Source organism: Photorhabdus laumondii subsp. laumondii (assembly GCF_003343245.1).
In the GTDB taxonomy this organism is placed as follows: domain Bacteria; phylum Pseudomonadota; class Gammaproteobacteria; order Enterobacterales; family Enterobacteriaceae; genus Photorhabdus; species Photorhabdus laumondii.
Genome location: NZ_CP024901.1, coordinates 922,743 through 980,413 on the forward strand (window position 1 = coordinate 922,743; position 57,671 = coordinate 980,413).

General features: G+C 43.7%; 48 protein-coding genes and 1 pseudogene (1 of these 49 only partly in view). 26 read left to right on the top strand and 23 right to left on the bottom strand.

Going from position 1 to position 57,671, the window contains the following annotated elements:
* Window positions 1-23: 23 nt before the first annotated feature.
* Entirely contained in the window at window positions 24-1,268 is a 1,245-nt protein-coding gene (gene mtr, locus PluTT01m_RS04130) for a tryptophan permease (RefSeq protein ID WP_011145174.1), read from the top strand.
* Window positions 1,269-1,615: 347 nt separating this feature from the next.
* Here mtr and PluTT01m_RS04135 read toward each other — a convergent pair whose 3' ends face one another.
* Entirely contained in the window at window positions 1,616-2,827 is a 1,212-nt protein-coding gene (locus tag PluTT01m_RS04135; RefSeq protein ID WP_011145175.1) for a Tm-1-like ATP-binding domain-containing protein, read from the bottom strand.
* 354 nt (window positions 2,828-3,181) lie between these two features.
* On the opposite strand from PluTT01m_RS04135, the gene PluTT01m_RS04140 reads away from it, so the two are divergent.
* From PluTT01m_RS04140 to PluTT01m_RS04170, 6 genes are all read left to right on the top strand, one after another.
* A complete protein-coding gene (locus PluTT01m_RS04140) occupies window positions 3,182-3,808 on the top strand; it encodes a TetR/AcrR family transcriptional regulator (protein ID WP_011145176.1) in 627 nt (208 codons plus the stop codon).
* 166 nt (window positions 3,809-3,974) lie between these two features.
* Window positions 3,975-4,943, top strand: coding sequence for a threo-3-hydroxy-L-aspartate ammonia-lyase (locus PluTT01m_RS04145; protein WP_011145177.1), 969 nt, complete (start codon window positions 3,975-3,977; stop codon window positions 4,941-4,943).
* 349 nt (window positions 4,944-5,292) lie between these two features.
* The gene (locus tag PluTT01m_RS04150; protein ID WP_011145178.1) at window positions 5,293-7,602 is read left to right on the top strand and encodes a hypothetical protein; all 2,310 of its coding nucleotides are present in this window, start codon (window positions 5,293-5,295) and stop codon (window positions 7,600-7,602) included.
* Window positions 7,603-7,863: 261 nt separating this feature from the next.
* Window positions 7,864-10,809 carry a Tc toxin subunit A gene (locus PluTT01m_RS04160; RefSeq protein WP_011145179.1) on the top strand — a complete coding sequence of 982 codons (2,946 nt, stop codon included), beginning with the start codon at window positions 7,864-7,866 and terminating at the stop codon, window positions 10,807-10,809.
* Window positions 10,810-10,857: 48 nt separating this feature from the next.
* Complete coding sequence (locus tag PluTT01m_RS04165; protein ID WP_011145180.1) at window positions 10,858-15,273, top strand: Tc toxin subunit A-related protein; 4,416 nt, start codon at window positions 10,858-10,860, stop codon at window positions 15,271-15,273.
* Window positions 15,274-15,371: 98 nt separating this feature from the next.
* On the top strand, window positions 15,372-15,611 hold the full coding sequence (locus PluTT01m_RS04170; protein WP_228956897.1) for a type II toxin-antitoxin system HicB family antitoxin: 240 nt from the start codon (window positions 15,372-15,374) through the stop codon (window positions 15,609-15,611).
* 50 nt (window positions 15,612-15,661) lie between these two features.
* On the opposite strand, the gene PluTT01m_RS04175 is transcribed toward PluTT01m_RS04170, so the two are convergent.
* The 8 genes from PluTT01m_RS04175 to PluTT01m_RS04210 all read right to left on the bottom strand — a co-directional run bounded on the left by PluTT01m_RS04175 (window position 15,662) and on the right by PluTT01m_RS04210 (window position 24,236).
* A complete protein-coding gene (locus PluTT01m_RS04175) occupies window positions 15,662-15,973 on the bottom strand; it encodes a helix-turn-helix domain-containing protein (protein WP_011145182.1) in 312 nt (103 codons plus the stop codon).
* Entirely contained in the window at window positions 15,970-16,182 is a 213-nt protein-coding gene (locus tag PluTT01m_RS04180; RefSeq protein ID WP_041379923.1) for a hypothetical protein, read from the bottom strand. The genes PluTT01m_RS04175 and PluTT01m_RS04180 overlap by 4 nt, the downstream gene beginning before the upstream one ends.
* A gap of 159 nt (window positions 16,183-16,341) precedes the next feature.
* Entirely contained in the window at window positions 16,342-17,397 is a 1,056-nt protein-coding gene (fbpC, locus tag PluTT01m_RS04185) for a ferric ABC transporter ATP-binding protein (RefSeq protein WP_011145184.1), read from the bottom strand.
* Between the two features lie 15 nt (window positions 17,398-17,412).
* Window positions 17,413-19,479: an ABC transporter permease gene (locus tag PluTT01m_RS04190; RefSeq protein ID WP_011145185.1), complete on the bottom strand. Its 2,067-nt coding sequence runs from the start codon at window positions 19,477-19,479 to the stop codon at window positions 17,413-17,415.
* 121 nt (window positions 19,480-19,600) lie between these two features.
* The gene (locus tag PluTT01m_RS04195; protein ID WP_041379924.1) at window positions 19,601-20,632 is read right to left on the bottom strand and encodes an ABC transporter substrate-binding protein; all 1,032 of its coding nucleotides are present in this window, start codon (window positions 20,630-20,632) and stop codon (window positions 19,601-19,603) included.
* A gap of 16 nt (window positions 20,633-20,648) precedes the next feature.
* Window positions 20,649-21,989 carry an MFS transporter family glucose-6-phosphate receptor UhpC gene (gene uhpC / locus PluTT01m_RS04200; RefSeq protein ID WP_082303107.1) on the bottom strand — a complete coding sequence of 447 codons (1,341 nt, stop codon included), beginning with the start codon at window positions 21,987-21,989 and terminating at the stop codon, window positions 20,649-20,651.
* A gap of 73 nt (window positions 21,990-22,062) precedes the next feature.
* Window positions 22,063-23,607 carry an MASE1 domain-containing sensor histidine kinase gene (locus PluTT01m_RS04205; RefSeq protein WP_011145188.1) on the bottom strand — a complete coding sequence of 515 codons (1,545 nt, stop codon included), beginning with the start codon at window positions 23,605-23,607 and terminating at the stop codon, window positions 22,063-22,065.
* Entirely contained in the window at window positions 23,604-24,236 is a 633-nt protein-coding gene (locus PluTT01m_RS04210) for a response regulator transcription factor (protein WP_011145189.1), read from the bottom strand. Before PluTT01m_RS04210 ends, PluTT01m_RS04205 begins: the two co-directional genes overlap by 4 nt.
* Before the next feature lie 703 nt (window positions 24,237-24,939).
* Between PluTT01m_RS04210 and PluTT01m_RS04220 the strand changes: the two genes are divergently transcribed.
* Window positions 24,940-25,137 carry a hypothetical protein gene (locus PluTT01m_RS04220; protein WP_041379926.1) on the top strand — a complete coding sequence of 66 codons (198 nt, stop codon included), beginning with the start codon at window positions 24,940-24,942 and terminating at the stop codon, window positions 25,135-25,137.
* A 1,069-nt stretch (window positions 25,138-26,206) separates the two neighbouring features.
* Here PluTT01m_RS04220 and PluTT01m_RS04225 read toward each other — a convergent pair.
* The 10 genes from PluTT01m_RS04225 to PluTT01m_RS04275 all read right to left on the bottom strand — a co-directional run bounded on the left by PluTT01m_RS04225 (window position 26,207) and on the right by PluTT01m_RS04275 (window position 37,312).
* Window positions 26,207-26,479 carry a PAAR domain-containing protein gene (locus PluTT01m_RS04225; protein ID WP_011145191.1) on the bottom strand — a complete coding sequence of 91 codons (273 nt, stop codon included), beginning with the start codon at window positions 26,477-26,479 and terminating at the stop codon, window positions 26,207-26,209.
* 3 nt (window positions 26,480-26,482) lie between these two features.
* On the bottom strand, window positions 26,483-27,628 hold the full coding sequence (locus PluTT01m_RS04230) for a DUF3396 domain-containing protein (protein ID WP_011145192.1): 1,146 nt from the start codon (window positions 27,626-27,628) through the stop codon (window positions 26,483-26,485).
* Window positions 27,629-27,664: 36 nt separating this feature from the next.
* Entirely contained in the window at window positions 27,665-28,810 is a 1,146-nt protein-coding gene (locus PluTT01m_RS04235; protein ID WP_011145193.1) for a DUF3396 domain-containing protein, read from the bottom strand.
* A 16-nt stretch (window positions 28,811-28,826) separates the two neighbouring features.
* On the bottom strand, window positions 28,827-30,185 hold the full coding sequence (locus PluTT01m_RS04240) for a VRR-NUC domain-containing protein (protein WP_011145194.1): 1,359 nt from the start codon (window positions 30,183-30,185) through the stop codon (window positions 28,827-28,829).
* Window positions 30,186-30,227: 42 nt separating this feature from the next.
* Window positions 30,228-30,461, bottom strand: coding sequence for a hypothetical protein (locus PluTT01m_RS04245; RefSeq protein WP_041379927.1), 234 nt, complete (start codon window positions 30,459-30,461; stop codon window positions 30,228-30,230).
* Between the two features lie 635 nt (window positions 30,462-31,096).
* Window positions 31,097-32,311 (bottom strand): ADP-ribosyltransferase, encoded by a 1,215-nt coding sequence (locus PluTT01m_RS27855; RefSeq protein WP_049789738.1) that lies wholly within the window; start codon window positions 32,309-32,311, stop codon window positions 31,097-31,099.
* 92 nt (window positions 32,312-32,403) lie between these two features.
* Window positions 32,404-32,637, bottom strand: coding sequence for a hypothetical protein (locus PluTT01m_RS04260; RefSeq protein ID WP_041379928.1), 234 nt, complete (start codon window positions 32,635-32,637; stop codon window positions 32,404-32,406).
* Between the two features lie 37 nt (window positions 32,638-32,674).
* On the bottom strand, window positions 32,675-33,820 hold the full coding sequence (locus PluTT01m_RS04265; RefSeq protein ID WP_041379929.1) for a DUF3396 domain-containing protein: 1,146 nt from the start codon (window positions 33,818-33,820) through the stop codon (window positions 32,675-32,677).
* 16 nt (window positions 33,821-33,836) lie between these two features.
* The gene (locus tag PluTT01m_RS04270; RefSeq protein ID WP_011145197.1) at window positions 33,837-35,195 is read right to left on the bottom strand and encodes a VRR-NUC domain-containing protein; all 1,359 of its coding nucleotides are present in this window, start codon (window positions 35,193-35,195) and stop codon (window positions 33,837-33,839) included.
* A gap of 2 nt (window positions 35,196-35,197) precedes the next feature.
* Window positions 35,198-37,312, bottom strand: a complete 2,115-nt coding sequence (locus PluTT01m_RS04275; protein ID WP_041379930.1) for a type VI secretion system Vgr family protein — start codon at window positions 37,310-37,312, stop codon at window positions 35,198-35,200.
* A 398-nt stretch (window positions 37,313-37,710) separates the two neighbouring features.
* Here PluTT01m_RS04275 and PluTT01m_RS04280 point away from each other — a divergent pair, with 398 nt between their 5' ends.
* The 3 genes from PluTT01m_RS04280 to PluTT01m_RS04290 all read left to right on the top strand — a co-directional run bounded on the left by PluTT01m_RS04280 (window position 37,711) and on the right by PluTT01m_RS04290 (window position 40,041).
* Entirely contained in the window at window positions 37,711-38,007 is a 297-nt protein-coding gene (locus tag PluTT01m_RS04280; RefSeq protein ID WP_011145199.1) for a hypothetical protein, read from the top strand.
* Between the two features lie 225 nt (window positions 38,008-38,232).
* Window positions 38,233-38,709, top strand: coding sequence for a CesT family type III secretion system chaperone (locus PluTT01m_RS04285; protein ID WP_082302930.1), 477 nt, complete (start codon window positions 38,233-38,235; stop codon window positions 38,707-38,709).
* Window positions 38,710-38,742: 33 nt separating this feature from the next.
* Entirely contained in the window at window positions 38,743-40,041 is a 1,299-nt protein-coding gene (locus PluTT01m_RS04290; RefSeq protein ID WP_011145202.1) for a Tle-like phospholipase domain-containing protein, read from the top strand.
* An 80-nt stretch (window positions 40,042-40,121) separates the two neighbouring features.
* Here PluTT01m_RS04290 and ampC read toward each other — a convergent pair whose 3' ends face one another.
* On the bottom strand, window positions 40,122-41,279 hold the full coding sequence (ampC, locus tag PluTT01m_RS04295; RefSeq protein WP_011145203.1) for a class C beta-lactamase: 1,158 nt from the start codon (window positions 41,277-41,279) through the stop codon (window positions 40,122-40,124).
* A gap of 399 nt (window positions 41,280-41,678) precedes the next feature.
* Between ampC and agaR the strand changes: the two genes are divergently transcribed.
* From agaR to PluTT01m_RS04345, 10 genes are all read left to right on the top strand, one after another.
* Window positions 41,679-42,452: a transcriptional repressor AgaR gene (gene agaR / locus PluTT01m_RS04300; RefSeq protein ID WP_011145204.1), complete on the top strand. Its 774-nt coding sequence runs from the start codon at window positions 41,679-41,681 to the stop codon at window positions 42,450-42,452.
* 35 nt (window positions 42,453-42,487) lie between these two features.
* Window positions 42,488-43,783 (top strand): D-tagatose-bisphosphate aldolase, class II, non-catalytic subunit, encoded by a 1,296-nt coding sequence (locus tag PluTT01m_RS04305; protein ID WP_011145205.1) that lies wholly within the window; start codon window positions 42,488-42,490, stop codon window positions 43,781-43,783.
* Entirely contained in the window at window positions 43,780-45,003 is a 1,224-nt protein-coding gene (locus PluTT01m_RS04310) for an AgaS family sugar isomerase (RefSeq protein WP_011145206.1), read from the top strand. Before PluTT01m_RS04305 ends, PluTT01m_RS04310 begins: the two co-directional genes overlap by 4 nt.
* Complete coding sequence (gene agaV, locus PluTT01m_RS04315) at window positions 44,969-45,451, top strand: PTS N-acetylgalactosamine transporter subunit IIB (protein WP_011145207.1); 483 nt, start codon at window positions 44,969-44,971, stop codon at window positions 45,449-45,451. Before PluTT01m_RS04310 ends, agaV begins: the two co-directional genes overlap by 35 nt.
* Window positions 45,452-45,461: 10 nt before the next feature.
* Window positions 45,462-46,259: a PTS N-acetylgalactosamine transporter subunit IIC gene (gene agaW, locus PluTT01m_RS04320; protein WP_011145208.1), complete on the top strand. Its 798-nt coding sequence runs from the start codon at window positions 45,462-45,464 to the stop codon at window positions 46,257-46,259.
* Window positions 46,249-47,142: a PTS system mannose/fructose/sorbose family transporter subunit IID gene (locus PluTT01m_RS04325; protein ID WP_011145209.1), complete on the top strand. Its 894-nt coding sequence runs from the start codon at window positions 46,249-46,251 to the stop codon at window positions 47,140-47,142. The genes agaW and PluTT01m_RS04325 overlap by 11 nt, the downstream gene beginning before the upstream one ends.
* 22 nt (window positions 47,143-47,164) lie before the next feature.
* Entirely contained in the window at window positions 47,165-47,599 is a 435-nt protein-coding gene (gene agaF / locus PluTT01m_RS04330) for a PTS galactosamine/N-acetylgalactosamine transporter subunit IIA (protein WP_011145210.1), read from the top strand.
* A 9-nt stretch (window positions 47,600-47,608) separates the two neighbouring features.
* Entirely contained in the window at window positions 47,609-48,469 is an 861-nt protein-coding gene (locus tag PluTT01m_RS04335; protein ID WP_011145211.1) for a tagatose bisphosphate family class II aldolase, read from the top strand.
* A 39-nt stretch (window positions 48,470-48,508) separates the two neighbouring features.
* Window positions 48,509-50,413, top strand: a complete 1,905-nt coding sequence (locus tag PluTT01m_RS04340) for a hypothetical protein (protein ID WP_041379932.1) — start codon at window positions 48,509-48,511, stop codon at window positions 50,411-50,413.
* Window positions 50,414-50,500: 87 nt separating this feature from the next.
* On the top strand, window positions 50,501-51,040 hold the full coding sequence (locus PluTT01m_RS04345) for a cysteine hydrolase family protein (RefSeq protein WP_011145213.1): 540 nt from the start codon (window positions 50,501-50,503) through the stop codon (window positions 51,038-51,040).
* Window positions 51,041-51,131: 91 nt separating this feature from the next.
* Here PluTT01m_RS04345 and speD read toward each other — a convergent pair whose 3' ends face one another.
* The 3 genes from speD to PluTT01m_RS04360 all read right to left on the bottom strand — a co-directional run bounded on the left by speD (window position 51,132) and on the right by PluTT01m_RS04360 (window position 53,294).
* Window positions 51,132-51,926 carry an adenosylmethionine decarboxylase gene (gene speD, locus PluTT01m_RS04350; protein WP_011145214.1) on the bottom strand — a complete coding sequence of 265 codons (795 nt, stop codon included), beginning with the start codon at window positions 51,924-51,926 and terminating at the stop codon, window positions 51,132-51,134.
* A gap of 38 nt (window positions 51,927-51,964) precedes the next feature.
* The gene (gene speE / locus PluTT01m_RS04355; RefSeq protein WP_011145215.1) at window positions 51,965-52,834 is read right to left on the bottom strand and encodes a polyamine aminopropyltransferase; all 870 of its coding nucleotides are present in this window, start codon (window positions 52,832-52,834) and stop codon (window positions 51,965-51,967) included.
* A gap of 112 nt (window positions 52,835-52,946) precedes the next feature.
* Window positions 52,947-53,294 carry a YacC family pilotin-like protein gene (locus PluTT01m_RS04360; RefSeq protein ID WP_011145216.1) on the bottom strand — a complete coding sequence of 116 codons (348 nt, stop codon included), beginning with the start codon at window positions 53,292-53,294 and terminating at the stop codon, window positions 52,947-52,949.
* A 326-nt stretch (window positions 53,295-53,620) separates the two neighbouring features.
* Here PluTT01m_RS04360 and cueO point away from each other — a divergent pair, with 326 nt between their 5' ends.
* From cueO to PluTT01m_RS28020, 5 genes and pseudogenes are all read left to right on the top strand, one after another.
* Complete coding sequence (cueO, locus tag PluTT01m_RS04365; RefSeq protein ID WP_011145217.1) at window positions 53,621-55,165, top strand: multicopper oxidase CueO; 1,545 nt, start codon at window positions 53,621-53,623, stop codon at window positions 55,163-55,165.
* 268 nt (window positions 55,166-55,433) lie between these two features.
* Window positions 55,434-55,658: a hypothetical protein gene (locus PluTT01m_RS04370; RefSeq protein WP_011145218.1), complete on the top strand. Its 225-nt coding sequence runs from the start codon at window positions 55,434-55,436 to the stop codon at window positions 55,656-55,658.
* 6 nt (window positions 55,659-55,664) lie between these two features.
* Window positions 55,665-56,438 carry a hypothetical protein gene (locus PluTT01m_RS04375; RefSeq protein ID WP_011145219.1) on the top strand — a complete coding sequence of 258 codons (774 nt, stop codon included), beginning with the start codon at window positions 55,665-55,667 and terminating at the stop codon, window positions 56,436-56,438.
* 208 nt (window positions 56,439-56,646) lie between these two features.
* Window positions 56,647-56,784 (top strand): annotated as a pseudogene (locus tag PluTT01m_RS27370) (ClpX C4-type zinc finger protein); the annotation flags it as partial.
* A gap of 875 nt (window positions 56,785-57,659) precedes the next feature.
* On the top strand, window positions 57,660-57,671 hold the beginning of the coding sequence (locus PluTT01m_RS28020) for a hypothetical protein (protein WP_324251510.1). The gene runs 183 nt beyond the window's last position; only the first 12 of its 195 coding nucleotides appear in the window; its start codon is at window positions 57,660-57,662; its stop codon lies beyond the right edge, outside the window.

A 57,671-nucleotide genomic window follows, 5' to 3' on the forward strand; every position in this document is an offset into this window, starting at 1 on the left:
AAAGCCACGCTAGGGTAACGCATATGGCTACTTTGCCGATAAAAAAATCGTCTCCATCTTTATTTGGCGGTGCCATGATCATTGGTGGAACGGTTATTGGTGCGGGCATGTTTTCTTTACCAGTTGTCATGTCAGGGGCATGGTTTTACTGGTCAATTGCCACTTTGATTTTTACCTGGTTTTGCATGTTGCATTCAGGATTAATGATATTGGAAGCCAATCTTAATTATCGAATTGGCTCAAGTTTCAGTACTATAACAAAAGATCTGTTGGGCAATGGTTGGAATATCATTAATGGTATTACCCTTGCTTTTGTTTTATATATACTGACTTACGCTTATATTTCCGCGAGCGGATCGATTATTCAACATGCTATGCGAGAAGTATCGATAGATTTTTCACCTGGGTTTGCTGGTTTTTTATTTGCTCTTGTGGTTGCATTTATTGTCTGGTTAAGTACTAAAACGGTTAGCCGGATGACGTCGATTATTCTTGGTGCTAAGATATTAACTTTCTTTATGACGTTCGGCGGTTTGGTTTATAACGTTAAACCAGCGGTATTGTTTAATACAACTGAAGTTAATCCAACTTACTGGCCTTATGTATTAATGACTTTACCTTTCTGTCTGGCCTCCTTTGGATATCATGGTAATGTTCCTAGCCTGATGAAATATTATGGAAAAGAACCAGAGAAAATAAAGAGATGCCTGTTTATTGGGACATCAATGGCCTTGGTGCTTTATTTGATCTGGTTGATTGGAACAATGGGAAATATTTCCCGGCCTGATTTTGTCGAAATCATCGCAAAGGGGGGCAATATTGATGTTTTGGTTCAATCATTAAGTGGAGGATTGAACAGTTCTGCTCTGGGTTTATTATTGACTCTTTTTTCTAACTTTGCGGTTGCCAGCTCATTCCTTGGTGTCACGCTTGGGTTGTTCGATTACCTGGCTGATCTGCTTAAATTTGATGACACCAAGCTGGGGCGCTTTAAAACGGCATTAGTGACGTTTCTTCCGCCAATGGTTGGTGGAATGATTTATCCGAATGGTTTTATTCATGCGATAGGTTTTGCTGGCCTTGCTGCAACAGTTTGGGCGGCTATTGTTCCCGCATTACTTGCCAGAGCATCCCGTAAACGATTTGGTAGCCCTATGTATCGAGTTTGGGGAGGTAATGTGATGATCGGCTTGATTTTGCTATTTGGCGTACTAAATGCTGCGGCCCATATCTTGTCAAATTTTAACCTGCTGCCCGTTTATTCATAAAAAAACTCCTGCGGTGGGGGCCGCAGGAGCCTGGTGTTGACGGAAATAAGCTCCGAAAGGGAGAGAACAAAGCCGGTATTTTTATGTGTTAATTTAGTTTGTTAACTCCTAACATCTTATAGCAAGGTTATTAACAGGAAGTTCTTATGGCTTCCCTTTAGAACACGAATAGTTAACTGCTTTAATTTCTTTTAGTGCAACGTCCTGACAGACATGTCGTAAATTCATCTCTGATAGAACAATAGCATTAGAATGCCCTCTTTTGGCAACTTTTTGCCTAGTCATTAATTAGTTGTATATAATCTTTCAGTGTCAGTGTTGTTTTTGCAACGGTATTACCGCCGGCGCTAAGCCATCATTTGCCGGTATTCTTTAATCACTTGTTGGCAAAAATCAGGTGAATTTATATGATGAGGGCTTTTAATCAGTTGTCTGTTTTCCGTTTCTATCAATGTTGCTTCAAAAGCATTGATAAATGATTGATTAGCATCAGGATTCCAGAATGGCCCATCTTTAATATCCAGAGCAGAAAAACCACCTTCTGGAATAATAAATTTTACTTTTCCTTCGCATTGATTGAGTTTTTCAGCGATCCAAATTCCCATTTGGCGGTTTTCTTCGGGTATAGTGCGCATTAATGTTACTTGCGAATTGTGGCGGTAAAATTGTCGGTATTTGTAGCGTTCCGGGATAGAATTTAGATGACCGAAATTCACCATATCCAACGCTCCGCAAGAGCCAATATAAGGTATTTGCGTGCGGGCTATTGCCCCCAGACGGTCAGCATCACAGGCAAGAACACCACCAAACAGATAGTCGCAGACTTCAGTGGTTGTGATATCCAGTAGACTGTAAAGCAAACGGCTTTCGGCGAGTTTTTCCATTGTCTTACCGCCGCTGCCGGTTGCGTGGAAAACCAGACAATCATACTGTTGTTCCAACTCTCTGGTTAATAATTGTATACAAGGTGTCGTCACGCCAAACATTGTCAGGCCGATAGCCGGTTTATCTTCAATAGTGTTCTCTTCGTGAAAATAGACTGCCCCTGCAATTTGGTTGGCCGCATTTTTTAATACCTGGCGAGAGATACGGTTAAGACCAGAGACATCCGTGACTGAATACAACATAGAGATGTCGCTAACACCTACATAGCCAGAAACATCGCCGGAAGCCATAGTAGAAACCATAAGTTTTGGTATACCTACCGGTAAAGATTGCATTGCCGGTGTAATCAGTGCTGTACCGCAGGAACCTCCCAGACCTAGAATGGCTAAAACATCAGGTTGTTTTGATAAAAAGAGATTGAAGGCGACTGACATTGCGGAAATGGCTTGCCCCTGATCACCACAGAAAACAGCTTCTTTGCCTTGCGGGTGATGCTCTGCTACTGTTTGGGCGGTAATATCCGCACCTCTTTGCGGCGAGTCAGATTGAGTAGTCAAATCCACAGTTCGAACGGCAAGGCCCGCTTTTTTGATCAGATCCCTGACGTAGAAAATTTCTGTGCGCTTGGTATCAAAAATAGTAGCGATATAAACATAGCCTTGGCTTTTTTTCATTATAATTATGAATACTTCCCTGGTGCTGACTACTCATTCATGGACAGATTATAGTCAAGATGAGACTCAAGTATCACTGTTGTATTACCAAATTGAGACTGTCATCTCATTTTATTGATAAATAAAATGAATCAATTTGGTCGTTTTGTAGATGGTTGAGTAGAGTGATGATAGCGAAAAAATATTTTAACCATAAGTGTTAATATACCCTATGGATTTCAAGATGGATCGCGACGGCAAGGGAGCAAATCCCCGGGAGCATAGAGAACGATGTGACCGGGGTGAGGGAGTGCAGCCAACAAAGAAGCAACTTGAAAGATAACGGGTATATAGCGATTTTTATTGTGAAGAGTTATGGCAATGATAGATTCGAAGACGAAAACTCATTTTACTGGTACTCGGAAAAAAACTTATACATTGCTAATCAATGCGGCATTGGCGCTTTTTGAACAGAGAGCGATACCTTCGGTTTCTGAATTGGCAATGCATGCTGGTGTTTCCAGAGCAACAGCATACCGCTATTTTCCGACACAAAGTGATTTAATTGATGCGATTGTTGGTGCCAGCCTTGGGCCGATCCTCACTTGGAAGCCTGCTAGTGAAAAGACTGAGGAGCGGATTACGGAGTTGTTGGACTTTGCTTATCCCCGAATGTTTCAATACGAAGGTGCATTGCGAGCTGCTCTGTTAGTTTCCTTGCAACAATGGGCTCAGGGATGTTTATCTGAGGGTAAGCAGGAAAAGAAATTGGTACGTGGGCATCGTAAAGATATCCTGGCAATGGTTGTTGAACCATTAAAAGGGCATTTTCCGCCGGATATTTTGGAAAATGTCATTCGGTCTTTTTCCCTAATTTATGGCTCCGAGGTCTTTCTGGTGATGAAAGATATCTGGCAGATGGATAATGCGGAAATTATTGAGATCACTAAATGGATGGCAAAAGCGATAATTAATCAAGCGCACAGAGATTCTGAACTATAGGTATTGTTTATAGGCATTGTTTATAGGCATTATTTATAGGTATTATTTATAGGTATTATTTATAGGTATTGTGGTAAGTCAAAATTTAGTCACAACCTTTACTATTGACGAATTTTTCTGGTGTGGATATTTTGTCTAATATTTTATATAACTTACGGTTATTCCTATGAAAAATATTTCTGTTTATGATGATGTCATTGCCGCCGCCCGGCGAATAGAAGCTTATGCTTACCGTACGCCAGTCCTGACTTCCCGCACTGCTAATGAAATGACAGGAGCCAGGTTATTTTTCAAATGTGAAAATTATCAGCGAATGGGAGCCTTTAAATTTCGTGGTGCTTTTAATGCGTTATCACAATTTAATGATGAACAGCGCCGCAATGGGGTTGTCACTTATTCATCGGGTAATCATGCTCAGGCAATTTCATTGGCGGCTCGTATACTGAATATTTCGGCGACAATCATCATGCCGTTCGATGCGCCAGTGGCTAAGGTCGCCGCGACCGAAGGTTATGGTGGCAAAATTGTTTTCTATGATCGTTATACGGACGATCGTGAACAAATTAGCCGTGAATTATCAGAAAAGCAGGGATTGACCTTAATTCCTCCCTATGATCATCCGCATATTATTGCCGGACAGGGAACTGCGGCAAAAGAGTTGTTTGAAGAGGTCGGTGAACTGAATGCGTTGTTTGTCTGTCTCGGTGGAGGAGGGCTGCTTTCAGGCAGTGCGCTTGCAGCTCGCCATTTCTCTCCTGAATGTAAAATTTATGGTGTAGAACCGGAAACCGGTAATGACGCTCAGCAATCATTTCGTCAGGGCAAAATTATTCACATCGATACGCCTAAAACTATTGCTGATGGCGCACAAACTCAACATCTTGGGCAATATACTTTCGATATTATTCGAAAAAATGTTGATGATATTTTCACTGTTTCTGATGAAGAATTGGTGGATGCAATGCGATTTTATGCAGAAAGAATGAAGATGATTGTCGAACCGACCGGCTGCTTGAGTTTTGCCGCTGCCCGCAAAATGTGTGAGTCATTGCGAGGCCAAAAGGTAGGGATTATTGTCAGTGGCGGTAATGTGGATATCGAACGTTACTGCTCGTTGCTGGCAAAACAACCTTAGACGTAATAAGTCACGCAGAAGGGGCTCTTGATATTCGCAGAACTTATAATCTATGTTTGACCGTGTAATTATTGCTTTTTGTATTTGAATATTAATTATATGGCTAATATTATATATTAGCTGTTACATGTTTTTTGTTAATGTTTCACGGTATTATATTTTCATTAATATATGTTATGCTTATCATATATATCCTAATTGATTGTTAATCTATTAGGGTAAATTGAATAATATATATTTTACATTCGACTTATGGGTATATTATTGAATTAATATGATGGCGGAAGCTATTATCTAATACGCTTCCTCTAATAACAGATCTTTTATGACGTCTAAAATAGGTGATTATATGGCCACGGAAGATAGCATTATTGATGATTTTAACGGTAAAACAAAGACTCTTGGATGGGATATTATTGCTGCCTATGATAGAACTAAAATAAATATGCTGTTTGAACAGCAATATGTAAGAAAAGTAAGTGAAGGTGCACATTTTTCACCTATTTTCTGGGAAAGCGAAAATAAAAAGATAAAATTTGACAACTTGATATTGGGAGTACCGTTAATTTCCTTTGAAAATTCATCAATTGAAGGTTCTCAGGCAACGGTAAAATTAAATTTTATTTCTGGCACGATAATAGAACTTTATGATGATGGTAGAGTAAAGAATTATCAAAGAATTACCCCGAATAATAATTACCATATGACAATAACCGTAGACTTGATTGCGGCGACAGGTTCTGTTGATAATAATGGGAAAGTTGTCGTGGAGTTTAAAAAAGGAATTTTGGGGGTAGTCAATGTTATCAACGATGCGCCAGCAGAAGTTAAGGAGTTTTTCCGTAATTGGCTCAAAGATAATGATGTCACTTATGAGTTAGGTATTTTGAAGCTGGATAATATGGTTGGACTGGTTCCACAAATGTTTAAAATCAGAACGCAACCGGCACCCGGTGCTAATTTATATGGTTCTGATAATTATGGTCATGGGGCAGTGTTGTTATTTATTGCAACAAACTATAATCCTAACGGTGGAGTATTACCAACTAGCTCAAGTAATTTTCCTTATTTGATACCAGATAATCGTTCTGCGATGCTAATTATCAGTAATAAGACACTTTTTGAGAATATTCTTAAGCCGCAATATGAGCGTTTATTACCTAGCCCAACGGGTGTAAATTTAGAATTAGTTAAGTTAGATAGTCAGGCGGATGATTCAGCTAGCTATTTGAAGATAACAAATGGGTATGCTGAGAGCGATGAACCTGTACAATATGAAGGAGGAGGGTATAAAGTATGGACAGGATTGTCTAAAGGTGAAACTAATATTTGGCTGGAGAAGGTAAAAATTCCTTATTCTGGGATGTATATTAAGCCTGAGAAGGAAAAAATTATCTTTTCTGGGGAGGATAATAATGGTCACTCTTATCATTTTATCCAAACATTTGGTGTTTTTTACGATTCAGCAATAAGTGGTGGTTGGAACGACTCTAAAATTGATTTTTATATTGATGGTTCAATAGATATTACGCCTCATGTAAAATCTAATGATGAGATTGAATTAAAATTAAATAATAGAATGAGCACCAGATATGACAAACAAGATGAACCTGTTTGGGGAATACACTTTTATCCTAAAGAAAAGTTTGTTAATAAAACAGCAGAAGTTGTTAAAGATATTGTTGAAAATAATTTATCCAACGTTGCAAAGATTAAATTAGATAGCATTAGCCTATTTGCAGTTAATCATCTTCTTTTTCCTGAAAGCAATTATCTTGAATTTGATAAAGTATATGTGCCTGGGGATATGGTGCTATTTGGTGATATTTCCCCAACATCAACTGCATTTAGAATTAATGATCTTCAACTAACTATACCATTGAAAGCTAAGCATAAATTTACAACCAACACCAAGGCAACGGTAAATTGGTCTATTACTCCAGCAGAATTGGGGAGTATTAATGCGAATACAGGAGATTACATGGCACCGACTAAGATAAAAGGGAATAATCAAATTGTGACAATTACTGCGACAGACCCAAATACAAACGCTAAAGCTTCAGCGGTTGTAATTTTGGTGCCTTCCTCAGTATCGATTAGTCCTTCTTTTGTTGTTATCAATGAAAATGATGTTAATAAGAATGCCAATTTTACTGTTTATGGCGATAAAAAAGTGAATTGGCGTGTGGAAACGGGTACTGGCTATGGTGTTGTTGATGCGAATGGCAAATATACGCCTCCAGCCGCTTTCCCGGCTGGATATAATATGGTTACGGTGACGGCTGTTGCTGATAATGGCGATTTAGATAAAGTTAATATCCTGCTTATCAGTAAAAACACGAAAGCTGAGTTCACGATTAATCCTAGCTATAATCAAGAGTTATTAACACCCGATGCCGTAATGAAATTCTCTTCTGTTGGTAATGATTTGACTTCTCCAAGTGAATGGAGTCTTATGCCAGAAAGAGGAAATATTAAGGTAGGTGAACCAGAAGTCACAAAAGATGAGTTTGGTAATGACATCGAAAAGTATACTGCAACTTATACTGCACCAAGTGATATTACTTGTTCAGAAATTGTTTTACTCAGAGTGACACATAAAAATAAACCCAATCGTGCGGGATATGCTTTGATTACACTTGAGCCGAAAATCAGCTAATCGTTAACGACTTTTAATAACCGCCAGATGATGCAATAAATTTCTTATTATTTATTGCATCTCTGTTATCTAATTTATTGTTTTTTTTATAAAAAAATATTCATCCTGTATATACCCTATGGATTTCAAGATGCATCGCGGCGGCAAAGGAGCGAATCCCCGGGAGCATAGATAACTATGTGACTGGGGTGAGTGAGTGCAGCCAACAAAGAAGCAACTTGAAAGATGACGGGTATATTTCCGATAAATAAAGGCGATCCTATGACTAATGATATCAGCCCGTTGTTAAAGAGATTAGGTGATAAATATAACTTCACCGATAAGATAATTGAATCAGGTTATAAATCTATTTTTGATATTATAAGAACACCCCGTCATCTATTTTTAGAGAAGTATAATTCAAATCATCAGGTAGCAGATATTTATGATACAGCAAACAGCTATGCTATACAAATATCCCATAAATTTCGCCAGCAGCATTATATTCATAATACATATACCAGTCGTCAAGTGGACCGTAAATTTCTCCGCCAGCGTTACGTTCATAATACATATGCCAGAAGTTATTCTTCTCTTTCATTAAAAGAAGTTCCTCAATATCAATCTTTATTTCAGGATAACTGGCAGCAATATTGTCCAAATGGCGCACCGGAAGCGAATAATTCACCGGTTGCTTATTTAGCAGAGATTTATAAATTAGCGATGGATATTGAATCCAATGCGGATGCTGAGGCCATTAAAATAGATGAGCGCCGCGCTGATTTAGCGCATTTAATGCTGGATGAAGTGAGTATTAACCAGGAGATTTCAGCACTGTCCTTGGTTAATACTATGCTAAGTCAACGTTTGGAAGCTATGTTAAAACAACAAGGAAAGACAAATTTATCCAGTTATGATCTTTTGGCTAATGTACGTTATCCATTTCAACTTCCTTATGATTATGCACAAAACCAAATTAATCTAACATTTGATAATAGAAAACTTTTTTGTTTGAAAATGATGCAACAGACAGATAAGAGTTATCCTTATTTTCTTAAATCCAATCTGAATACTGCTAATGGAGAATTTGTCACACCTTTAGCAAATCAGCTAGGTATTTCCCAACAAAAAATAATCAATGAGCCGTTAAAACCATCTAATAAACAATTCTATCGGGATAATTACGGTGTTAATAGTGCAGGCTTACTTGAATTGTTATCGATTTTTACTGCACAAACGGCTCTTTCTGTCGCAGAGGTTGAGCAATTATTATGTGTGAAAGGGATATCTACCAATAAAGGGGGGACATTAGAGCAAAATAATGTGAGATTATCTCAAAATGTGCTTAATTTAGGTCTACCTGCGGCTCCTTATCATTATGGTGCCGTTTTTATTAATGGGCCGAAGGCAAAAGAGAGTGATTTCCTACATTTGTATCGTGAGTTTGTCTCAAATGATAATTTACCACAAGCGGTAAATAAATTATCAGGTGTGAATCATGAACGCTTTGATAGGCTAAATCGCATGATACGGTTGTGGAAATGGATTAAATTGCCGGTAGATAAAATTGATTTATTGGTGACGGCAACGATGCGGGCAGAAGGGGATGCAAATAAGCAATTACAGATGAATGAGAATACCTTACGTATGCTAGGTATTTTCCATCATTGGAGCAAAAAATATCATATTTCACCTGATGATTTTGCCGCGTTGATATATCAAATTACTCCTTTTTCGATGGGTAAAGATATTCCTTTCTTTGATCAGATATTCAATTTATCTTCGCTATTTGATGCACCATTGGTGATTGATGATCGTGAGTTTTATTCAGAGAAAAAACAGGATGATAATATCATTAATAAGTTATGTGCTGGATTGAAAATTAAAGAAAAAGATTTTTCTTTATTAGCACCATTAGTTGCTGAATCGATGGGTAAAAAGAGTTTAACATGTTCACTTTCTGTTGTTTCTGCGTTTTATCGTATTGTGCAATTGTCGAGAATTTTAGGGTTAACACCACAGGAAGGTGTGGTTATTTTAACATTAATCGGTGGAAATAAAGTATTAAAGCAGGTCACGGGTATGCCTTATTTATCGCAATCAGGAAATAATAGGCAAACAGATATTTTGGATATTATGATTGCAATGGAGCAAACCATAGAATGGTTGAGAATAAATAAATTATCTGTTGGTACTCTGCAATTATTCTTATTACCGGCTAATGAAGTTATTATGACAGGAAATGCGGCGCAGGTGGCCTTTATTAATCAAGTGGGATTGCATCGTAATTCGGAAATTTTAACTCTGGAAAGTTTATCGTCAAATATCTTACCAGCATTAGACGATAATGATAATTTGATTGATTGGTTAACTCCACGTCAAACTGTTTTAAATGCAGTATCTCATCAAAAATATGGTTTAGTTAAGCATAATGTTAATATTATTGATGAAATTAATAAAACGATAAAAAGTATATTACTTGATGATAAAATCAAAGTATCTATTACTGAGCAATGGGCTGCAATTATTAATCAAGCTCAATCTGCACAAAATGCAATATCGGCCAGTATGTTGGCAAATGCATTTCAGCTATCACAACCGTTTCCTTTATTTATTCTAAACTGGATCGGCTCAAGTAGTTATGATTTTTTATTGAAGTCATTTGAACTGTTTGATAAGAAAAATTTACAGCCAGAGATGATCAGTCAGGATTATTTGATACTGATGTATGATTTATCGCGATATATTTCAGTGATTAAGACTTTCCGACTGAGTACTGTGATGTTGCATCATTTTTCTGAACATCCTGAATGGTTTGGCTGCCAGAACACGCAACTTTCTTTGTCGGTTATTTATTATTTCAGTCGCTACCGAGATTGGATAAAATTAGTTGCTTCTTTAGATAACGCGGAAGATAAAATATTGCGTTATTTGGAGTTAGTTAATACGAATAATCAAAGTAACGATAAAACTAATATGGTGAAAATATTAACTGAACTATTGTCATGGCAGCGTGATGAAGTGCTATCAGCTAATTCACATATTATTGGCAAGGAAGATAATACAGCAAAAACATTGGCTGAAATAGATATCATGATGAGACTTAAATTTTGGTCTGAGGAAATGGCACTTTCCATGCATTCATTATTAGCAACGATAAATATCAATGCTCATTCCTCTTATCAGGATTATAAGCAGGTCGGTATAGCGATGGTAGCAACTCTGTAAAAGTAATTGTCATAGTGGAATAAAAAAATTTTAATAGAGGTTCAGGATATGAAAAATATTGTTGCTAAAAAATTAGCTGAGAGTGTTCGTGATGGATTGGTTGGTTATTACTTGGGGCATATTTCAAAAACAGATAATGTACCTGATTTAAAAACGCCGGATGATTTGTATCAATATTTACTTATTGATAATCAGGTATCTAGTCAGGTTAATACCAGTGTCGTTGCACAAGCGATTTCCAGTGTTCAGCAATATATTAATGGCATTATGCTTAACATGGAACCAGGGTATGATTATCAATATGAAGATAAAGTAAAAACATGGAATAATGTTTTAAGCCAATATAATATTTGGGCTGGTTTTCAACAGTTATCTAATTATCCAGAGAATTATATTAGCCCTATATTACGCCATGGTAAAACAAGTGATTTTAAAGAGTTGGAGGATAATTTAAATAAAGGTAAATTGAGTGATGAGGTTGTTCAGGAAGTCATATTGAATTATTTGAATAAATTTGAAGAAATAAGTAATTTAGAGCTGATGAGTGGCTATATTAATGCGACTAAAGAATTAGCTCCCGCTCAGGCTGAATATTATTTTATTGGTAAGATGAATATTACGCCAGGTCAATATTATTGGCGATCGCTGAATATGGCTAATCGAAATGTGCAAGATGTCATTAATCCTACGGCTTGGAAAGAGTGGGAAAAAATTGGTATTCCTGCTACTGGGGAAGTGATTAAGATCCGCCCAGTCGTTATTAATGGTCGTCTTCATATCGTTTGGTTGGCACATGAAGCAGATAATAGTAAAGAAGAAAATTATTATAGTATTAATTTGATATATCGAAAATTTAATGGTGAATGGAGTCTTCCAAATAAATTACGGACTTTTACGGGTGATAAGAGTAAAATTAATGATAGTTTTGAACTCATTGCATTAATGGATTTGCGAGCTGAGCCTGTATTAGTTATTTCTGCTATTTGTAAGCCAGTAAAAACAGAAAATAATACATCGGGAGAAAAGAATTATCCGTACTCCTGTAATTTACTATTTAACGAAGTTCCTGTGCCTCTGGTGGGTGAAAAGTCATTAGATCTCTATATCTATCAACAGATTAAATCTAATCCTACGCAAGATCTGACACAATCAAATATGTTGTCAGCCTATTTTGGCGATGCATATAAATTAGTTGATAAGCCTGTTTATCTGGAGTCAGGAAGTTACCCTGGGCTTGCGACAAAGAAAATGACACTATTTGCTGAAATGGGTAGTGGAAAACTGCGTCTCAGTGGTAATAATAGTTTGTCGATTGGGAAAGAGATTATTAGATCTGTAGCATGTGATATTAATCTTAAAAGTAAATCGAGTGAAGCAGGAAAGGTTAATATTTCACTCGCGGATGGTGCTAAAGAAAACAATGGAAAAATAACAGTTTCTGTCGCGGTGACTATCAATGATAATAGTTATGCATCAGGTGACTATTTTTATATTATGTTTAATTCTAGTCAGAGTGGTTATCCTGAGTTGAATGTTAATTTTTCTGAATGGGGACAAAAACAAGGTAATGTTTATCATTTTACTAAAGAAATGGAAGTGCCTCTGTCTGGATTACAAGAAGCTAAAGTATTTAGTTCCGAACTTAATAAATCGGGTGGTAAGCTTGTTGCTTCTGGAGAGGGAACGCCAAAAATAGATATTGATCATTCAGGTTCTAGGGAGGCCGATTTCTGTTTATGGCATACTAACGGGGGGAGCGATAGCCTGTTATATTCAGAACGCCAATTACTCAATGGAAAGAGTATTATTTCTACTGTAGAACTTGATCTCGATAAAATAAATGGTAAGGATTCGAGTGTATTTTTAAAATTAGGTTATAAGAAAGAGGGCGAAGATGCGGACTTAGGTTATAACCATTATGAAGTTAAACTAAGTAAAACTTCCTATCCTAACCTGCTGTTGACCTATAATAAAAAAACGCAAGCACAGTATCTGGATATTACTGAATTACAATTTAAATATCGATCTATCAGATTAAATACCCTATTTGGCAAGGAGCTTATTTCACGGGCTAACAATTCTATTGCTGATGTATTGAGTTGGGAGGCGCAAAATATTAAGGAGCCGCTTATTCCGGGGGGTGGTGAAAATAATGATTCTGCGCTTAACGGGGCAAATAGTATTTATTTCTGGGAGCTTTTCTTCCATGTTCCTTATTTAGTTGCGTATCAACTCAATGCTTCACAACAATATCAGGATGCCCAAAACTGGTTGCACTATATTTTCAACCCAGGAGTAAAAAATAAGGCTAATGGTAGCCCAAGCTATTGGAATTGCAGCCTGTTAGAGGTTTCTCAAGATAACTCAGTACAATTAAAAAGATTACAAGATCCAGATGCGATAGCTTATGCCGATCCGGTACATTATAAGAAAGCCATATTTCAAATGTATGTACAGAACTTAATTGATTTTGGTGATAGTTTTTATCGCTTTCTGACCAATGACGGACTTAATAATGCTAAATTACGCTACCTTCAAGCACAGCAATTACTTGGCCAAAGACCCGATTTTGATTTAGTTAGTCATTGGCTACCGCTTGAGTTGGCAGATGTCACCTCTTCAAAGAATAATAAATTACGCGAATTTGAGAGTAATATTGATCTTGATATATTAATTGATCTTCCAGCCACTAAAGTCAGTGCTTATACGGTGGTTGATAATGCAATATTCAGAGTCCCTTTGAACAATGATTTACTGTGGTATTGGGATATTTTATCTAGCAGATTTTATAATTTGCGCCATAATTTAACTTTAGATGGTAAACCTTTGTCGCTACCATTATATGCAACACCGGTCGATCCAAAAAATTTGCTTGCTTTACTGGCAAACGGTGGATCGTTATTGGCAGCAGGCAGTACCGGTATTTTGAATATACCGCCTTATCGTTTCCGGGCATTATTACCCAGTGTTTATCATGCGGTAGATACATTAAGTCATTTTGGTGATTTACTTTTAAGTACGCAAGAACGTAAAGATTGTGCGGAACAGGAAGAGTTGAATCAATTACATTTGAAAGAGTTAGCTATTTTCGCCATTTCATTGCAGAAAGATGCTGTCGTAATTGCTGAAAAAGGAAAAGAGGCATTATTAAAAAGTCAGCAGACATTACAACAACGGATTGATCATTATAAGGCGCTTTATGATGAAAATATTTCTACAGATGAAACCTATGCTCTGAATTTACAAGGTACGGCAAAAATTATTTCTTCTGTTGAGGAAGGAATGTTAACCGCCGCCGGTGCCGCTTCGCTGATTCCTAGCATAGCGGGAACATCATTTGGTGGACAACAATGGCATATGCCGCTTGTTTGTACTGCGGGTATTACACGTACTGCATCATTAATCATGCAAATGGCGAGTGATACGTTGAGTGTTAAAGCGGGTTATAACCGGCGACGTGAAGAGTGGGAAATTCAATATAAACAGGCGGAAAGTGAGCTGGAAATGTTGAAAAAACAGATTGAACAGCAAGAGGCACAAATCTCCGCCGCGAATACAACATTACAACAATCTCAGGCTCAACTGCAAAAAGAGCAGGATATGTATCAGTTTTTTACTGTGACCAGGGTAACGAAATCTTCGCTTTATCAATGGCTGAATGATCAGATGATGTCATTATATCGTCAGGCTTACGATGCAGTGCTTTCGCTATGTTTAAATGCACAAGCATGCTGGCAATATGAAATGGGGGATTTTGCCACACAATTTATTGTGCAAAATAGTTGGGACGATAACCATAATGGTTTATTGGTAGGAGAAAAGATTAAACTGAATCTACTGAAAATGGAATCGGCTTATTTGAATCGTAATGAACGTCGTTTAGAGTTAACTAAAACGATCTCGTTAAAAAATCTATTATCTGGTACGAAAAAATGGGACGATATTCAATCTGAGCTTAAAACCGGTGAGGGAGTTACATTTATACTGAACGAGAAATTATTTGATCAAGATTATGCCGGGCATTATTTACGCCAGATCACGTCTGTATCGGTCACGCTGCCGACATTAATGGGTCCTTATCAGGATATTAAAGCGACTTTAACTCAAACGAAATGTTATACATTGAAAACGCCGGATATTAATGGTGTGAAATATTTACTTTCAAATAAAGAGGGCGATAATAAACAAATTGTCACGAATTTGAGAGCGAGCCAACAAATCGCACTTTCATCAGGGATTAATGATAGCGGTACATTTAATCTTAATTTTGGTGATGATCGCTATTTACCTTTTGAAGGAACGGGGGCGGTTTCTGACTGGAAACTCACTTTCCCATCAGCGGCAACAGACAATATACAGCGAGATATTCTGGATAATTTGTCAGATATTATTTTGCATGTACGTTATACCGCGAAGGATGGCGGTGAGGCATTTGCTGGTCAGGTAAGAGAACTACTTAAATAATACATTTATTTATTGTTGTTTTTGTATTGAATCAGGAACCTGATAAATTTATTTATATTGTTTAACAGGTTCTTGTTATTTTAGTCGGGAATTAGGCCATGATGAACAATACGTTAAAAATTGACGGCCATGTGGCTGTTATCACTTTTGATCCAGAAATCGAGATGTTTCGTGGTGAATTTGTCGGGTTAAATGGTGGTGCTGACTTTTACGCTTATAACATTGGTGAGTTGAAGGAAGAGGGCGCTAAATCTCTGGCTCTCTTTTTTGATGAGTGTAAAAAAGAGGGTATAAAACCTTACAAATTGTATAGCGGTAATGAAATCAGGGGCTTTTAAGTAAAAGTGAAATTCAGTGCGCTAAGCACTGGATTTCACTTTTGAGAGAGTTAAACGATGGGTAACGTGGTTAAAGTGACTTCCGGCTCGCTTATCTCGATATGCCGGATATACACACCTGCATGAGCCATCATCGCAATCAGTTTATCCACACTAAAAAGTTGTATTTTCCCCCTAGCAAGCTCTGAAACATGGGGTTGGGTAATCCCCAGTACTTTGGCGGCTTCAGCTTGGGTAAATTCCCGTTTTGCTATCCATGCATTGAGAATATTTATTAGTTGAGCACGGATCTTCATGTTTTCGGCCTGCTCTGGTGTATCACTGATCGCGTCCCATACGCTTTCAAAAGTCTGCATTTTCATGATTTCCGCTCCTGTATCAGTGCGTTAAAGCATTTTTTGGCAAGTTCTACATCTTGCTTACTGGTTGACTGTTTTTTTGGAAGCAGTGCAGTACTTAAATTGCTAACCTGAATTCTAGCTTCAAGTTTTTTGGTTAAATCACCGTTAGAAATACCTACCTCTTCCAATTCTTTGGCAAAGCCAAGCATTTCGTTCAATTTAGTGCCCACTTTCACCTCATACTAAAAGTCTTGGTTCGAGCATTTTTTTATCATTATACTTCAGAAGTTCTGCGACAACGTATTTTTAACCTGCCAAATCATCTTTCTCAGGCCGCCATTTGGCGGCCTAGCCTCTTGATTTAAAAGTCAGAATCTTTTGCAATCAAATTAACCGCTATTTTTCTCGGTCAAAATAAACATTCCAAACGGATGAATTTCCAGATAGTAATTATCGCCAACATCGGGTTGCAATTGGGTGGCGTTAATCTGTAACAACAGAGTTTGTCCTTGCCAATCGACTGTGACTTCATATTGTGGCCCCATGTAAGCCACATGGCTGATGGTACAGCGTTGGCTAATATTTCCATTACGGCTCAGGGTGATAGCTTCCGGTCTGACGCCTACCGTTACCGATTGCCGGTTGGTGGTGAAGTTGGCTGGTCGTGGCAGGCGATATTGGAAAATCTCAACATAATCAGTAGCCAAAGTCGCCGGGAAGATATTGGCATCTCCCATAAAACTTGCCATAAATTCAGACGCCGGTTGGCGATAGAGTGTTTGTGGCGTGCCGATTTGCATGATTTTACCTTTATTCATCACCAGTACCGCATCGGAAACTGCAAATGCCTCACTTTGATCATGAGTAACGTATAGCGAGGTGATATTAAATTGCTGCTGTAATTCGCGGATTTTCTCGCGCATACTGCGGCGCAGATTGGCATCAAGGTTACTCAGCGGTTCATCGAAAAGTAACACTTTAGGTTTGAGGATCAGTGCGCGAGCGAGGGCAACACGCTGTTGTTGACCACCGGAGATTTGGTCTACGTAACGATCTTCAAAGCCGCCTAAATCCACCAGCTCCAGCGCCTCTTTAACCCGTTCGCGTATTTCTGCTTTAGGCTGCCCTAGCATTTTCAGCCCGTAGCCAATATTTTCCCCCAGTGACATATGCGGGAATAGAGCATAGGACTGAAATACCATGCAGATATCTCGTTGCTGAATAGAGCGATCTGTGACGTCTTCACCGTCAATGAAAATTTTACCTGCGCTAGGTTTCTCCAGCCCGGCAACCAGACGTAATACGGTGGTTTTACCGCAGCCGGATGGTCCTAACAGCGTGACCATATGTCCCTGCGGAATAGAGAGTTCCAGATTATCGATCACGGTGTTGTTACCGAACCGTTTGGTTACATTTTTCAGTTCGACAAAATTTTGTTGTGTCATGTTGTCACTCCGTGATTACTGTGTATTTTTGGCTTTGGAACGAGAGATCCGCGCTTCGCCAATCAGGTAGTCAAATAAGAAAATAATGGCCAGCATAACCACAATCAGGATCGAGCCATAAGCGATAGCTACTCCGTATTCTCCATCTTCCACTCGATTCAAAATATAAGCGGTTGCTACGCGGGTGTCGGGTGTGACCAGGAAGACAATCGCGCTGACGGTGGTAATCGCACGAACAAAGCTGTAGATCAGTGCAGATAAAATCGCCGGGCGCAGTAAGGGTAACAGAACATGAAGGATGGTTTTCATCGATCCGGCGCGCAGGCTGAGTGAAGCTTCATCCAGTGATTTATCAATTTGTCCAAGACCGGCAATCCCTGCCCTGATACCTACCGGCACATTGCGCATGGTCATGGAGATAATGACGATTGCCGCCGTTCCGGTGAGATAAAAAGGTGAATCGTTGAAGGCTAGAATGTAGGAAACCCCAGCGACGGTACCCGGTACGGCAAAGCACAGCATAGTGGTGAATTCGATGGTTTTTTTACCGCGAAATTCCTGGCGTACAACAATGTAAGCAATCAACAGACCGAGGATCGCAGTAATGGGGGCAGCGATACCGGCGTAGAGTAGGGTATCCAGTAATGATGGCCATGCGCCATCGTGCATACCTTGACCAAATAGTTTGATGAAGTTATCTAAGGTCAGGGTGTAATCCACTCCCCAGTTGACGGTGAAACTGCCGTAGAAGATGCTGCCGTATAACAAAATGTTGAACACAACCCAGATAAATAGGATGGCACAGACTCCCCAAACCAGTGACGTTGGCAACGGTTGTACATCACCACGGTAGGATTTGCCGGAAACCGTGACGTAGGAACGTTTACCAATCCACAGATATTGCACGCAGAAGACCAGCAGCGAGAAAACCAGCAGCGAAGCGCCGAGAGTACTGGCGGCTTGATAGTCGAGTTGAGAACCGGTGATATAGAAATAGATCTGGGTCGCCAGTACGTCAAAGCTACCGCCCAGTACCAATGGGTTACTGAAATCAGCCAGCGACTGGACAATGACAATCAGGAAAGCGTTCGCCAGTGCCGGTTTCAACAGCGGAATAAAAACATTGAAGAACGTCTGATAGCGATTGGCACGCAGAGTATAAGCCGCTTCTTCCAATGAGGGATGGATGGTTTTGATTGCGCCATCAAGGATCATAAATGCCATTGGCGTAAAGGCTAGCACTTGCGCCAGCCAGATGCCGGTAAAGCCATACAGCCAGTTGGTGTTGGTTAGGCCAAACCAGGTTGCCATAAATTCAGTGATATAACCGGAACGGCCCATCATCAGGGTGACGCCTAAACCGACCACAAACGGCGGCGTGACGATGGGTAAGATGGAGAATACTCGGCCAATAATGGCGGAGCGGCGGGCGATTCTGGCGGTATAAATTGCCAGTACCAACCCGAAGAAGGTGCAACCTGCGCCAACCGCCAGCGAAAGTAGAACAGAGTTGATGATAACCTGAATAATATGTGCTTGCCCTAGGATCGATATAAAAGCAAATGGGGCAAACTGACCGGCATCATCCGTAAACATCGGAATAAAGATGGCAATACTCGGATAAAGGATAAATAGGCCGATGAGGGCAATAACTGCGACTAATGAACCGATAACAAAACTATCACCACCTAGCCATTCAAGGCGAGACAGGGCTAGAGTAATCATCGCGCCCAGTGAGATAAACAGGAAAATCGTAGCGTAGCCCAGCCCACGACCGATAATGGCCGCGCTAATAACCACAAATAGCGCGCATAGTAAGGCATAACCCGCGTCAAAATAGTGGCGGTAAGGTTGATTGCGGTTTGCTGGTGTGAGTGGACGTAATAGCAGCGCTGAAGGCAGCAGGAACCACAGTAAGCTGATGTTTAATCCGTTCCAGCCGTAGGCGGCGAGCAGTTCATCTTGAGTAGATTCAAAAAGGCCGTAGTCCAGGCTCCATGATGGCAGAAGCGCGAAGGCCAACCACATTAGGGCAATCCACCAGAACACGGCATCCTGCTTTTGTCTGAATGCGTGAGACATAATTTCCTTCCATTTTATTATTGTGTGGTAGCAGCAGTAAGAAGCTATCCATTGGTGCGGGAACATAAAGTAGCCTGACGGATAGCTTCTAAGGGCGGAGGTGATCCGCCCTTGACTGACTTTATTTCGCCATTTTCACTTCTGTCACCCATTTGGTAATTAACTCTTTGCGTACATCATTGGCACCATATTTATCCATGTCGTAATTGATCAGTTTTAGATCGGATAATTTAAGCGCCAAAGGAGAAGCTTTTGCCGTGGTATTGGTCAGGATCTGATAAGCTTTCCCTTTCTTCCAACTCAATTCTTGTGCTTCTTTGGATAACACCCAGTCAACAAACCGTTTGGCGTTGTCCATGTTGCGGGCATTTTTGATGATACTTACGCCGCCGATTTCATAACCGGTGCTTTCACATGGCGCGATAAGTTTCAGTGGTGCGCCATTTTCTACTTCTAATGAGTAATCATGCAGGAAACCGATACCAATCGCAGATTCGCCACGGGCGGCATTTCGGGCTGGGGCAATACCGGATTTGGTGTACTGAGAAATATTGGTATTGAGTTTTTTCAGATAATCAAATGCCTGATCTTTGCCCCATAATTGAACAAAGGTTGCCAACGCGGTGTAAGCGGTGCCTGAACTTTGAGGATCGGCAATCTGAATTTCGCCTTTATATATCGGTTTGGTGAGATCTTTCCAGCAGGTTGGAATCGGCAGATTTTTCTCTTTTAGACGTTCAGTGTTGACGCCATAACCAAGAATACCGACGTAAACGGCGGAGCTGTAGTTGCCTTTGCGTTTAGCCGGGTCGCGGAACTGCGGCATGATTTGTGTCAGATTAGGGGATTTATAAGGTTCTAGCAGATCCATCTCTCCCGCTTGAGATTGTGGGTCCAGAGTCCCGCCGTACCAGACATCTGCTTGTGGATTGCGTTTTTCGGCTTCAATTTTTGCCAGAGTACTGCCTGAACCATTACGGACAAAAGTGGTTTTTACATTATATTTTTCACCGAATGCTCTGGTTTCAGTTTCACACAAGGCGTTAGTGGCGCTGCAATAAACGATCAAACGTCCGGCGGCTTGAGCGCTATTGGTAAATGCAGCAACGACCAGACCGGCTGCGATAAGTGTAGAGAGAGGTTTCAGTTTCATCATTTTATCCTTATATTCAAAACTGCTTATTATTGGAAAGTCGCGATGCTACTCCATGTTCCCTTTTACTCACGTCTGCCATTAACATTGGCATCAACAGCAAACCCATCATGGCGGCTGCGGCGGTGAGTAGGGCAAACATCCCGGACCAGCCGTAGTGGGCAACCACCTGACTTAGCGGCCAGCCTGCGATTGCTGCGCCCAAATAGGCGTACAATCCTAGATAACCCGTGACGGTGCCGGCGGCTTGTTTATGGCAATATTCTGTTGCAGCCAGCCCAATCAGCATTTGCGGGCCAAATACAAAAAAACCGATACTGAAAAAACAGACTGCCAACAGCGTGTAGTGATGAATGGGAGTGAGCCACAATGCGGTGACAGCCATAAATAGCCCAAGAGCAAACAGCAGAATCATTGGGGCGCGTTGGCCGCGGAACAGTAAATCAGATCCCCAACCGGAAAATAGCGCACCGGTTAAACCACCGAGTTCAAACAGTGAGAGCGTCGCATTAGCGCTGAGCAGATTGGCACCATGTGTTTCTGACAACCACAGGTTTCCCCAATCGTTAATCGCCATTCTGATGAGATAAACCAGAATGTAGGAGCATCCTAGCAACCAGATAGTTCTGTTAGTTAAGATGGTATCCCGCAGTATCTGCATCATCGGCATGGGGTGCGATAGCTGTTCATGTCGAAGCTCCAGTGAATCCTGTCGCCACTGTCCTACACTGGGCAAACCGTGCTGTTGTGGGGTGCCACATAACTGATAGCAAAGCCAGATGCCTAATAAAATGCCGATAATTCCCGGCATCATCAGCGCTGTTTGCCAGCTATAAGTTGTCGCCAGAAAAGCGGACAGCATTGGGACAGTAATGCCAACAATATTGATGGAGATATTCCAGTATCCCCACCAGAAGCCGCGCTCATTGCGGGAGTACCAGTGTGTCAGCAATCTGGCGCAGGGGGGCCATCCCCAGCCCTGAAAGAAGCCGTTCAGTGTCCAAATGATCAGCAGGGCAGAAAATGATGAACAGAAAGCGAAGATAATGTTTAACACACCTGTCATCACTAATCCGGCACCCATAAACCAGCGATAGCCGGTGCGATCATGAAATACACCGGAAATAAATTTTGAGCTGCCGTAAGCCAGATAGAACAGAGTGGTTATCCAGCCAATGTGTCCTTTATCCAGTCCCAGTTCCAACTGCATAACCGGCATGACAAAGTTGAAGCTTTTTCGCGTCAGATAAAATGCGGCATAGCCAATGATCATGGAAATCAGCAAACGGCTGCGCCAGCGGCGATAGTGTTGTGAAATCTGTTCCTGACTGGTGGCTTGCATACCCGGCTCCTCCATGAGAAGGAAATATAAAGAAAGGTTGATGAAAATGGATGGGATAAGGTTTTAGGCAACTAGGAATCATTCTTAGTTATGCCTGATTTTCATCAGAATTTGTGGGCAGCTTAACAATTATACGCGTGCCGTTATCATTGCTTAACTGCCAATCGCCACCTAACGCACGGATACGTTCTTCAATACCTTGGAGGCCAAATCCACCTTTTCTTTTATCTTCTGTAATGCCGATGCCGTTATCACTGATTCTGAGTTCAATCACATCCCGGTGCTGTCGCAGGATGATAGCGATTCGAGTCGCTTTGGCATGTTTGCTGATATTGTTCAGTAACTCCTGAACCAGACGGTAAAGGGTAAAAACCACCGTTTCATTGGTTGGATTTTGCGGAAGCTGGTAATTCAACTGGCAATCAATATCTCGTTCTTTAAATGCCAATTCATGGATCAGATGGTGAAGTGCTTTTTCTAAGGACATCTCTTCCAGAACCGGCGGGCGCAATTGGCGTAATAATTGACGGGTGGATTGATGAATTTGTTGGGCCAGGTTATTGATCTGTTCTGCGATCATTTCTGTTGCCGGGGTGGTGGCGGTACGTTTTATCAGCGTTGCCTGAATTTGAATGGCAGTAATATTCTGACCAATTTCATCATGTAACTCACGGGCAATACTTTTACAAACGTCTTCTTCTGTGTGAACCAGTTTCTTCATCAGATTATGGCGGGCAGTTAACTCCTGCTCTAAGAGTTCACGGTAACGTTGTAAATTTTCAGCGAGCTGTTGTTGACGGCTGATGGCTATCCCCAGACCTATGCCTAATAAAGCCTGAATAGTCAGGAACATTTCCAGCTCACCTAAATCGTTAAAAGCGCCACTGAATTGTCGAGCTGATGTGATCATTAGGCTCCCGAGTAAAGCCGCCAGTACGCCGCCTTGCCAGCCGTAGCGGTAGGCCATAAAGACATTAGGGATAAATATGAGAATCACCAAAAGGCTTTCAATTTCTGGTGACATAAAGATCTGGGCGCTCAATCCTAGCAAGCAGAATAGGCAACACCACATCAACAACGAAGGGCGTAACTGCGGATCAGGGTCACTCGGTTGCAACATATTTTTTAGATGTTGCTGACGTAGATATTCATAGATCAGATAAACAAAAGGTGACAATAAAACGCCACCGGTTAACGAGGTGAGAAACAGGTGGCTGGCACCGGCAGTCAGCGTAAATCCTAGACAAATAGCCTGCAATACGCTATTGGCGGCGACGCCAGCCAGCAGAATTGAGAGTCGTTGCCAATATAGGGGATAGCGCCACCAAAATTGTTGCACGATAAAGGTGGGTATTAGGCTGAGAAAGGGGGATAACAGAATGATATTGTGAGTAATAAGTTGTTCGCTGCTAAGCCATAGCAAAATGGTAATCTCAGTGGCTAACAAGGTGGGTAAGTAACGACGCCCCAGTAGGATAAACAGCGCTAGCCGCAACCCTTGTGGCAGAAGTAGTGCAGCTTGTTGCCCATTGTCATTCAGGTAGAAGCTGATGGTCCACAGAGCAAGCCAGCTCAGCGAATAAAAAATCAGCAGAAAGAGTGATAACAGGCCAAATCGTGATCCTCTGTTCATGGATTCCCCATGAGAATCTGGTGTTGCAGAGCGTAATGGACCAGATCAATGGTGCTATCGCACTGGAGTTTGCTGAGAATATTGGCACGATGCACATGAACCGTTTTATGACTGAGATAGAGTTGTTCTGCGATAGTTTTAACATTAATGCCATTGATCAGCAGATCAAATATTTCCCGTTCTCTGGGGGTTAGGACTTGCAGTGCTGTAACCTTCTGTGATGTTTGACGCAGTGCTTTTAGTGCATCGGCACACAAATAGCACCCGCCTTGATGTACGGAACGTACTGCCTGTACTAATTCTTCTGGGCCACATCGTTTGGTGAGGTAGCCGCAGGCACCGGCATCCAGCGCACTTTGAACAAATGCTGTGGTGTCATAAATGCTGAGAATAATAGTGCGGAAATCAGGCCGTTTTTGCCGTAACCGGGTGAGCAGGTGCAAACCACTTTCATCCGGCATAGCGATATCCATCACGGCAACATCAATCGGGTTTCTGAGTAAACCCGACCAGGCTTCTTTGGCATTGGCGTATTGCCCGACGATTTCAAGATCATTCTCAAGCGTGAGTAATTGGGCAAAACCGGAACGGACGACTACGTGGTCGTCAATAAGTGCAACTTTAATCATGATTTTTTAATGAATAATGGTAAATGCAATAAGTTGCATGATGTGCAGGAAAAGGCAGGTTGTGCAAATTAATCAACTAAATCTGCAAGAAAGCTAACAGATTTAGTGAGTTGATGGATGACTAAGTCGATGGAGGGAAAGGATTGTTTGTTAACTATGCGTTTATGAGCCATCTTTATGCTCTGAGTACTGGCGTGGCGAAAGCCAGAAAAATGGGGATTAGCAAAAATCGCCGTAAACCCTCCATTAGGGCTAGGATTTACGGGGCAATTGTTAAAAAAAGCCTTTTTTATCTATCAGTGTGGTTTTAAAAGCTGGAAAAGAGGCCAGGCTAACCACGAAAAAACAGGTAAAAACGTTAATCATCAAAAGTAAAAAGAATTGATTAAGGATTTTTAAAAGCGGGTAAAAAGTCCTATGTCATGCTGACATTGGAAGAGAAAACATCAGAAAAAACAGGTTTTAAATTGATTAAATAAGGTGGAAAAAATGACAGCATTAACAGCATTAACAGCATTAACAGCATTAACAGCATTAACAGCATTAACAGCATTAACAGTATTAACAGTATTAACAGTATTAAACCAATTTTCTTAAATAAAAGATTTTGCCTGACTGCAACAAGTTTACGAAAAATCAGAGACAAAACCGAGCGGCCTTTAGATTAACCCCAGAAAAGCAAGAATGTTTAGTAATATTAAAAATGATTAAAGAAATTTGTGTTAATCTTAATTTCGTTAGCAGTTCTGCCACCCTCACTGGTTTTAAACCTAAAAAATCAAATACAGAAAAAGAGAAACGAGAAACGAGAAAACCTAAATATCAGTTTAATGAAAACAAGGAGGTTAAATACGATTCAGAAAATGTAAAAGCTATTAAACTTACCACAATTAAGCAATAAAAACCGTTCGTCATAACAGGTTTCCAATTAAAAATAAGCACCCCATCAGAATGAAAACTACAGTACAATCTTATCATATTTTTAACATTACTTTTTTAACTTACATTTCCCTTTTACCGGTGATTAATCAACTAAGGGTTAAAAAATAGGTAGACCATTGATGCCAATTTTTTAAAAAACATAAAGTGACTAAAAACAACCTATTCTCTGCTATGTTTAATCCATTTATCGGTAAATCGGTAATACTATCCTCCACTTATTTTACATTTACCTAACCAGTCATGACTATTTAAAAAGACAAACAGAGAAATTAATCACTTTATTAAACAGACTGATTTAACCAAGAAAATCAAAATTTTCAGTAGCGTAATTAATGACATTTAGTCGAAATTCACTAACCATTAACCGAGAGTTGAAAAGTAATAATCACGTAAAATAACATTAATAGAATAGATTGACATTAAAGTATTTTTTCACCATCGTTTTACGAAAAAATCAATAAAAATGCGATTAAAGAAGAGATAAAACGATTAATTTAGCTGGATTTAAGCGCTGAAAAGGCGTTATCCTAAAAAACATTAATGGTATCTCTATACTAGAAAACTATTTATTAGTGATTTAATAAAGAAAAAACAAAAGGTGATAATTTATAAAAGCTCGCAGAATTGCCAGTAAAACAATATTGGTAAAAAAATATTGGTAAAACAACATCGGTAAAACAGTGCCAGTCAAAATAAATCGGATATGATTAACGTTCGTTTAAACGTAAAACCACGATATACCCGTCATCTTTCAAGTTGCCTCTTTGTTGGCTGCACTCGTTCACCCCGGTCACATCGTTATCTATGCTCCCAGGGATTCTCTCCCTTGCCGTCGCGATGCATCTTGAAATCCATAGGGTATATATCATAATGTTTAAATTTAGCAAAAAGCTAATATCCAAAAGATAAAAAAAGATTAAAACCAGATATCGATTAAAATCATAGGTTAAAAAAATAACTTTTAATCACAGTTTAAAACCGGCTCCGGTTTTATGGGTATTCCAATTAAAGGCTTTAGCATTTGATAGTTATGACCGTACCTTTAATCGACAAACGCCAGTCGGGCAACCACAATTAACAAAATGTCCCTCCAGCGCGACAGGTGTTCCTTGTATATTGAACAAGTTAGAACCTTCCACAATCGCGCCGGTTTGTTTACAGGCGGGACAAAACACCGGGTCACCTTTACAGGCAACCGATAGTTGTTGGTTTACCAAATCGGAACCCTTTAAAACCTCACCTCCGGTTGTTGTGGTATCACCTTTAAGGATAATTTTTTTTCCTTCCACTACACTGCGCATTATTTACTCCGTTGTATTTTCCGTTTCTCGTATTAAATGCCAGACGGTTGTCCCCGGTTCTGCACCTTCAGCATCAAAAGCCATCGCACCCTGAGCAAAGAAGTACTGTTTGTCAGGCAGGCTGTCGGTTTGCCAGATCCCGCTGACCAGTGCCGGATGGTCACCTCTCAAAGGGGTCACTTGTAGCGGTCCCCGGTCATAACGGGCATACCAGGCCAGGGTGGAAGTTGAATTAAAATGACCAGCACCGTAAAAATGCAGGGAATCACCTTCTCTCGGAACAAAACGTATCGGGCGTATCAACTGGTTAATGGCAAAATAACTCTCCGGGACACTACCCGGTAGCGGCGTTAAGTCAGGGTATTGACCAGCCCGGATCATCAGACCATTGGAGTAAGGGCTGATTACCACATCTGGGTAGCTTGCCAGCGTGCGGCGTATCCAATATTCTCCACCCAGTCGGTTTACAAATCGTTTGGACAGCAGGGTGATCCAGTTAATGCTTCGTATGGAGTGGGCATAATCATCCAGTGTGGTGTGAACAGTGGAATTGACTTGCAGGGAAGGGTAGCGCAGGGCCAGTTGGTACTCTAGGGGAAAATAATCATGATAATCTCTGGGCAAGACCAGACAGTAACCACAGTCTCCCCAATCAGGTTCGAGCTGTTCACACAGAAAGTCCAGCCATGCCATGAATCGGGTCATGCCCTCTTGTTCCTTTAGATAATCCCAGGGCAATACCAGACTGAGGTAAGAGCTACTGTCGTCACCATCATCTTCATCGGAATCTAGGTAATGCATCAGATAGTGAGGCGCTTCATAGATATTTTTAGCATCACTAATATCCCAAGTAGAAGGCTGATTTTTTCTCTGATTTAGGATGCCCTCTTCCACTTTGGCAATATTTTCCGGTGAATATTTTTTGAGCCCTTCCAGCTCATGACGGTGAAAACGCAGGTGAGTACCAAACTCCTCCCGAAAACGCTGGTAGCAGGCCAGAATGCGTTGTTTTTTCTCCTGAGTGTAACCCTGTTTAAAAAACAGAGTAATAGAGAGACCCAGACGAGAAACAGTCAGTCCATCGCCATTGAGGAAGGTAAACGCGGTCAGTTGTGATCTCAACTGGGCAAAGTAATCTACAGTTTCCATATTTTCTCCGTGAGTGATGAGTCGGTGGATAATCTGTTATTCCCACATACTTGCCGCTTCCCGAATCAGATGCCAGATAGTTGTACCCGTCTCTGCACCTTCAACATCAAAAGACATCGCACCCTGAGCAAAGAAGTACTGCTGGCCAGGCAGGCTGTCGGTTCGCCAGATCCCGCTGACCAGTGCCGGATGGTCACCTTTCAAAGGGGTCACTTGTAGCGGTCCACGGTCATAACGGGCATACCAGGCCAGTGTGGAAATATCATCAAAATGACCTTCACCATAAAAGTGCAGGGAATGGCCTTCACGGGGAATGACTCGTATTGGGCGTATCAGTTGGTTAATAGCAAAATAACTCTCCGGGACACTGCCCGGCAGTGGTGTTAAGTCCGGGTATTGACCGGCCCGGATCATCAGACCATTGGAATAAGGGGTAATCTCCACATCCCGGTAGGGGCGCAGCGTGCGGCGTATCCAATATTCTCCACCCAATCGGTTTACAAATCGTTTGGACAGCAGGGTGATCCAATTAATGCCACGAATGGAGTGTTCATACTGTAATACCGCAGTATGAACCGCAGAATTGACTTGCAGGGAGGGGTAACGTTGCGCTAGCTGGTACTCTAAGGGAAAGTAGTCATGGTAGTCTCTGGGGATGACCAGGCTGTAGCCACAGTCCCCACTGTCCGGTTCGAGTTGTTCACACAGAAACTCCAGCCAGGCCATAAAACGAGCCATGCCCTCTTGTCCTTTTAGGTAATCCCAAGGCAGTGTCAGGCTTAGGTAAGAGCTATCATCGTCACCATCAATTTCTCGGGAATCCAGATAACGCATCAGATAACGAGGCGCTTCATAGAGATTTTTGGCGTCACTGACGACCCAACTAGAAAGCTGGTTTTTTTTCTGATTAAGAATACCTTCTTCCACTTTGGCAATATTTTCCGGTGAATATTTTTTGAGCCCTTCCAGCTCATGACGGTGAAAACGCAGGTGAGTACCAAACTCCTCCCGAAAACGCTGGTAGCAGGCCAGAATGCGTTGCTTTTTCTCTAGGGTGTAACCCTGTTTAAAAAACAGAGTAATAGAGAGACCCAGACGAGAAACAGTCAGTCCATCGCCATTGAGGAAGGTAAACGCGGTTAGTTGTGATTTCAACTGGGCAAAGTAATCTACAGTTTCCATATTTTCTCTCCGTTAATTATGAAGCGGTGGCGAATGTCACACTCGCCAATATTGCCAGAACGGTAGCCAACGCAGCGGCGCTTACCGCAGCAGCCGCGGCTAAAATTTCCACCAGTGCAATCAGCGCAGCAGCAACGGCAAGGGTGACCAGGATAACAACGGCAACACCGGCAATAATCACCACCATTTCCAGCATGCCTTCCCCCACCTCTTTTAATATCTGCATCCAGCTAATGTTTTTTAACTCTTCCAGGGTGATATCTGAACCCTGTTGCACCGTCTGCCACCGGGCTTTTATCTCACTCTCCGTCCAGGTCACGATTTTTCCCGTTTGTTCACTGACCCAGGAAAACGCGTAACTGATCTGATGGCTTATCGGATCAATAATCTCTTCACACACCCACTTCCCAGCTTGATTTAACCAGGTACCAAACTGGGCAAGGAGCTCCCGGGTACTGTCGCGGACATAATTCAACCCATTTTCAGTCAGACCAGCCACCTCCTGCCCAAGAACAACCCAGTCTTCATAGCTGGGTAAAAACGACCAACGGGAAGTACTGAGAAGCGGTGGATTTTTTGTCAGGGGTTGCGGAATGGTCCCCGGCACACCCTCTGCGGGCGGTACGGGTAAAGCTTCATCATCAGGCGGCGAACCGGGCGGCAGCGGGGCCAGTGGGATCGGATTTTTATAGTGTTGGGAGCCGGGCTGATAAAGTTTTCGCCACGCTTCATCATACTGTTTTTGCTCTTCTGTACGGTTATCGTCGATGCGCATTACCCCAAAGCGTTTTTCTGTTGCAATCTGGATATAATCTCGTTCCTGATTGTCAGAGAGCACATCCCCCGGAAATTTCACCTCAATCAACATTTTCAGATTATCGGGGTGCACAGAACCATCGAAGTAGGTGGCATTTCTGCCCGGCCAGCGGAGAGCCTCCTCTTTAACCAAAATAATATCGGGCCGACGGATACCAACAACCCCAAATTTCTCCGCGTCGTCGGCAGAAGGCCGGGCAAACGGATTACTGGATTGCGGTAAGTTATCGCCATAACGCTGTTTAGAGGCCAGACTGGTCGCCAGCATGGGCAAAGGAACATCCTTCTTCCCCCGGATAGCAAACACCACTTCTGCTTTATAGGACCATAAAAAGTCATGTTTGAGTTCCTCAACCTTAATCAACCCACTCATAATGATTTGATTAAGAAAGCGAATAGCCCCCAGTTTGGTCATAATCATTGCCGGCAGGCGCAGGGCATATTCAGCTTTTTCCGCCAGATAACAGGGATCTTCATCGGCGGGAAAGACGCCGATTTCCATCGTACAGGTGATTGATGTGACAGCCGGGCACATCTTGTCGTTGTTGGATATTGCCATACTTATATCTCCATAAATTCCATCGCATACTCTACCGGCGTGTTACTGCTGGCACGGTATAAGGTTTGCTTCGGCTTGGGGGTTGCTTCCGGTGAACGCAGTTGCAGATTTTCTTCTGCCCAGTTGTTCATTCAGGGGAATGTCATCACGTGAGCTCACCACCTTTAACGTCAGGCGATAAAGCTGTGACAGCTCTTCCTGCAAGGTAAATTGCGCTACCTGAAAGGTGGTTTGGGGCAGTGCGCCAATTCGGCAGGTGAAAACTAATCCATCCATATTTGAAACCCTGCATAATTGAACCATTATCCTGAGACGGGGATAACGCAAGAAGCCATTAAACGAGCCATGACATGCGGCTCTTTTAAATAGCGCCGGTCTGTTCCGCGGTAAAAAAATGACAGCGCAAAATAGCCATCACTTAATACGTGGCGTTAGAGAGAACAATAGACCGCGTCCAACTGAGTAGGATGGAGTGGAGACAAATAACAGAGAATTTCACTCTCTAAATATTATGACCACAAGATCATGATATTTATCATATGGACATAAAAAAATGTGATAAGTATCACATGAAATGGTTCATTAATCGCTATTAATTCCGATTTTTCATATTGAATTCTTTAATTAATACATCTCTGCGGGTTTATTTTCAATGCTGGCCTTTTGCGACATCCTCTTTACGGCGGGGAGCAGTCACAATATCTGGCACAATGACAACGTGCCCGTTTGGCGTGTTGAAATAACATCAAGTAGATTTAATTTGGTTAATAATAAAAGGGTTAACCTGCAATAAAATAAGTAGCTCCCTTGTCGTCGCGATCCATCTTGAAATCCATAAGGTATAAAATCTTTAATATCTCTTTTCACATAAAATTTTGCGCCCTGAAGTTCCGTTTTCTGGGCGGGTGATTTTATTCGTTCAGCATTTTTATATTAATAATCCTTTTAATCCTTGTGGTATCTGCTGACGCATCATCTGTTAGTCTCAGATTTGAAAAGTGGGAATCAAATTCTTTATCATCGCGATTCAAAACCTTCTCCACTAACATTTTTGACTCAGGGGGGAATAGCATCTCTGCTTCTCCTTTAAAATGAGCTGCGTCCCCTAAAATACGACCTTTATGGCCTGACTCAAGATTTATGACCAGAATAGTATCATTGACCCAGGCTTTATCTGGCGAGGTACTAAGAAACCCTTTTTCCGCAATGATGTTTCCCTCTGTAGTATATTGATCCAGTAAATTCTTAAGTTCTGATTTATCGAATTTTAACCCGCGATAAACTTTTTTATGATCCGTGATAGCAAGCTCATTTAATCCCTCTGTGACGTCTTGAATATATGCACGCATTCCTGCATCAAATTCTTGAGGCGTTGGTTCATTACTGTGTAAGTAATTTCTCGACAATAATGTTTCAATAGCTTGATGCTTAACGTACTCTCCTCCACGCAGGTAGGTATTTATAAGATTATATCCCTGTGCGGAATAATACCTGAGTGCCTGGAGCTGCTTAGAGTCCGTATTGACTACCCATTTCTTTACTTTTTGCGTTTTATCTGCCATTGGCGGTGGTGGGGGCGGTGGCATGTTATTAACAGGCTTTCGTCCATCACTGTCTTTGATGTGCTGTTGGTTGTTTTGATTGTGCTTTATCAGTTCGGCTGTCGCGGAGGAGACCAAGGTGGTGGTGCAGCCAGTCTGGGCTTTGGTGATCTGAGCGGCGATAGATTGTGGTAAGGCCGGCATGGGCTGTTTTAATATTACTTGGGGACCGGTTGCCATCACCTTTGATTGTAGAGTGCGCCCCACGGTGCCTTGTTCTGCCAGAGCCTGTTTAAGTTCAGCAAGGCGGGTACTACGGGCCATCACCTCTTTGGGGTGGTGGTTCTCCCAGTGCTGAATAGCATCCTGCACCCGCCGGGCTTGCATACTGCTGGGAGCATTCTGCAATTGGCGCAGCTCGGCGCACAAATGTTTGAGCGACGAACTCTGAAAGTGAAGAGGGCCACGCCGAACAGACTGTTCGAACAGACGATTGCCCTGTTCGAGTAGAGGAGAAGTTGTGGCATGTTGCGGAACTTGTATTTGGCTAAGCGGCATATGGCCGCTAATAGGTGAGATTGGCATTATCTTTTCCAAAATAGGTTGAGTTAATTAGGGATATCTTAGTATTTTTCTTGCCCTGTTTATGTAAAGAATCGACTAGGCTTTTGTTTACTTTAGGTTTTAGGTTTTATTAGACCACTACAATGAAAACGCAGATGAGTACCAAATTCTTCACGAAAACAGCGGTAGCAGGCCAGAATGCGTTGCTTTTTCTCCTGGGTGTAGCCCTGTTTAAAAAACAGGGTAATCGAAAGACCCAGACGGGAAACAGTCAGCCCATCGCCATTGAGGAAGGTAAACGCAGCCAGTTGTGATTTCAACTGGGCAAAGTAATCTACAGTTTCCATCATTTTCTCCGTGAGTGATGAGTCGGTGGATAATCTGTTATTCCCACATATTTGCCGCTTCCCGTATCAGATGCCAGATAGTTGTACCCGTCTCTGCACCTTCAACATCAAAAGCCATCGCACCCTGAGCAAAGAAGTACTGCCTGCCAGGCAGGCTGTCGGTTTGCCAGATCCCGCTGACCAGTGCCGGATGGTCACCTTTCAAAGGGGTCACTTGCAGCGGACTTCGGTCATAACGGGCATACCAGGCCAGGGTAGAAGTTGAATTAAAATGACCTTCACCATAGAAGTGCAATGAATGGCCTTCACGAGGTATCACCCGTATCGGACGTATCAACTGGTTAATAGCAAAATAACTCTCCGGGACACTGCCCGGGAGTGGGGTTAAGTCCGGGTATTCACCGGCCCGGATAATCAGGCCATCACGGTAAGAAGTAATCACCACATCCCGGTAGGGGCGCAGCACCTGACGTATCCAGAATTCTCCACCCAGTCGGTTTACAAATCGTTTGGACAGCAGGGTGATCCAATTAATGCCACGGATGGAATGTCCATACTGTAATTTGGCTGTATGAACCGCAGAATTAACCTGCAATGCGGGGTAACGCTGCGCTAGCTGGTACTCTAAGGGAAAGTAATCATAATAATCTTTGGGCAGGACCAGACAGTAGCCACAGTCTCCACTGTCCGGTTCGAGTTGTTCACACAGAAAGTCCAGCCAGGCCATAAACCGGGTCATGCCCTCTTGTTCTTTCAGATAATCCCAGGGCAGCACTAGACTCAGGTAGGAGCTACCATCATCACCATCAATTTCTCGGGAATCTAGGTAACGCATCAGATACTTAGGTGCCTCATCTTCATTTTTAGCATCACTAACGACCCAACCACAGAGCTGGTTTTTTTTCCTGGCGAGAATACCTTCCTCCATCTTAATAATATTTTCCGGTGAATATTTGCTTAATCCCTTTAATGAATGACTGTGAAAACGCAGATGAGTACCGAACTCCTCCCGAAAGCGCCGGTAGCAGGCCAGAATGCGTTGTTTTTTCTCCTGAGTGTAGCCCTGTTTAAAAAACAGAGTGATAGAAATCCCAAGACGAGAAATGGTTAGCCCATCACCATTGAGGAAGGTAAACGCGGCCAGTTGTGATCTCAACTGGGCAAAGTAATCTACAGTTTCCATCATATTTTCCATTTAGTTATGAAGCGGTGGCGAATGTCACACTCGCCAATATTGTCAGAACGGCAGCTAACGCAGCGGCGCTTACCGCAGCAGCCGCGGCTAAAATTTCCACCAGTGCAATCAGCGCAGCAGCGACGGCAAGAGTGACCAGGATAACAACGGCAACACCGGCAATAATCACCACCATTTCCAGCATGCCTTCCCCCACCTCTTTCAATATCTGCATCCAGCTAATGTTTTTAAGCTCTTCCAGGGTGATGTCTGAACCCTGTTGCACAGTCTGCCACCGGGCTTTTATCTCACTCTCCGTCCAGGTCACGATTTTCCCCGTTTGTTCATTAACCCAGGAAAAAGCGTAGCTGATCTGATGGCTTATCGGGTCAATAATCTCTTCACACACCCACTTGCCGGTTTGATTGAGCCATGAACCAAACTGGGCAAGAAGCTCTCGGGTACTGTCGAGGACATAATTCAGCCCATTTTCGGCCAGACCAGCCACCTCCTGCCCGAGGACAACCCAGTCTTCATAGCTGGGTAAAAACGACCAGCGGGAAGTGCTGAGAAGCGGTGGATTTTTTGTCAGCGGCTGCGGAATAGTCCCCGGCACACCCTCTGCGGGAGGAGCGGGTAAAGCTTCATCATCAGGCGGCGAACCGGGTGGCAGCGGGGCTAGAGGTATGGGGTTTTTATAGTGTTGGGAGTCGGGTTGATAATGTTTTCGCCACGCTTCGTCATACTGTTTTTGCTCTTCTGTGCGATTATCGCTGATACGCATTACACCAAAGCGATCTTCGGTCGCAATCTGTATGTAATCTATTTCTTGATCTTCAGCAAGTTTATCGCCCGGAAATTTCACCTCAATCAACATCTTCAAATTATCAGGGTGCACAGAACCATCGAAGTAGGTGGCATTTCTGCCCGGCCAGCGGAGAGCTTCCTCTTTAACCAGAATAATATCGGGCCGGCGGATACTAACAACACCAAATTTCTCCGCGTCTTCGGCAGAAGGCCGGGCAAACGGATTACTGGATTGCGGTAAATTATCACCATAACGTTGCTTAGAGTCTTGACTGGTTGCCAGCATGGGTAAGGGGACATCTTGCTCTCCTCGGATAGCAAACACTACTTCTGCTTTATAGGGCCACAGAAAGTCATGCTTAAGCTCTTCAACCTTAATCAACCCACTCATAATGACTTGATTGAGAAAGCGAATAGCCCCCAGTTTGGTGATAATCATTGCCGGCAGGCGCAGGGCATACTCGGCTTTTTCCGCCAGATAACAGGGATCTTCATCGGCGGGAAAGACCCCTATTTCCATCGTACAGTTAATTGAGGTCACGGCCGGACACATTTTACCACTGTTAGATATTGCCATACTTATTTCTCCGTAAATTCCATCACATACTCTATCTGCGTGTTACCGCTGACTCGGTATAAGGTTTGCTTAGGTTTCGGTGAGGCTTCCGGTGAACTCAGTTGCAGATTTTCTTCCGCCTCACTCTGCACCGTCACCGTTCTGCCCAGCGCGTCAGTTTTACCCGGGATAACCTGACCCTCGCCGGTGGTGATGGTGTAGGGGACATTCACCAGCGGCTTATCGCTGTGCTCACTCAGCAGGGTATAGCGGGCGGAGTAGTCAAACAGCGCACCGGCGGATTTCTTGCCGATGATATGGTCGGTCATGGTGATGCTGACCCCTTCGATGCGGATATTGCCCATCGGGTCAATAACTATCTGTCCGCCTGCATTCCCAATGGTGATTTGCCCGCTTTCAGAGTGCACCGTGATATGTTTACCCACAGTAATTTGCTGGTTATCGGCGACGTTTAATTGATGGCTTTTACCCACGGAAAGGGCTTGCTGACCTTTAATAGTCACCGTTTGATTCTGACCAACTTCAAGCGTCTGGCCGCCCTGCACGGCTTCATCATCATCGTTTTTAATTATCGCGGTACGGTTATGCGCCACTTCTGTTTGCTGGTCATGGCCTATCTGCGTGGTTTTATCCCGGAGAATCTGGGTATTCATATCCCGCTGAGCATGAATAAACACTTCCTCGCTTCCTCTGGCATCCTCAAAGCGCAGTTCATTAAATCCCTGCCCTCCGAGAGTCCGGGTTTTAAAGGTGGTACGGGTTTTCTCCAGCGGTAAATTAAGAGGCGGGCGGTTGAGGCCGTTATAGGTACACCCCGTTACAATCGGACGGTCGATATCGCCGTTGAGATAGCTGACGATCACCTCCTGCCCGACGCGCGGTATCGCCATAAAACCGAAACCGTTACCGTTCCAGCCCTGTGCCACCCGCACCCAACAAGACGCGTGGTCGTCCGCCTTATCGTAACGGTTCCAGTGGAAATGGATCCGTATCGCGCCGTGTTCGTTCACATAAATCTCTTCGCTTCCCACCCCGACCACCGTGGCGACTTCATCACCGTCCGCCAGGGGTTTGTAGCGGTAAGGGGGCCGCCAGTCCTGGTTTCCGGGAATAAAGGCGACCTCGTTGGTCAGTGTTGTGCCTTCGCCCCCGCCGTTTGACGCGACAGGTTGCCACCCATGATGCGTGACAGAGATCACCTGCCAGCGGTCGTTCATGGCCTCTATGGGATGGGATTGCAGGGTAAAAATTTTGCCCGGCCGCAGCCGGATACAGTTGGTTTTGGCGGTACCGACTTTACTGTAGTTTCGTAACTGTTCCAGCCGCAATTGGGTAAAAGGTTTTCCTTCCTCGTCCCACTGGAAACGCCCGTAACTTTCAAACACCGAATGGTGCCCGCTATCGTCGGATTGCTTCTGATGCTCAAGCGAATATTTGGGGTTAAGAAAGTTATGATCTTTCTGGACCGTGCCATTCGAACACAGGTATTCGCCATAACTCCACTGGTACGCCGTGGTATCGGTCTCGTCCGTTTCAGGATGCGTATTGTAAGTCAGAGCGATATCCGCCTGCATGCCCAGGTGGCAATCACAGAACAACGTCTGTTCTTCCTCAAACCAGAAGATAATGCCCTCTTCCGCCGCCAGCCGGCACCAGAAATCATAAGCGGATTCGCGTTTTTGCGTGGTGTATTCCCGTTCGGCATGGCGTTTATAGAGCGTATCGCGGGTAAATAAAATACGATGCTCTTTAAGCAAGATCGTTAAGATTTCGGGTACAGACTTCAGATGGAAAATACGGCTATCCTGATTGAGCGTCATCAGCCACATTGTGGGACGGACAGTGAAAATATAAAAAGTGCTACGACCATCGGTATTACCCTGTTCAGCGCCGGTTATCATGCCATTAATGGTCCGTTCGGTGATGCCATTACGGGTAATGACCAATGATGCACTGTCCCCCAGTTGTTCATTCAGGGGAATATCATCACGTGAGCTCACCACCTTTAACGTCAGGCGATAAAGCTGTGACAGCTCTTCCTGTAAAGTAAATTGCGCGACCTGAAAGGTGGTTTGGGGCAGTGCGCCAATTCGGCAGGTGAAAACTAATCCATCCATATTTGAAACCCTACATAATTGAACCATTATCCTGAGACGGGGATAACGTAAGAAGCCATTAAACGAGCCATTACAAGCGGCTCTTTTAAATAGCGCCGGTCTGTTCCGCGGTAAAAAAATGACAGCGTAAAATAGCCATCATTTAATACGTGGCGTTAGAGAGAACAATAGACCGCGTCCAACTGAGTAGGATGGAGTGGAGACAAATAACAGAGAATTTCACTCTCTAAATATTATGACCACAAGATCACGATATTTATCATATGGACATGAAAAAATGTGATAAATATCACGCAAAATGGCTAATTAATCGTTCTCAATTCCGATTTTTCATATTGAATTCTTTAATTAATAAGAGGCAACTTGAAAGATAACGGGTATATACGGTTGAACAGAGCATGGAGCATTATTGGGAACTCATCTTGTTCTTGCGGTTACAAAAGGAGGTATTGATTACCGCATCTCCTGAGGTTCGTGATTACATTAATGGATTGACTGCCTATTACAGCGGTAGTTTGATTTGGGTGCGTGATAATAAGCGTTATTGTTCCGTCAGTGGTCTTTCCTGCGACAATCTATTTGAAGGGGGATTGTTCACCGATATCCTGCTGCTGGAAAGTTTTGAGTCGTCACGGCTTCCCTCTTTTGAGTGGTGGTGGGAATACGATCCAGCCCGTACAACTCATATGAATTAACCTACACTACTGGGACAACACCTGTCAGCCAAGTTGGGTACGGTGGATTCGAACCGCATTTGCATGGTGCAACCCAACTGCCGATAAGGCGCTATTTCGACGTCGATATAAAAAACTTCGCCCTAGGGATAAATCACGGCTTGCCAGTGATTGTTAACATGATCACACTTTCTATTGCGTGCGAAGCCCTTGGTCTGTAAGGGATAACGAGCGGAGAACATCATAGTGAAAGCATATCAACAGACAGTATCGGAATGGTTGCACCTTGTGGGTGAGCGCCAAGGCGTGGCTTTGAGCATTGGCGGCGATGATCACTGTACAGTGCCTTTCGGCCAAGGTGGAGAGTGCATCGTTGAAGTACCGGATAACGACGACGTTCAGGCATTTTATCTCTATATTCCTTTGTTGCGATTACCTGTAGATGAACCGGGCCAGTTGATGCTGACTCGGGCTGCCCTTGAGCTGAATATGTTCGGTCTCACCACCGGCGGCAGTCAGATCAGTCTGGACAGTCGTACCAATTATCTGGTGTTGAGCTTCTCTGCGTTGATCGAGATGTTCGACGAAACTGCATTTATGCAAACTCTGGGTGAGTTTCTCGATCTTGGTGTCAGCTTGCAGGCCCAGTTTCAGGCGATCAACACCCAGCAGAACGGAGCGTCTGCGCCGCATCCATTACTTGGCTCAGCCATCGCATGCTGAGTAGCGGTTATCTGAATAGCAAAGGAGAATAAGATGTCTATTCAAAGTCTTGGGCAAACTTTCAAAACGACGGCATTGTCGCCCCTTTCGAACGGAGAGGTACAGACACCATCTCGCAATAATAATGTTCATCATCATCTTGCTTCCCATTACACCAGTACGGGTCTTGGTACTCAGGTGTCGCCGGGCAAGGTGCTGACCACTACACTGAAATATCTGACATTGAGTGCTCCGGCTCGCAAGATTGGCACTGCCATACAGGGAGGACATGATTCCCACGCACAGAGTGCCAAAGGTAAGGCGCGCTACTGGACTGGGGCCATTATCAAGGGATTGGCTAATATCACGGGCGGCACCAGTAGTGTAACGAGCGGTGCAATTTCGGTCGGTGTTGTAGGCGTTAAAAACCTGGCGGAATCCACAGGGCGTTTGCTGGCATCTTCTGCCTTGGGGCTGGCTGGAGCGGGCGCGAAGGGAGTCTCGCACTTACCTCTTGGCGCGTCCGATCGTTTGCAGGCTGGAACGCGTGCCGAGCAATTGCTGAATTCTGCCAAGGTGATCGCCAAACCCGCGTTTGTGGCTAAAGCAGAACAAGAGCCGTTGAATGCTGTGGGAGCTAAAGCAGTAATGGATGCGGCCCAATTGGCGAGAATCAGTTGCTCCAGTAGCTATCGGGATATGCCAGCAGGTTACAGTCATGCCACTTTAGCTGATATCCCGTCCTCGATATTGGCTCGCCGGGAGGATGGCACTGGCGGAACCGGCAGTGAGTTAACCCTGCATGTTCGCCCCAGCAAAGGGGAGAATGATCCTTTAATCCTTGAGGGAGATAGCTGGTCTGCGCTCAAGGTTGCTGTCTATAAGAGTGACGACACTATGGTGCTCTCCTTTGTGGGCACTCAGCCGACCAAGCGCCCTGGCACGGTGAAGAGTGATGTCGGCGCTGCTTTGGGGATCAAGGACAGCGCGTTTCAGGATGCTGACCGCTTGGTCAAAGCCTTTACTAAACAATATGGCGGTAAGGTTGAGGTTCTGGGTCACTCCTTGGGCGGCGGGCTAGCACAATATGCGGGCATCAAGCATGGGATCAAGGTCACTGCATTTAACAGCATGGGATTGCATGTAGGGTTGCGAGATCGGTTGGCCGACAAGTTGGATAGTGCCAATGTCACCCACATCAATACCAGTAGCGATCCGCTGAGTCAGAAGGCCGAACATGGTATTTGGGGCTTGGATGCCTCTTCTCAGGTAGGCAAGCGTTATGTGATTGAGCATTCAGGCGGTCACCGTATGGAGTCAGTGACCGCAGGTTTGGAAGCTTTACTGGCTTAATGACTTGATATGTTAGGACAGCGCCTCCTGCGGGAGGCGCTGTTACTGCTAATAGACACAGTATTTAACGCAATTGCACCTTATTTCAGCGCGTTGAGGATTTGCCAGGCCGCTTTAATACGCGCCTCGTTGGGGTAATTTTTGTTGGCCAGCAGCACAATGCCCATTTGCTCTTGCGGCACAAACGCAACATACGTGCCGAAGCCATTGGTGGAACCGGTTTTATTGATAAAAAGCGCATCCGTTGGCGGCTCTGGTAGCGCTAGTTCCGTGGTTTTGTTGGCCTGATAAGCGATCTGCGCCGAGTTGCCGCTCAGTACCTGCTCAAGGGTAACAGGCCAGTGATAAAGTTCCCAGCCCAGCCCTTGCGTCATTTCCCCCACCCGGTAATAACCGGTATGAGTTGCCCGAATGGCCTGTGCCAGCTTGCTGTCACCTACGCGGGAAGGATCGATATTTGCATCTACGAAGCTAATTAGCTCCTGTGCACTGGTTTTCAGACCATAGGCTTCCTCATCCAGCACACCGGGGTTGATGCGAATCGGTTTATTCTCTTTTGAATAACCCAACGCATAATTTTTCATCTCCTGTGCGGGTACGTTAAACCAGGTATGGTGCAGACCAAGCGGTGAAAGGATCTGGTTTTCCATCAGTTTTGAGTAAGGTTTTTCAAGGCGTTGGGCAACGATATAACCCGCAAGGCCAATACTGGGATTAGAGTACTGGCGGTAGGTTCCGGGCGTGTACGTTGGCTGCCAGTGCTGGAACCAGTCCACCATTTTGTTATTGCTGTCGATCTCATCAGGGAACTGTAATGGCAGGCCACCCGCGGTATAGGTGGCAATATTCAGCAAGTTTATGTTGTCAAAGGCGCTACCTGCAAGCGGTTGAAAATGCTGACTGGCCTTATCGGAGAAGGAAATGGCTCCCGTCACCTGCGCCCAAGAAATCAGGCTGCCGGTAAAGGTTTTGCTGACCGAGCCTAATTCAAAGATTGTCTCTTTGGTGACCGGCGTGTTGCTCTCTTTTGATGCGTCACCGTATTGATAGAAAAAATGTTGACCGTGGAAAGTCACTGCAATCGCCATTCCTGGAATGTCATATTCCTGCATCAGGGAGTGTATGGTCTTATCAACAGTATTTGTCAGACGGGTCTGATCGGCGGTATTCGAGGCTTGAGCGCCGAGAGAAGCGGTAAGCAGCAATCCGCCAGTCAGCACCGAAAATCGTTTTGTCATGTGGTGTGTCCTTAATTACAGTGAGAGCTTTCAGGCTTGGATTTTATCAGGATTTGTACACCCAATCACAAAATTTGTGATCTCTATCACCTGACAAAATAAAACTTTGCGGTTGCGGATTGAAAACCAAGCGCTTTCGTTTCTTGATATCAATTGTTACCCAAAAGGTGGATGAAAACTGATTTTTGGGTAAATAGCCAGAAATCAGAAAATTTAATATTTTCTTTCGCTTTGTTTCTAATCGAAACCTTTTATGCCGATTTTTGTCTATATAATAGACTGTAATAGCGATCACAATTTCGTTTGGTTGCTTTTGCTGTAATTAAATCGAAAGAGAGGGAAAGCAATTCATCACAGGCGACATAAATTTGTTGCTGAAAATCTGAGGAGTATAACGGAATGGCTGTGGATACCGTAAAAAGACGTGAACAGATTATCGACTTGCTGTGCCATGAGGGCAGCGTGCGTGTTGAACATTTGAGCACCCGTTTTGGGGTTTCCAGCGTCACTATCCGTAATGACCTGCGTTATCTGGAACAAAAAGGTTGTGCATTGCGTTCCTATGGCGGTGCCATGTTGAATCAGCAATTCGCCTTTGATCGTCCCTTGCAAGATAAAGGCCGGATCAATCGTGATGTGAAATCGCGCATTGCGGCTAGGGCGGCACAGTTTGTTCAGGATGGTGATGCTCTGATCCTTGATTCCGGCTCGACGACTACGCAAATCGCGCCATTTCTTAAAGAGCGGCGTGATCTGGTCGTCATGACTAACGCGTTGAATATCGCCTATGAACTGGCGGGGTTTGACCGGATGGAGGTGATGGTGCTTGGCGGGAGTGTACGCCAGAACTCCTACTCGCTTTATGGTCCGGCGGCGGAACAGCAATTGCGTCAATATCGCTTTGACACCCTATTTCTTGGCGTCGATGGTTTTGATCTGGAAGCAGGGATAACCACGCCACATCCCGGTGAAGCCCACCTTAATCGCGTAATGTGTGAGGTGGCGCATGAAATTATCGCGGTGGCGGATGCCAGTAAATTTGGGCGCAGAAGCTTTTGCCTGATCCGTCAGGCCGGACAGATTCATCGGCTGATTACTGACAGTCGGATCCCTGATAACTACAGGCGGGCATTAATTGAACTCGGCGTGGATGTGGTTATTGCCGACGAATAGTTCTTACCGAGATTCTTGCCCGCATGGGAGGCACCATGCAGTCGCTATTACAACTTATCCGTCGTCATAAATCAGGTGAAGCCGTGGGGATCTATTCGGTCTGTTCCGCTCATCCTTGGGTATTGGAAAGTGCTTTGCGCGTCGCTAAAGAGCGTAAGACTTCGGTACTGATTGAAGCAACCTCTAATCAGGTCAATCAGTTTGGTGGTTATACCGGGATGCAACCGGCTCAATTCCGGGATGCAGTTTGGCAACAGGCCGATCGCATTGGTTTACCGCGTGATCGTGTCTGGTTAGGGGGCGATCATCTTGGACCCAATGCTTGGCAGGATCTTCCCGCTGAACAGGCAATGAAACTGGCTGAAACGTTGATACACGATTATGTGGCGGCAGGGTTTCGTAAGATACATCTCGATTGTTCAATGTCCTGTTTGGATGATCCAACGCCGCTTGGCGACAAGGAGGTTGCGGTACGTGCGGCTCGTTTGTGTCAGGTAGCAGAACGTTGTTGGCAGCAGGTGGGGGGAGAACCACCGGTTTATGTGATAGGTACCGAAGTGCCGGTACCGGGTGGAGCGAAAGAAGCATTAGCAGGAATGCAAGTCACGACGCCTCAGGCTGCGGCGACAACGTTGAGTGTACATCAACAAGCCTGGCAGTTGGCTGGATTGGAACCGGTATGGCCACGGGTGATTGCGCTGGTGGTGCAACCCGGGGTGGAGTTCGATCACCATTGTATCGAACATTATCAACCTGAACGTGCAGCGGCACTGAGTCAATATATTGAATCTCAACCCTATTTAGTCTATGAAGCCCATTCCACCGATTATCAAACGGCGCAAGCTTACCGTGAATTGGTACGTGATCACTTTGCCATTCTGAAAGTCGGTCCGGCTTTGACTTTTGCTTTACGTGAGGCGCTGTTCGCACTCGATAAAATCGATGGTGAATGGAATGGGGAACAGGGCGCGGCTCATCTGCGTGCCACGCTGGAACAGGTCATGCTTGAGCAGCCGGAGCACTGGAATCGCTATTACCACGGTACACCACATCAACAGTTTATTGATCGTCAATACAGTTTGAGTGATCGCATTCGTTACTACTGGCCGCATCCGCAGGTACAACAGGCAGTGAATACCTTGATGGATAACCTGCGTGGTCGCCCGGTTTCCCTTTCACTGCTGAGTCAGTACCTGCCGGAGCAGGCGCAGGCGGTTAATGCCGGAAGGTTGGATAATGACCCACACTCATGGGTGTTGGATAAGATTCGTTCTGTGCTCTTGAGCTATGCGCTGGCTTGTGAGCCCGAGGTACAAGGAGTTTTAGTATGAATGAACTGTTTTCCTATACCGAAGCTTGGTTGCGTGAGCATCATGCTCTGCATACTGCCAGAGAGATTCATCAACAGCCTGAGCTTTGGCGTCAGTTATATCAAAATCTGCAACGTGAGGAAGCGTTATGGCGACCCTTTTTGCAGCCTTTGTTATCCGATCCAGAGCTACAGCTACAGATAGTGCTGTGTGGTGCAGGTTCCTCCGCGTTTATCGGGCGCACGCTGGCACCTTGGTTGCGTGAGCAGTGTGGACTGAATGTGGTCGCGTACAGCACCACAGACATTGTGCCTTCTCCTTTGCAATATCTCGATCCAACACGTTCAACCTTGCTGATTTCTTATGGGCGATCGGGCAATAGCCCGGAGAGCGTGGCGGCGGTAAAACTGGCGGATCAGCTCCTGCCACGCTGTTATCACCTGATGCTGACTTGTAATCCCGGCGGTGCGTTAGCACGTTATGCCGAAGGGCGCTCTCACGTCTGTTCGTTGAATATGCCCCAGGGTTCTCATGACCAAAGTTTTGCTATGACGTCCAGCTTCAGTTGTATGACGTTAGCAACAGTGCTGCTGCTAGGGCCGTTGACGTTGGAACAGTGTGATGAGCCGTTGATGGCGATGATCGCGTTGTGTGAGCGGGAAAGGGAACAGTGGCAGACACAGATTAAGCGGCTGGCATGCAGCGGTTTTAACCGCATGATGTGTCTGGGTTCCAGTTGCTTTACTGGAATAGCGGAGGAGGGAGCGCTCAAGATGCTGGAGTTGACTGCCGGGCATGTCACCACCCGTTACGATTCATCAATGGGGGTGCGTCATGGGCCGAAGTTTATGATCGAACGGGATACGCTGGTGGTCATGATGCTCTCCGCTGATCAGTATCGTCGTCGTTATGATCTCGATCTGTGGCATGAACTGAATCATGACGGATTGGCGTGTCAAATTGTTGCACTGAGTGGCACTCAGGGGAAAGGGTTCACGGTGATTAACAGTGAACAAGATGATATCTGGCTGTTGTTCCCCTATTTGATATTTTTGCAGATGTTAGCGTTTGAAACCTCGCTGGCACTGGGCATAACGCCAGACAATCCATGTCCGACAGGGGAAGTCAACCGCGTGGTGAAGGGGGTGGAAATTTATCCTTATCATCCACCGTATTCACCAAGAATAAAATGTAGCAGGAGTGATTATGTCGATACCGAATATTTTAATGACCCGAATTGATAACCGGTTGGTGCATGGTCAAGTCGGTGTGACTTGGACCAATTCACTGGGGGCCAATTTGGTATTGGTGGCTAACGATCACGTTGCCGGTGATTTGATGCAGCAAAATCTGATGGATATGGTGGTTTCTGATGGGGTTCAGACGCGTTATTTCACCCTGCAAAAAACCATTGATGTGATTCATAAAGCGGCTGAGCGCCAGAAGATTTTTATCGTTTGTAAAACGCCGCAGGATGTACTGACGTTAGTAAAAGGCGGTGTACCGATCCGTTTTGTTAATGTGGGTAATATGCATTTTGCTGAGGGAAAGCGTCAAATCCATAAGACGGTTTCGGTTGATGACAGCGACGTGGTGGTGTTTCGTGAGCTGGAGCAACTGGGCGTTACTTGCGAAATTCGGCGTGTGCCGGATGAAGCGGGAGAACCTATCGCCAAATTGCTGGTTTGAGGGGTGAGTTATGCTGATTGATGCGATATTGATTGGATTACTGGCCGGATTGGCCGGGGTGGATCTGTTCGATGGGTTGACTCATTTTCATCGTCCAGTGGTGATTGGGCCGTTGGTTGGGCTGATTTTAGGGGATGTACAGACGGGTTTGCTGGTCGGGGGGACACTGGAGCTGGTCTGGATGGGAATGGTGCCACTGGCAGGGGCTCAGCCGCCAAATGTGGTGATTGGTGGTGTGATTGGTACGGCATTTGCCATTTTGACTCATGCTGATCCTAAAGTCGCGATTGGTATCGCGGTGCCATTTTCCATTGCGGTGCAAGGCTGCATCACCCTGCTGTTTACCCTGTTCTCACCCATGATGCATAAATGCGATCAGATGGTGAAAGCGTTGAACTGGCGTGGCGTGGAGCGTGTGAATTATCTGGGTATCACCATTCTGTTTTGCTTCTACTTTATCGTGGCATTTCTGCCGGTCTATTTCGGTGCTGACGCTGCCAGTGTCATGGTACAAAAGGCACCGCAATGGTTGTTGGATGGTCTGGCGGTTGCGGGTGGCATGATGCCTGCTATCGGTTTTTCCATGCTGATGAAAATCATGATGAAAAAGAGTTATATCGCTTATTTCATTCTGGGTTTCATTTCAGTCACATTCCTCAATATGCCGATTATTGCTGTAGCACTTGGCGCTTTTGCGATTGCACTGATCGATTTCTTTAACCGTTCCCGTATGGAAGAGGCCGCTGAACGCAGCGTATCTACTACTCAATCTCACACTCAATCTCAGGAGATGGAAGATGGCATTTAACGACACCGATGCGGCTATGGCAGCTAAAGCTGAGAACAGGATGGCGCAGGCGCTGGCAACCAGTCAGGTTGAGCAGGATGACTATCAGGACACGATACCGAGTGAGGATCTGACCAAAGGCGATTTGAATCGTATGGCGTGGCGCTCTTTGTTGCTACAGGCGTCGTTTAACTATGAGCGTATGCAGGCAGGAGGCTGGTTGTACACCTTGATCCCCGGTCTGCGTAAGATCCACAAGCATCCGCAAGATCTGGCGAATTCGATGAAGATGCATATGGAGTTTATCAATGTACATCCGTTTGATGTCACCTTCCTGTCTGGGTTGGTACTGGCAATGGAACGGAATAAGGAGAAAATTTCCACTATTCGCGCCGTAAAAGTGGCGCTGATGGGGCCGTTAGGGGGGATTGGTGATGCATTGTTCTGGTTGACTCTGCTACCCATCTGCGCGGGTATCGGGGCTTCTCTGGCGCTACAGGGTAGCTTGTTTGGTCCCATCATATTCTTGTTGTTGTTCAACATTGTGCATTTCGGCTTGCGTTTTGGTTTAGCGCATTATGGTTATCGTGCAGGAACCAGTGCGTTGGCATTGTTGAAAAAGCATACCAAAAAGATTTCCCATGCTGCTTCGATAGTAGGAATGACGGTAATCGGGGCGTTAGTGGCTTCCTATGTTCATCTCTCGACGCCGGTGGTGATAAACGCCGGTAAGGCCAGTGTGGCGTTGCAGAAGGATGTGCTGGACAAACTGATGCCTAATTTGTTGCCGTTGTGTTTCACTTTGCTGGTGTTTTGGTTGATGAAAAAAGGATTTTCCCCGGTCAAGTTAATTGGTTTGACGGTTGTGATCGGTATTGTAGGGAAGTTTGTGGGTTTTCTTTAATAAACGGCACTGAGGAGAGGGAATGTTAGGTATTGTAATCACCGGTCATGGGCATTTCGCCAGTGGATTGTTACAGGCAGTGGAACAAGTCGTCGGACGACAACCGCAGTGCTGTGCTGTCGATTTTCCTGAGGGGATCAGTACGCAACAATTATTGGTGTCGTTGGAGGCGGCCTGCACCGCCTGTGATAGTGGTGAGGGTATCATTATTCTCAGTGATTTACTGGGTGGATCACCGTTTCGGCAGGCGGCGCAACTGGCAATCGCTAATCCATGTTATGAAGTTATTGCCGGTACCAATATGCAATTAGCGGTAGAGATGATGCTGGACCGTGAAGGTATGACGCTGGAAACATTTCGTGATACGGCGCTGGAGTGTGGGCGGCGGGGATTAACCAGCCTGTGGCACGAACAGCAGAAACGAGGGTATGACAGCCCGAATCTGGATGGCATTTGAGGAGCTTATATGTACTTGATTTCCAGTCGTCAAATGTTGAAAAAGGCCCTGCGTGAAGGCTATGCGGTTCCTGCTTTTAACGTCCATAATCTGGAAACTGTCCAGGTGGTGGCGGAAACCGCTGCACGCTTGGCATCACCGGTTATTCTGGCAGGTACGCCGAGTACTTTCAGTTATGCGGGGACTGACTACCTAGTATCAATCTGTCAGGATGCTGCTCGTCGCCACAATCTGCCGCTGGCGTTGCATCTCGATCACCATGAGGAATTGGAAGATATCAGTCATAAAGTGACCGCGGGTGTGCGCTCGGTAATGATTGATGGCTCGCATTTACCCTTTGAAGAGAATATTCGTAAGGTAGCTGAGGTGGTACGATTTTGCCATCGTTACGATGTTAGCGTTGAGGCGGAATTGGGGCGGCTAGGCGGGCAGGAAGATGATTTGCAGGTTTCCAGTGCCGATAGTTTTTTTACCGATCCGCTGGCAGCAAAAGCCTTTGTTGCCCGTACCGGTATTGATTCTCTGGCGGTAGCGATTGGTTCTGCGCATGGTTTGTATCATGGTGAACCGCATTTGGATTTTGATCGACTAGCGGCAATCTGTGAACAGGTGGATATTCCGTTGGTGCTACATGGTGCATCGGGTATTCCTGAAGTGATGATACAGCAGGCGATTGGTCTTGGTGTATGCAAAGTCAATGTGGCGACCGATCTGAAAATTGCTTTTGCTGATGCGGTAAAGCGTTATTTCATTCAGCACCCAGATGCGAATGATCCACGTAAATATATCGCGCCGGGAAAACAGGCTATGCAGGCAGTAGTAGAAGAAAAGATCCGGATTTGTGGCAGTGTAGGCAAGCTGTATTCGTGAAGGTTCTGTTTTTTCATCCTGACTATGAAGGAAACTGCTGTGAAAATAAGAACGTTAAATAAAATTACGTTGAGTTTATTAGCGAGTTCCATGTTGTATAACACCCCAGTCTGGGCAGATAGCTGGCTGTTGGACGGTAACAATTACCATGTAACTGTTAGCGACGAACACAGTAAAGTGACACAATTAAAATTTGAAAATCCCAAAAACCACGATCAAATCATTATCGACAATCTGTTTGAAATCACGTTGAAATCAGGGGAAAAGCTCACGGCTAAAGATTTTCAGATTACTGATATTAGCAAAAAGCACAATCGTATTGTTGTCTCCCTGAAACATGGCGACATTCAGGTAAGAAATATCATTACTGTGGAGGATAAAGATAAGTACGGCTCGTTTGAAATCACTATTACACCGCAGGAAAATGCGTTGGAGCTCAGCTCTGTCTCGTTGATGCCATTTCGCACTAAAACCCCTTTTGTTCACGGTTCTATCGTCAGTTCACCGATTGTCAGCGATAGCTTCTTTATTGTTCCCGGTAATCCATTGATTACCACTGAGGCGTATAAAGGGAGCGCTTCGCAAAAAATTGCGCTCTCTATCCCGTTAGAGCCGGGGAAGACGTTAAGTTATAAGACGTATATTGGTGTTTATCAGGCAGGGCAATTGCGGCGCAACGTCAATGAGTTTTTGAACAATGCTCGTCCGCGTGAATATAGTCCTTACCTACATTACAACTCTTGGTACGATATTGGTTACTTCACGCCTTATACCGAACAAGAGGCGTTGACCCGTATCAATCAGTTTGGGCAGGAGTTGGTGACTAAGCGCGGTGTGAAGTTGAGTGGTTATCTGTTTGATGATGGTTGGGATAATCTCAAAGGAGATTGGGGTTTTAGTCAGGCATTTCCCCATGAGTTCAAAAATCTTAAACAGGCAGCAGATCAATATCGTGCTCGTTTAGGTATTTGGCTTTCTCCTTGGGGCGGTTATGGTAAACCGGGTGAGCAACGTGTTTCTCATGCGGAGGAGTTTGGTTATGAAGTGATAGATGGCAGATTTGCGCTCTCTGGCCCTAATTACTACGCCAATTTCCATAAGCGGGTACTCAACTTGATTCAACAACAAAATGTATCCATGTTTAAGCTGGATGGCACCGGCAATGCTGATCGTGTGATTAAAGGGAGTTCATTCACCAGTGATTTTGATGCCGCTATCCATCTGATTGACGATATGCGCAGTACGGAAAGTGATCTGTTTATCAACTTGACCACCGGCACCAAAGCCACGCCTTCCTGGCTGTTTTTCGCCGATTCTATTTGGCGTGGTGGTTATGATGTGGAGTTTCACGGCACAGGTTCTAAAGTGCAGCAGTGGCTTACCTATCGTGATGCAGAAACTTATCGTAATGTCGTAAGAAATGGGCCGCTGTTCCCTCTGAATTCGTTGATGCTGCATGGCATTGTTTATGCCAAACAGGCCAAGCATCTGGATAAACAGTCACCTAAAGATTTTGCCGATCAGGTTTGGAGCTATTTTGGCAGCGGCACTCAGTTACAAGAGATGTATGTTACGCCTGACCTGTTGACCACAGAGGATTGGGATACACTGGCAAACGCGGCGAAATGGTCAGAGAAAAATAAAGATGTGCTGTTTGATACCCATTGGATTGGTAAAGATCCTACCGATCTAGCGGTGTATGGTTGGGGAGCCTGGAGTCCGAAAAAGTCGATTATTACTTTGCGCAATCCTGCTGATGAAGTGAAACAATATTATCTGGATTTGCAAAGTGATCTCGAATTGCCTGATGATCAACCTTCGGTATATGACGTTAATATCGATTATGGCGAGAACAGCTCGCTGCCGAAGCTTATCAATAAAACGGTGTTGATTACCCTTCAACCGTTAGAGACACTGACCTTTTCTTTGACCCCATCGAAATAATCACAGTGTTATTAAACTGCCCTGAATAAACGACTTTATTCGGGGCAGTGATTATTTTTTTAAGAATCCATTTAAAGGACAAAACTAATGAAAGCGTTGATCGTGATCGATATGTTAAACGATTTTGTCACAGGAGCACTCGCCAATGAGGCGGATGCGATGAAGATCGTACCGGTAATTAAACGGCTAATTGATCATGCCCGGCGTCAACCGGATTGGCTGGTGGTTTATGCTAATGACGCTCATCGCGCTGATGATCGGGAAATGAGTATTTGGGGCAGACATGCAATGGCTGGAACGCTAGGTGCTAATGTCATTGAAACATTGGCACCTATTGGGACAGATCGTGAAATTGTTTCGCCTAAGCGATTTTATGGGGCTTTCGATGGAACCGATCTGGAAGAGGTTTTGAAAGTATATGGTGTGACGGAAGTGGTGTTAACCGGCCAACATACTCATTGTTGTGTCAGACATACCGCCTATGGCGCGTTTATACGCGGTTATCAAATCAAGGTTCCATCAGATGCTGTGTGTGTTTTCCCCGGTGTCGATCAGCAAGATGCTATTAATTACCTTAAAACCATTTACGGTGCTGAAATTACAATGAGTACTGCATTAGTCATGTAAATTGGGATAATCTGTTAATTCAGTTAGAAATTGATCTGGCAGATACCTGTAAATATGGGTATCTGCCAGTTAAATAATAAGTTAGTGAAAGTTAAACAGTGGGTAAATTACGGCCGTAATAAATTTCTTGTATCTCTTTTTTCAAAAGATGGGTAATTTCCTGCTTTTCAGCTTCACTGAGTTGCTCTGGTGTGGCATTAAATAAGTAATCATTCAGGTCAAATCTTTTCAACATCATTTTTGTATGAAATAGATTTTCCTGATAAATATTAACATCCATCATGTAATACTGTGATTGCACTTCTTCAGTCATATAATTCTGAATAGAACTGATCTCATGATCAATATAGTGTTTCATGCCATTCACATCTCTGGTGAAACCACGGACACGATAATCCATCGTGACAATATCTGATTCTAATTTGTGGATCAGATAATTCAGCGCCTTGAGAGGTGAAATAACACCGCAGGTTGATACTTCAATATCAGCTCTGAAAGTGCATATACCGCCGCCGGGATGACTCTCTGGATAAGTGTGAACACAGATATGGCTCTTATCCAAATGGGCAACGACAGAATCAGGTAACGGACCTGGGTTTTCAGTGTTGTCTACATCCTTCGGGTCCATCGGTTCTTCGCTGACTAGTATGGTAACGCTTGCCCCTTGTGGATCATAGTCCTGACGGGCGATATTCAAAATATTTGCACCAATGATCGAACACGTTTCGCTGAGGATTTCCGTTAAACGGTTAGCGTTATATTGTTCGTCAATGTAAGCGATATAACTATCCCGATCAGCTTGGCTTTTGGCATAACAGATATCGTAAATACAAAAACTCAGGCTTTTTGTCAGGTTATTAAAACCGTGCAATTTCAGCTTGTGCAATTTATTTCACCTCCTGGCTAATGGGTGATTATGGGTTCTCAGATAGTGCATCCAGTAAATAGTGCATCCAGCAAATATTGTGGTAGAGCAAAGCTACCTACATGAACGGCTGGATTATAGTAACGGCAGGTAAAACTTGCGTTGTCAAAGCGCTGTTGCAATGTTGCCAGATCCACATGGCGTAGTGCCGGGTTTTGGCTTGCCCAGGCAAAGGTCATTATTCCGCCATAATAGGTTGGAATGGCAGCTTGATAGAAACCGCTGTCAGCAAAATAGTTACTCAATTTTTTATGGCTGGTGACTGCTTCATCCTGTTGCAGGAAACAAACACCATTCTGAGCAACAAAGATGCCACCTTCATTCAGACAACGTTGGCAACCTTGATAGAATTCAGAGGTAAATAATCCTTCACCAGGCCCGATCGGGTCCGTGCAGTCAGAGATAATGACATCGAATTTCTGATCGGTGGTATTAACGAAATTAACACCATCGTCAATGATCAGATTGAAGCGTGGATCATCATAAGCACCGGCATTATGGTTAGGCAGGTACTGACGGCAGAATTCAACGACACCGGCATCGATTTCAACCATAGTGATGCTTTCAAGGTATTGATGACGACAGACTTCACGTAACATACCGCCATCACCACCGCCGATAATCAGTACTCGTTTGGCGTTCCCGTGGGCGAACAAAGGAACATGAGCCATCATTTCATGGTAGATAAATTCATCACGTTCAGTCGTTTGTACTGTGCCATCTAGCGCCATAATGCGGCCTAATGTCGCATTTTCAAAGATAATCAAATCTTGATGCTCAGTTTTATCGTGATAAAGCACTTTATCGACAGAAAAATACTGACCAAAGTTGGCGTGCAGGGTTTCGGACCAAATTTCTTTTTGTGACATATTCCGGCTTTTCCTCCACTGTGACAGTCATGAAAATTGTGTGCACATAATAGCCAACAATTCTCACAGTTGCACGGTGAAATTTACCCCTTTAGGGGGATGAGGAAAAGCACTATTTAACGTAGGCGAATAAACTCAGCGAATCTCTGGCGAGAGCATGGCACTTTATCGCATTGGACAGGTAAATTCCTTTGAGATCTTGGTAGCTTTCTTCATTGAGCTTGTCCATCAATTGGCTGTTGTAATTAGTTAAATCCCACTTATTGCGTTGAGCAAAATAAATAATGGCTCGTTTAATTTCCCGATCAGGAATTTGGCTGTAACCACAGTCATATTTCAGGTAGATAAACACGGCTGTCAGATCGGCTAGATCTTCAGCTTCATTTTCTGTCAGCGCTTTTGCGGGGTGGGAAAGACCGAAAAGAACGAGTATGTAAGTCAAGAGAGCTAATTTTCGCATTTGTATTATTATAATCAACCAGTGTCATAGTACGTTAACATATTAATATCTTTGTTAGGAAAAATTTATTTTTTAAAATTACTGTAAAGATCGACTTAAATCACATTCCCTTCGCTTGACCTTCCTGTAAGGGTAGCCCTTATGTTTCTTTTATACCCGTTATCTTTCAAGTTGCTTCTTTGTTGGCTGCACTCACTCACCCCGGTCACATAGTTATCTATGCTCCCGGGGATTCGTTCCCTTGCCGCCGCGATGCATCTTGAAATCCATAGGGTATATGGGATGTTTTTTAGCGATTTTTTGGTTGATTTGACTAGGAGGTGAATATGCAACGACGTGATTTTATCAGATTAAGTGCCGTTATGGGCCTATCCAGTATGTTGCCTGTATGGAGTCGTTTCTCCTTTGCTGAATTTTATCCGGTATTACCTATTCCTCCACAACTAGAGCCAGATGCGGCAGGTAAAATTGCTATTGAAATCAAAGCGGGAAAATCCAGTTTTAAAGCAGGAGTGGTGACTAAAACTTGGGGTTATAACGGTGATTTACTCGGTCCGGCACTGAAATTGATGTCAGGTAAACCTGTCACTATTGATATTCGTAATCATCTACCGGAAGAGAGCACGGTTCATTGGCATGGTCTGGAGATTACTGGGGAAGCCGATGGTGGCCCGCATGCGATGATTGCGCCCGGCGGGAGCCGGACGGTCAGTTTTACGCCTGAACAACCGGAAGCGACTTGTTGGTTCCATCCACATACGCATGGCAAAACGGGTTATCAGGTTGCAATGGGGCTTGGTGGATTAGTACTGATTGAAGATGAGAACAGTATTAATACGGGTTTGCCAAATCAGTGGGGCGTGGATGATATTCCGGTGATATTGCAGGATAAGCGCTTGAATAACGAGGGTCAGATTGATTATCAACTGGATGTGATGAGTGCCGCTGTTGGTTGGTTTGGCGATATGATGCTGACCAACGGTGTTGTTTTACCCCAACATACTGCACCACGCGGCTGGTTACGTTTGCGTTTGCTAAATGGCTGTAACGCTCGTAGCCTCAATATTGCGACCAGTGATGGCCGTCAATTGTATGTTGTTGCCAGTGATGGTGGCTTGTTAGCAGAACCGGTTGCGGTTAATGAGTTACCGATTCTGTCGGGAGAGCGTTTTGAGGTGGTGATAGACGCTTCGGATGGCAAATCTTTCGATCTGGTGACGTTACCTGTGGTTCAGATAGGAATGACATTACCGCCATTTGATCAACCGTTGCCGGTTTTACGTATTCAACCTCAGCTTTTTTCTAGCCGCACAATACTGTCGGAGCAGCTTGCCACGCTTCCTGCATTACCCTCTTTTACCGGTTTGAATCGGCGTCGTTTACATCTGGCGATGGACAGTCGTCTGGATATGCAGGGGATGATGATGTTGTCTCAGCGCTATGGTGAGCAAGCTATGGCGGGGATGGGAATGCATCATGGGAATATGAGCCACGGAGATATGCATCATGGTGGTGAATTAAATTTCCATCATGCGAACACCATTAATGGGCAGGCTTTCTCCATAACAGAACCCGCTTTTGATGTGAAACAGGGGCAGTATGAGCGTTGGGTGATTTCAGGTGTTGGCGATATGATGCTGCATCCGTTCCATATCCACGGTGCCCGTTTTCGTATTTTGAGTGAAAATGGCCGCAAGCCTGCGGCTCACCGTAGCGGTTGGAAAGATATTGTTCATGTGGAAGGCAAGGAGAGTGAAGTGCTGGTTCAGTTCAAGCATACTGCGGGAGTGAAGCATCCATTTATGGCGCATTGTCATCTACTAGAACATGAAGATACCGGTATGATGCTGGGTTTTACTGTTAGTAAATAATTTTGTTAACAGATTGACTCTGGTTTGGCTTATCAGAGTCGGCCTCACTGTGCCTTATAGTCCGTAGTTATGTAGTCTTTTCAATGAATTATTGTTATAGGATGTACATTATAGAACAAAGGTTATACGCAATTGCTTCTACTATGAACTGGTGTTGATAGATGCTTAATCAGCAGTAAATGGACACAACAAAGTATTGTTAGTGATTACCGCAGGTATTAGACTATGATACAGTTGGTTGTTTGTTACTCAGTGAAGGAGAGGTGAAATGTCTAGTTTTTTCAAGAATATGGGATATGCTCTTGTTTCTCCGGAAAGGGTGATGGCACGCCTCGTTGGCGCACATAAAGAAACTTGTTCTGATGCTGATCAGAAAGATGAAAAGTTCATCATTAATCGTTCTGGAACAGTTACTCTGAATCGTTGTAATCCTGATGTTCAGCGGGCTTTCGCTTTAAACGTTGAGTGGTTGAGTACTAAAAAAGAGGGATAACTATCAATGTGGGCAGCTGTGGTTATTGTTGTTTTAGTATGTGGTTATGTTTATACAAATAGTCATCTACCCTCTAGATTTAAGCAAAATAAAGCCATTGGTTGGAACGCTTACTTTGAAGTAGCACGACAAGGTGGTTTTTTTCTTATCACAGGTTTTTGTCTGGCTTTAACACTGAGTTGTTTAATCTTTGCTGTTATGATGCTACTGAACATTCCTGTATATTTTGGTGCAAAATATATCCCTTTTACTTTTGCTCATGATTTATTCAACTCTCGGTTAGTGGGGACGAGTATTTTTTCTTTTCTCATCTTAAGTTTTACCGTGTTGATCAGTATCAGTGCATCCTATAACGCAGAGAAAGATTTTAGAAATCCTGAAAAGCGCAATGGTATTTTTAAAGAAATTGCATCTAATAGTGCTATTGAAAGCCTTCTTTTGGAATCAATTGAAAGTGGTCTGTTGCTGTTAATTACTTTAAAGTCGAGAAAAGTTTATGTTGGAATGGTTGATGAAGCGAGATTTCATCATTTGGATACCGATACTATCGTTATCATTCCTTTTATGAGTGGTTACAGAGATAAAGATACGCTGACATTTTGTGCCGAGCATAATTATGCTGATCATTACAGGAATGAAGGTATTACACTAACTTCAAAGCCTTTGAGTGTGTATCAGTTTCGTCATGTTCTTCCGCTTGAGCAGATAGAGTCTCTATCGCTTTTTAATCCTGAAACCTATGATAAGTTCCAGGAAGTTATTAAAGATAAATCTAATTGAGGTAAAACGTCTCAAATAGGTTTTGTAGTTCATCAGTCCGAAGAAATTTAACAAGATAGACTTGGTAGTCTCTTTTTTTAATGTTGTTCAATACATGGCAGATAGAATATAGAAACTTTGCGTTTTCTATGAGTAAAGAATAGCAGTAACAACTGGTGCTACCTGGAGTATTTCAGTTTGTCATGAGTTATTGAATGGTGGAGGCATCATGACTGAAAAATGTTTGTACTGCTCCTTTTGTGGGAAAAAGCAAGATGAAGTAGCTAAATTAATTGCTGGTCCAAGCGTTTACATCTGCAATGAATGTGTTGCTTTGAGTCAGGGAATCATTGATGAAGAAAAAAAGCTTAAAGTTTTAGCAGTAAGTCATCCTCACTCAGCCTCACTGTATACGTTTTTGGCATATAATTCTGGCTGTTTTATTGAAAGTTCGGTTATTTGTTCCGATGAAATCCTTGCAGAAACATTGGAAATAAGCATTGATGATTTACATAAGGCTCTTAGAACTCTTAAAAGGAAAAAATTAATAGAAATTCTACCTTGTGCTGATGGGATGACGTTATATTTTGTGAGTGGGAAAAATATAAGTAAAACTTATGATGAAGAAACTAAGCTTTACAGAGTTGCCGCTAATGTTTTGTTACAACCTAATCCCAAATTAAAGATGTTGCCATAGACATAGTGAGCATCAGAAACCATCTTTAATCTTTGTTTGAGATACCCCATATTTTCGAAGAACTTTTGATAATTACCATTCGATTATACCCTATGGATTTCAAGATGCATCGCGACGACAAGGGAGCGAATCCCCGGGAGCATAGGTAACGATGTGACTGGGGTGAGAGAGTGCAGCCAACAAAGAGGCAACTTGAAAGATAATGAGTATATAGATTGGTTTCTCTTCTGGATACTATAAACATCCTTATTCTTATGCCGTACTTACCTTGAGATATCCTAAGGGAAAGGAATTGTGCAACAATATTGTTAGAATAATGACATATTAATTGGCATCTCAACTGGTTATAATCCTTTATTGATTTTCATATACTTATTCATTAAAAACAACTGGTTAAATTTATAATGAAACATACTGTAGAAGCATAAAACATCGTGTTTTTATACTATTAGATGCTTTCAGTTTTCTCCTTTTTTATCCTTCCATATCAAAATGATAGCCTAATTTTGTATTTTAGTGTTAATGTCTCTTTTTTGATTGTTACAATGAACGGTGTA

Excerpts from the sequence above, each read along its gene's own strand:
- mtr (WP_011145174.1), top strand. The coding sequence starts at position 24 with ATGGCTACTTTGCCGATAAAAAAATCGTCTCCATCTTTATTTGGCGGT.
- PluTT01m_RS04135 (WP_011145175.1), bottom strand. The coding sequence starts at position 2,827 with ATGAAAAAAAGCCAAGGCTATGTTTATATCGCTACTATTTTTGATACC.
- PluTT01m_RS04140 (WP_011145176.1), top strand. The coding sequence starts at position 3,182 with ATGGCAATGATAGATTCGAAGACGAAAACTCATTTTACTGGTACTCGG.
- PluTT01m_RS04145 (WP_011145177.1), top strand. The coding sequence starts at position 3,975 with ATGAAAAATATTTCTGTTTATGATGATGTCATTGCCGCCGCCCGGCGA.
- PluTT01m_RS04150 (WP_011145178.1), top strand. The coding sequence starts at position 5,293 with ATGGCCACGGAAGATAGCATTATTGATGATTTTAACGGTAAAACAAAG.
- PluTT01m_RS04160 (WP_011145179.1), top strand. The coding sequence starts at position 7,864 with ATGACTAATGATATCAGCCCGTTGTTAAAGAGATTAGGTGATAAATAT.
- PluTT01m_RS04165 (WP_011145180.1), top strand. The coding sequence starts at position 10,858 with ATGAAAAATATTGTTGCTAAAAAATTAGCTGAGAGTGTTCGTGATGGA.
- PluTT01m_RS04170 (WP_228956897.1), top strand. The coding sequence starts at position 15,372 with ATGATGAACAATACGTTAAAAATTGACGGCCATGTGGCTGTTATCACT.
- PluTT01m_RS04175 (WP_011145182.1), bottom strand. The coding sequence starts at position 15,973 with ATGAAAATGCAGACTTTTGAAAGCGTATGGGACGCGATCAGTGATACA.
- fbpC (WP_011145184.1), bottom strand. The coding sequence starts at position 17,397 with ATGACACAACAAAATTTTGTCGAACTGAAAAATGTAACCAAACGGTTC.
- PluTT01m_RS04190 (WP_011145185.1), bottom strand. The coding sequence starts at position 19,479 with ATGTCTCACGCATTCAGACAAAAGCAGGATGCCGTGTTCTGGTGGATT.
- PluTT01m_RS04195 (WP_041379924.1), bottom strand. The coding sequence starts at position 20,632 with ATGAAACTGAAACCTCTCTCTACACTTATCGCAGCCGGTCTGGTCGTT.
- uhpC (WP_082303107.1), bottom strand. The coding sequence starts at position 21,989 with ATGGAGGAGCCGGGTATGCAAGCCACCAGTCAGGAACAGATTTCACAA.
- PluTT01m_RS04205 (WP_011145188.1), bottom strand. The coding sequence starts at position 23,607 with ATGAACAGAGGATCACGATTTGGCCTGTTATCACTCTTTCTGCTGATT.
- PluTT01m_RS04210 (WP_011145189.1), bottom strand. The coding sequence starts at position 24,236 with ATGATTAAAGTTGCACTTATTGACGACCACGTAGTCGTCCGTTCCGGT.
- PluTT01m_RS04220 (WP_041379926.1), top strand. The coding sequence starts at position 24,940 with ATGATTAAAGAAATTTGTGTTAATCTTAATTTCGTTAGCAGTTCTGCC.
- PluTT01m_RS04225 (WP_011145191.1), bottom strand. The coding sequence starts at position 26,479 with ATGCGCAGTGTAGTGGAAGGAAAAAAAATTATCCTTAAAGGTGATACC.
- PluTT01m_RS04230 (WP_011145192.1), bottom strand. The coding sequence starts at position 27,628 with ATGGAAACTGTAGATTACTTTGCCCAGTTGAGATCACAACTGACCGCG.
- PluTT01m_RS04235 (WP_011145193.1), bottom strand. The coding sequence starts at position 28,810 with ATGGAAACTGTAGATTACTTTGCCCAGTTGAAATCACAACTAACCGCG.
- PluTT01m_RS04240 (WP_011145194.1), bottom strand. The coding sequence starts at position 30,185 with ATGGCAATATCCAACAACGACAAGATGTGCCCGGCTGTCACATCAATC.
- PluTT01m_RS04245 (WP_041379927.1), bottom strand. The coding sequence starts at position 30,461 with ATGGATGGATTAGTTTTCACCTGCCGAATTGGCGCACTGCCCCAAACC.
- PluTT01m_RS27855 (WP_049789738.1), bottom strand. The coding sequence starts at position 32,311 with ATGCCAATCTCACCTATTAGCGGCCATATGCCGCTTAGCCAAATACAA.
- PluTT01m_RS04260 (WP_041379928.1), bottom strand. The coding sequence starts at position 32,637 with ATGGAAACTGTAGATTACTTTGCCCAGTTGAAATCACAACTGGCTGCG.
- PluTT01m_RS04265 (WP_041379929.1), bottom strand. The coding sequence starts at position 33,820 with ATGGAAACTGTAGATTACTTTGCCCAGTTGAGATCACAACTGGCCGCG.
- PluTT01m_RS04270 (WP_011145197.1), bottom strand. The coding sequence starts at position 35,195 with ATGGCAATATCTAACAGTGGTAAAATGTGTCCGGCCGTGACCTCAATT.
- PluTT01m_RS04275 (WP_041379930.1), bottom strand. The coding sequence starts at position 37,312 with ATGGATGGATTAGTTTTCACCTGCCGAATTGGCGCACTGCCCCAAACC.
- PluTT01m_RS04280 (WP_011145199.1), top strand. The coding sequence starts at position 37,711 with ATGGAGCATTATTGGGAACTCATCTTGTTCTTGCGGTTACAAAAGGAG.
- PluTT01m_RS04290 (WP_011145202.1), top strand. The coding sequence starts at position 38,743 with ATGTCTATTCAAAGTCTTGGGCAAACTTTCAAAACGACGGCATTGTCG.
- ampC (WP_011145203.1), bottom strand. The coding sequence starts at position 41,279 with ATGACAAAACGATTTTCGGTGCTGACTGGCGGATTGCTGCTTACCGCT.
- agaR (WP_011145204.1), top strand. The coding sequence starts at position 41,679 with ATGGCTGTGGATACCGTAAAAAGACGTGAACAGATTATCGACTTGCTG.
- PluTT01m_RS04305 (WP_011145205.1), top strand. The coding sequence starts at position 42,488 with ATGCAGTCGCTATTACAACTTATCCGTCGTCATAAATCAGGTGAAGCC.
- PluTT01m_RS04310 (WP_011145206.1), top strand. The coding sequence starts at position 43,780 with ATGAATGAACTGTTTTCCTATACCGAAGCTTGGTTGCGTGAGCATCAT.
- agaV (WP_011145207.1), top strand. The coding sequence starts at position 44,969 with ATGTCGATACCGAATATTTTAATGACCCGAATTGATAACCGGTTGGTG.
- agaW (WP_011145208.1), top strand. The coding sequence starts at position 45,462 with ATGCTGATTGATGCGATATTGATTGGATTACTGGCCGGATTGGCCGGG.
- PluTT01m_RS04325 (WP_011145209.1), top strand. The coding sequence starts at position 46,249 with ATGGCATTTAACGACACCGATGCGGCTATGGCAGCTAAAGCTGAGAAC.
- agaF (WP_011145210.1), top strand. The coding sequence starts at position 47,165 with ATGTTAGGTATTGTAATCACCGGTCATGGGCATTTCGCCAGTGGATTG.
- PluTT01m_RS04335 (WP_011145211.1), top strand. The coding sequence starts at position 47,609 with ATGTACTTGATTTCCAGTCGTCAAATGTTGAAAAAGGCCCTGCGTGAA.
- PluTT01m_RS04345 (WP_011145213.1), top strand. The coding sequence starts at position 50,501 with ATGAAAGCGTTGATCGTGATCGATATGTTAAACGATTTTGTCACAGGA.
- speE (WP_011145215.1), bottom strand. The coding sequence starts at position 52,834 with ATGTCACAAAAAGAAATTTGGTCCGAAACCCTGCACGCCAACTTTGGT.
- PluTT01m_RS04360 (WP_011145216.1), bottom strand. The coding sequence starts at position 53,294 with ATGCGAAAATTAGCTCTCTTGACTTACATACTCGTTCTTTTCGGTCTT.
- cueO (WP_011145217.1), top strand. The coding sequence starts at position 53,621 with ATGCAACGACGTGATTTTATCAGATTAAGTGCCGTTATGGGCCTATCC.
- PluTT01m_RS04370 (WP_011145218.1), top strand. The coding sequence starts at position 55,434 with ATGTCTAGTTTTTTCAAGAATATGGGATATGCTCTTGTTTCTCCGGAA.
- PluTT01m_RS04375 (WP_011145219.1), top strand. The coding sequence starts at position 55,665 with ATGTGGGCAGCTGTGGTTATTGTTGTTTTAGTATGTGGTTATGTTTAT.